A 57,671-nucleotide genomic window follows, 5' to 3' on the forward strand; every position below is an offset into this window, starting at 1 on the left:
CCGAAAAATTTGTTAGGCCGGATTTAAGCGGAACGGAGATACGGTGCTACGGCCTAGCTACGCCGAAATGCATAGGTTCCGCAAGTCACTCATTAATAGACAATTGCAAAATAACGTCAATGGTAGCTTGTCGAAGGATCTTTGTTCAAATGCTTTAAAGACGTTTCGACAGGCTCAACGTGACAAATATGCTATAAAATATAGCGCTAATGTGGTCTTAGCGTCTCGCTAAGTCCAGCTGTCACCATCATTCGAAGATGTTCCTGTGCTACATCAGATAACTTTAATCATTTTTACCAGTTCCAATTTTTCACCATCCGGGAGCGGCTCTGTTATCTGGTCCATTTCCTTAAAACCCATCGCCTGATAAAGCGGTACTCCAGGCAGTGTGGCACCGAGGGCTAAGTTGGAAAATCCATTTTTCCTGGCTTCATCCTCGCAAAAATCCATGATTTTCCGGCCGATTCCTCTTCTGGCATAATTTGGGTGAACAAAAAAGGCCCTGATTCTTGCTGGTTCGGTTAACGGGTCTAATAGCGTATCCTGCAATTCTTTATGCTGATCACCGCCATATAAAGTTTTTCGCCTGCTCCATCCACCGCAGCCCGCAATGATACCATCTATTTCAAACACGTAATAAGTACCATCGCTGATCAATTGGGTATCGATTCCAAAAATATATTTTAACGCACTATCAATTTGATTAGTTGTATAATAATCTTTACTTAAACCCCGAACGGAATCATTTAAAAGTTTTTTCAATTCCGGAATATCCTGAAAGGTTGCTGGTCGTATCATCGTCTGTTCAAATCATTTTTAATTCATCATTTCGCTTTATTTACATGTTTTAGCTGGCAGATTTTTGATTCAAAATTTCCATGATGGAGTTCATATGCAACGCAAGTTGTTTAATCTCTGTAGCCGATAAATCTCTTAGCAATTCTTCAAGTTGCTTATCGGCCAATGTGTTTAAAGCATTTAACTCCAGCTTTCCTTTAGCAGTTAAACCGATCTGGCTTGTCCTGGCGTCTTTTCCCGATTTCGATTTAATGATCAGTTTATTTTTTTCAAACTTCTTTAATACCCGGCTTAAATAACTCTTATCAATGCGCATTGCCTCAATAATTTCTGAGGCATTCTTCTTCCCCAGTGATATTTCAAATAATATCCTCGCTTCGGTTAAGGTATACTGCGTTTCCAGGTAGTCCTTATCCAGCACTCCTATCAGATTGGTATAGTAACGGTTAAAGGCACGCATACTGCCTATGATTATTGATTTATCCACTCCTTAATATATGTTTTAAAAGATGAATGCTAAACTAATCATAATAGTTGACTTAGTCAACCATTATTAGGCGATAACACCGGTCACTGACAATATTTTAAATGTGCTGAAAAAGCATTGAGGGTTTAAACAGAATTTAAAAATACAATCTCATTTTTTGCTGAGCCAGCCAAGTTTAAGCAGTCCCCCCCGATCACTGGTGCTAACCATGTTTTTAAACGTAAACCATCATTCTTATTTAGTGAGGAAGTTTATCTCTGAAATGACCGTAAACCCAGGTGCCGGCAATCGCACTTAAAAGGGTAACGCCGATAACGGTTGCACCTGTTCCGATCTGTGCAAATAAGGGGCCCGGGCAGGCTCCTGTAATGGCCCAGCCGAAGCCAAAAATCAAACCTCCGTAAATTTGACCTTTGTTGAATGTTTTGGGCGCAATGGTAATGGGCTCGCCGGAAATGGTTCTGATATCGAACTTCTTAATCAGCCAGATGGAAACCATGCCCACAAAAATGGCACTACCAATTATTCCGTACATGTGAAACGACTGTAAACGAAACATTTCCTGTATGCGAAACCAACTGATGACTTCTGATTTGACAAATATGATACCGAAGAAAATGCCTATCACCAGGTATTTAATATTGTGATACCATTTAGATGGCAAACTATTCTGATTAACACACAATTCGTCTGACCCGGGAAGACCTAAATCCTTATCCGTATTGCTATGATTTTGCATTTTTTGAAGTTTTAGAGTGAAAGGATCAGGGGTAAAATAAAATTAGCCATCGCAAAACCGCCAACCATAAAGCAGATGGTAGCAATCAGTGATGGTAATTGCAGGTTTGATAAACCCATAATGGCGTGTCCGCTTGTACAGCCGCCCGCGTACCGTGTACCGAAACCAACAAAAAAACCACCAATGATCATTAATATAAATCCTTTGAGTGTAAGCAGCGATTCCCAGTTGAAAATTTGTTCGGGCACCATATTATTATAATCGGTAATGCCATAACCTGCAAGTTCGGCGGCTAATTTTGGATTTACCTCAACCGGATCGGGATTGCCCAGCAGGTTAACAGCTATTGCACCGCCCAGAAAAATACCGAAAACGAAAAATAAATTCCACATTTCTTTTTTCCAGTCGTATCTGAAAAATGGAATATTGGCCGGTATACACATCGCACAAATGTGCCGTAATGATGAACTGATGCCGAATGATTTATTTCCTACAATCAACAATGCAGGAACAGTCAGGCCAATTAAAGGGCCTGCTACATACCATGCCCAGGGGTGTTTTATAAATTCTATCATTTTTTAAATTATTAATTATTAACCTGAATTAGATAATTATCTGTTAAAAATAGTGCTTTAAAAGCAATTGATTTCAATGTATTCGCCATGCTGAATTTATCTCAACATCTTGTTGTCATAAAAGACGCTGAAATGCATTACATTCAGTGAGTTGGCTAAGGCCCGGTTCAGGGTGACGACGCTGAATTAAAGATATTTATAGCTGAATTATTAATCGAATTCAGAGGCAATTGTTTTACCTTCAGCAGCCAGCCATTCATGCATTCCGCCCGAAAAATTCTTTACGTTTTTGAAACCATTTTTTGCCAGTATAGCGTAAGCTATCGCCGAACGGTCGCCCGCCTGACAGTGAACAACGACCTGTTTATCCCTGCTGATTTTATCCAGATGATCGGGAAGGGTTCCTACAAAAACATGATTTGCCCCTTCAATATGTCCTGCCTCATATTCGGCAGCACCTCGTACATCTATAATCTGAACATCTTCATTGCTGATGTATGTTTTAAACTCATCAATTGAAATCAGGTCAACCTTTTGCAGTTCAATACCCAAATCATTCACATCAGTAATGTAACCGTAAACGTTATCCAGTCCGATACGCATTAATTTTCGGGTAAGGTCTTCTATTTGCCGATCATCACAAACCAATACAAACTGTTCCTGATAATTAAGCAGCCAACCCATCCATGTTGAGAAGGTATTATTGCCCTGAATGTTCAGGCTACCCGGAATAAAACCGTTGGCAAAATTTTTCTTATCTCTTGCATCTATCACTTTTAATCCGTTTCGATAAGCATTTAAAAACGCTGAACCGGATAATTTCTGATATTTGGGTACTTCTATCAATAACTTACGATCAACCTTATTCAAATGTTTCATCATGGCAAAATATTTAGGCGGCTCAGGCTGGTCGGTTAAAAGCAGATCTGTAAATTCTTGTTCATTATCATCATGTTGAAATGCCCAGTTGCGGATTTTCTCGTAGCCCACGGTTGAACTGTGTACTGCACCCAAAGCCTTTCCGCATGCCGAACCTGCTCCATGGGCCGACCAAACCTGCAGGTATTCGGGCAATGCAGCAAACTTTTTCAACGACTGGAACATTTGTTTAGCACCGGCTTCCTTTGTCCCGATCAGCCCGGCGGCTTTTTCCAGCAAATCTGGGCGACCAACATCGCCCACAAAAACAAAATCGCCTGTAAATACCATCAACGGTTTATCGGTAGCTGGATGGTCAGTTAATAAAAAGCTGATGCTTTCTGGGGTATGGCCGGGTGTGTGCATAACCGCTAAGGTTAAATTTCCTACCCTTATGATATCCCCATCTTTCAACCCATGGTGTGGGAACTGATATTGCCAGTCTTCGCCCCCCTCATCCGAAAGATACATTGTTGCCCCGGTAACGGTACTCAATTCTCTTGAGCCGCAAAGAAAATCTGCGTGTATGTGGGTTTCGGCGATATGTGTAATACGCAGATTATTTTGCCTGGCAATTTCCAGGTACACATCTATATCTCTTTTAGCATCTATTACGATGGCTTCGCCGGTAGCCTGACAGCCTATTACATAACTGCCCTGCGCTAAACTTTTATCAAATAAGTGTTGAAAAAACATAATCTTTATTTTTAATAATTAACTATTTTGCTGCTTAATAAACTGATTGAATTTTATTGCGCTACCCATCATTTTAACAAGGTTTCTTTGATAATGATATAAATTCCCATTACGAGCACAAACCAACCGAAAGCGGGCCTGAGTTTTTTACCTTCAATTTTTGCAGACAGAAAACTGCCAATGAGAATACCGGCAATGGCCATAAAAGTTATGGTTAACAAAAAATGCCAATGAACAGCGGTATGGGCAAGTGAAAATACAAAACCTACTAAAGAATTTGTAGAAATGATCAGAAGTGACGTTCCAACAGCTGCTTTCATCGGGAGTTTAAGCAAATTAGACAGTACCGGAATAATTAAAAAGCCGCCGCCTGCACCAATAAAACCGGTAATTATGCCCACTAAAATTCCCGTTGAAAAAACTAAAGGATAATTAAATTGCTGTTTCTTTGGTTTATCACCACCTGCCTGTTCGTCTTTTTTAATCATGCTGTACGAAGCAAGAACCATCAGCACCGCAAAAATCAACATCAAAAAAATGTTTTTGGTGAGGATAAAACTTCCGGTACTAAAAATTTGGCCGGGAATAACAGGCATGATGTAAGCTCGGGTAAGAAAAACAGAAATGATGGATGGAATACCAAACACGGCTGCCATTTTTGTGTTAACCAATCGCTTTTTAAAATAGGAAAATGAACCCGTTACACTTGTTGCACCAACAATAAAAAGCGAGTAATTGGTTGCCAGTGCAGCATCAACACCGAACAGATAGACTAAAACGGGAACGGTAAGTATACTTCCGCCGCCACCGATTAAACCTAATGAGATACCGATAAAAATTGAAGCGATGTAACCAGCTACTTGCATTGTTTTGAAGATTGATACAGCAAAGTTGCAGCAACTCAAAAACAAATACAGCTACTTTAGTTACATAAGGGATATTTTATTCCTGCCCAACTGCACAATGCCATCTTCTTCCAGCTGTTTTAATAGTCTGGAAACCACTACACGGGCCGTACCAAGTTCATTGGCCAATTGTTCATGGGTGGTCTGGATGGTTTTAGATGATGCCAGCTCAGCTTTCTTTTTGATCAGATTTAATAAACGTTCGTCTACTTTTTTAAAAGAGATGGCATTTACAATTTCCAACAATTCTTCAAAACGTTTGTGATACAAGCGAAAAATATAATCCAGCCACTGCGGATATTCTTTGATGAAGAGCGAAACTTTTTCGACCGGCAAAAAAAGAATTTCCGCGTATTCCTCTACCTCTGCCTTTACTTTACTGGTTTCGTTGTGCAAACCACCCAAAAAGGACATAATGCAACTTTCGCCCGCCCTGATGTAATACAATAAAAGCTCCCGGCCATCTTCCTCTGTCCTGCTTACTTTCATTGTTCCTTTAATCACAATCGGAATAGAACGGATATGGGCGTTATCATTTACAATAATGCTGCCCGCCTGATAGCTTTTGAGTATGCTATGCTGATATAGTTTTTCAACCAGTTCGGGCGAAGACTTAAATTCTGTTATTTGTTGCAAACCATCCATATTGTAAAACTACGATTTTGGTTCGTAGCTAAATTGTCATATTCTAAATGGAAGATTGTTGCATCATCCCAATTTACACAGATCAGCTATCATCGTTTATGGTTATTGCAAGTTTCTCTTCAACATTTATAGCTAAATTATAAACATGTGTTACCTATCCTGTCGCTTCAGCTTTTTAAATTAGCTTAAGTGGTAAATACCACATAACCAAATATTTAAATACATCCATCACCATGAAAAAAAATCTATTCAAAGTAGCTATTGCAATGCTATTGCTGGCTGGCTGTGCTAAAAACCAGATTCAGCCTGATTTCAGTTCTGAAATGACTGCAGACAAACAAAAAAATGCCAACGCTGATGTTTTAGCAACAGCAACGATTGACGCGGGTACAATACAACAAACCATCAAGGGTTTTGGCGGAGCAAACATTGTGGCCTGGACCGGCGACCTGACGAGCGCGCAAAGAAATACCGCATTTTCGCCTATAAATGGCATCGGACTTAGCATAGTGCGGGTCAGGGTCCCTAATTCAAGTTCAGAATTTGCTGCTGAAAAAGCAACCATAGATGCCTGCAAATCGTTCGGTGGCTCGGCTATTGCCTCCGCCTGGTCGGCGCCTGCATCGATGAAAACCAATGGGAGTATTGTAGGTGGCAAGATCAAAACCACATCTTACGCAAATTATGCTGCACATTTAAGTGCATTTAATACGGCAGTAGGCGGGCTTGCTGCCATTAGCCCTACAAATGAACCAGATTACAAGGTTACTTATGAATCTATGGAACTCACTGCTTCGGAAGTAGCAGACTTTGTTGCTGACCAGGGAAGCAATTGTGGTGCCCCTATTATGGCGCCCGAACCTTTCCAGATGAACCAGAGCTACATCAACACTTACCTGAGCAATGCGACAGCAAAATCTAAAACAAGCTTCGTTTGCGGCCATATATATGGCAAAACCCCTTATAACCTGGGCAGCGTTGGCAAACCTGTATGGATGACCGAACACTATACCAACTCCAGTATCAGTGGAGATGACTGGGCAAATGCCATGACGGCTGCCAAAGAAATACACGACTGTATGAATGCCGGCTGGAGTGCCTATGTATGGTGGTACATCAGACGAAGTTACGGCCCCATCAGCGAAAGTGGGAATATTCAAAAAGTTGGTTATGTGATGGCCCAGTACGCCAGGTATGTACGCCCGGGTTTTAATAAAATAGCCTGTTCAGAAAATCCATCAACAGGTGTGTATGTTACGGCCTATAAAAGCGGCACAAAATTAGTTGTTGTAATCATCAACCAAAATGCAGCAACCACCTATCAAAGCTTTAATTTAAGTGGCATCACCGTCTCTGGTTTCAACCGGTATTTTACAACCAGTTCGGCCAACCTTAGTACAAACAGTTTCGCTGTAACGGGTAGAAACTTTGGAATTAACCTCGCTCCTTCCAGCGTAACTACTTTAGTTTCGTACTAACACGCAAATCAAAGAAAGCCTCTCTCAAAATAAACAGATTGAGTAAGAGCAGGGGAATGAATCTGGCGGTGTAATCATATTCAACTTAACGGGGCGTCTTAATGCTTTGGATAGACTTATTTAGTTGCCATTCTATCGCATTAAGACCGCCATTTTTCAAGGGAATGCCTTTCACATATTATGCTGCCAACAACCCGTAAACTCATGTCTGAAATGCGCTTGTGCTGTGTTGCAGATCTTTTTGAATACAGCTAACTAAGGTCCGTTTCGTCACAAGGATTTGTTTTAAGTTATCACTTACGGAAATGTAATTTAAGCTGCCACCTTTTTTATTTGTCTGGCTTACTAGCTCGGTGCTGAGGCTTTGCCTGGATTCGGCCACCGTAGCGGGCCTTACCACCGCTGGCACCGTTTACCCCTATCGGGCCACATGTTTCCGATCCTAATTTAATGGTGCTTGCTGTGGATTCAGGGAGCCTGTTTTGTTCTCATGTTAACGACTCCTCTTTTTGATTGTTTAGAGCGTATTTAGGATTATCGATTAAACAAACATTTTTATCATGGTCGCTGATGGAAACGCTGGTTTCAGTTATTGGGATATTGATATTGGATCAGGTGAAGTGAAAATCGTGAGATTACAATTAATTTTCAGAGTTTAAAGGCTAACATTGAGGTGGACTTTGGACATAATCCCCAAAAGTGGCACTTTGATTTTTTTCCCACGTTATTTTACCACTTTTAATTTTAGGTAAAGCAGCAATGCTTTACCTAGAAAGTATAATAAATCTAAGAAGAAATAATCTATGGGAATATCCAGTCGAAATCAATTAAATGTGCTAGATTATCTGTTAGCCGACTATCTGGATTAGATCTCAGATATTTTCCGTTAGCACCGATAACAACTGTAACTGTTTCGCCAATACTCCAAGAAGCACTTGAATAATTCCATACCCAGGTTACAGCCATATTCCCAGGGCGCTCAAGGAGTGAAATAGCATCTGCTTAGATTTTTTGACAGCTCGTGAAGTTGAATTTTCTCCTACAGTATGAAAAGCGTAGTGAGTAATTACATTATTGGCATTTTTCCAAACGCCTGTGATTCTATATTTTGCCATTAAATTTTTAGTTGAAATTAAAAGTTTCTAAAATCTCTTTTTCATGAGTGGCATAAGACTCAATTCCTAACCTGTACATTGTATTAAGCTTCTTAATTTTACTCTCCAACATATTTGTTCCATACTGAGGTTCATTGAAAGTATCATTGACTCTAGTAATTGAAAGCTCTGGAAATAGTAATTTTGTAACAACCTCTGTTGTATTGGAACTAGCAACCAAAATTCGGCTGGCAATTTGCCCCATTTCAAACCAGCTAATTACTTTGTGTAGGCGATGGAGTGGCTTTTCAATATAGTTCCCCACTCCAATACTTAATACTTTAACATCGCCATTTTCCAAATTCAATGCTTTCTTCGCATCGATCAATGCGAATAAGGTAGGGTTGTTTGCAATAAAACCGCCATCAATCGCTACTAATTCTTCCTTATTTTCAGTCTTAAGAGTCTTCTTAGAAAAAACTGGACAAGCAGCACAAGATGCTTCTACAGCATCTAAAATAGTTACACCAAATCCTGGAATAAATGAACTTTTAGTTCCATGTGCTCTTGCCACATCGTTTTTAAATATTAGGGGCTTTTGAGTGTTATAATTCGTTGCAATTATCCCAATACCTGTTTTAAATTCGTTGAACTTCTGTTCGCCAAAAATATCAAGACCCAATTTTCTTAATTTTTTTGATTTTCTCCCTGAACCATAGCATTTCATTATTGGCGGTATAAGTTCTAAATACTTCTGCTTTATTTGGTCAACATCATATCCTAATGCTAACATCGAAGCGATGATTGATCCTGTACTAGTACCATAAATGAGCTGAAATACTTCACATAACGGCTTTCCTGCAGCTGTCTCTAATTCCTTAAGCACACCTAGAGTGTAAATTCCTTTAGAACCCCCGCCATCAAGGCATAATATATTTGTTTTCATAATTTTTAATATTCGCCTACTGATTGAAATCAGTAAGCGTGAATTTAAGATGCACTTCTAAAAAGTTTCTCAAAATTATTTTTATCTACAAAAAGCATTTGCTTGTATGATTCAGCAACTGCAAGATTAATTTCTTTCATAACCATATAAAGCTTTAAAACTTCTTTTCGGTCGAGATAGTCCGCCCCAAATAGTTTCCTAGTACCATTTGGTACCATTGCATTCTCCATTTGTGAATCATCATTCAATAATCTAAATAGAAAGGATTCGCATGAGGCTGATAGTGCTACTGGATTAAAATCACAAGCAATTAGTTCAAAGTTACCTTGAAGATAAATTAGCCCAGCAGCATCATAACTTGATATTTGTATTTCCTCTGTATCTTTAATTATATTCTTTATGTAGCGAACCAACATTTTGTATTTACCGCCAACAGTTCTATCCTTTCCCTCGCATTTAGCAATATGTAAAAACGGAAAATTTTGAATGTATTTATTTGCTTTCTTGTCGTATAGCCTGATTCCTCTAGAAGTTAAATCAGTTTTAGCGTATGAATCCGTATTATGTACCCAAGAAACAGGTACTAGGTCGATTTTTCTGTTCAGAGAACCTCCATCGATTGCAATAGCTTTTCCTCCATCGTCATCTATATTAACTGCAGGAAATTGCGTTTCAATAGTCTTAACGATACCCTCTCGGAGTTGCACCATGTCATTTTTAGCATCTCCAGTATATGGGCTTAAGACTGGAAGCGGAGGTATCACAACATGGTATCGACCTGTGGCTACAAGTAAATCAATATCACTGTGTTGCTTAATGTGTACATTAAGAGGTACAGAGCCTTGGTATTCAAATTGTAGCCCATTATGTTTCATGGATATGTTATTTTTGAGTTGTTCTATTACTCTGTCACATTGTTTAAATGTATTTTCGGTATAAGATTTAGAAACAGGCTCCATTGCTTCAGATACATATAATATACTATCAGAAGTTTTTCCTGAAAAATTTTCAAATAAATCACCCTTAACCAAATCATCGCCAAATTTTCTGCGTTGCATCGCGCTCAAGCTCTTCGTAAAATCAAATGCCATCGCTCTTCTCCTTTCTAACTCCCTTAAACGGGGTACCATCTTGTTTAACATCCATAAACTTTCCTGTTTCAGTATCTCTTTTTACCCATTGTTCCGTTATGGGGTTAAATGTTTGAGAGCGGTCTTTTACTGCTCCATGTCGGCGATTATCACCAGGCTTTCCATTTGTTGCCATCGTATTTATATTTATTAAATTTTAGTGCTTAACGCACAGTACAACATATAGGCTTGCTAGAGCAAACACAGTACGTACCGGCGTAATTTGTAAATTCTATATAAAACGTGTTTTTTCGTACAGGACAAGAGGTACGCATAAACCTCTAGGTACATCGGAAAGAAAGGATATTACGGTTTTCCGTAAGTTTTTTTTGTTATTGCGAAACAAAAAGCTTTATTTCGCGTTAAAATTGTGAATATATCGTTTCTACTTTCCGAGTACGAGCGAATTAAATTTCAAGGAGTTAAGTGGTGGTACACTTAACTCTTTACTTTTTATATCGATTTCCTTTTAATCTTTAGCTTGTATTTTTCATACTAATTATATTATCAAATTTACTATTTATTTTAGTTTAAAAACTAGTGATTTATCAACAAATTGATCATTTCCCTAGCTCCTTAAAAAAAGCAATGAGCTGATGCACTGATGTGTATGGTTGTGCATTTAATATAGGTACACCAGCATTCTTTTTCTCCAATCGCTCTGCACGTTCAATAGCCAAGGATAATTGATCTCCAAGTTCAATAAAGTGGTTAATCTTGGTTTTATGGTAACTTGGCCAATGCTGTTTCAAATATTTTAAACATTCTTTTCCACTATTAAAGGCCTTACCGCAATCCTCAAAATGCAAAATAAACCAATATTCGAGACTGATGGCAGTAAAGGCAAGTTTAAAGCCTTGCCTTACTGCATCCTCTATTACAAGTTGTAAGTGAGGAGAGTTGTCGTGATCAAAAAACAACCAAATATCACTATAAGGTGCCTTTTCTTTCTTAGCTTGCTTTTTTCTTTCTTTAGCTTCTTTTAATAAACTTGTTGGGTCGTTCTTTTTATAAAGTACTACATCCACAGTAACTGTTCTCTGCAAATTGCGTGGCAAAAATGCTGTACGCAAAGCTTTAGAATATACCTCTTCGGTAACACCCTCGCATAGAATTAATACCCTTGTATGTGATGCAACCCTTCTTTTCACCTAATCCTCCTGCATTTCTACTAAAAAGTTCTCATCCTGAATTACGGGGGTAGCACCTAATCTACCTGTAATATACCATTTATCTAAAGGCGTATCGGCACGCACACCTTCTATATCAGAGCAACGGAACATGCTTGATGCTCCAAACTCGTCTTTCTCTACAAACCAAACCTGATCTCTTCTGAAGGTATCATGAGATAACTGCGTAATATCATGTGTTGCAAAAATCAATTGTGCATTATTGCGATTTATATCGGGTCTATGAAATAAACGAATCAAAAAAGTAGTAATATCTGGATGAAGATTTTTCTCCAATTCATCCACGATCAATACATGCCCTTGTTCTAAAGCTTCAATAATGACACCGCCCAATGCAAATAGGTTTTTAGTTCCGGAAGATTCTTCATTTACATCAAAAGCCTTTTGCCCTACATGTTTACCACCTTTATAAACTTTATGATATGTCTTAATATCATATTTATATTGATCAAGAAAACTCGCCTTAACCTCTTCAGGTATGTTCGCTGGAAAGCGAAACATTTCCTCATTTGCTTCCTCTGCCGAAACCTGAGCTATGCCCGTATCTAATGCACAAATCAGTGCATTGAATTTTCGCGAAAAACTGGAGTTTGCGTCTTCAGCTAAGCGCTTAGCATATAGGCGTTTTAAATCCTCCTCTGCGAAACCTTCTAAAATTGGGTATACCTTTAACTTGTTATCGAAAAAACGATAAGCATCTAATAAGACTTCCACATTGTTTTCTACCGCCTTAGATAAAAACAGTTGGTTAGGCAAAGTCATGCGCTCGATGGTTTTTTTCCCTCCCCTATAGCTATCGCCAAATTTAATATCCTTTCCTTTTTCTCGGCTAAAAAGTAATGCCTTATAGTTGCCGTTATGCACATTCAGCTCTTCCGTTTCAATTTCTTTGCGACTGTATGAAAGAAAATATGAATAACGGGTATTATTTGAAATATATTCGATTTCAAAACTAACAGGATTATTTAGATTATCTTCGTCTAATAAAAATGGCTCATAAGGAGCAATTACTTTATCTAATTTGAAATCTGCTGAATTTAGGACTAAATATTCTAAGGCTTGGAAAGCCCTTAAAAAACCACTCTTACCTGAAGCGTTGGCTCCATAAATAATCGTAGTAGCCAAGAACCTACTGTCTTGGTGTTCGAAATAATTTCCACTATGCCCCTTCAATGTTGACTTAGATATATCGAGTTCGATACGATCCCTTAAAGACCTGAAGTTTTCAACTATAAACTTTACTAACATAATTCCATCATTATTCTTATGCAAATATATCTAAATATAGATATAAATCAAATTTTTACGTATAAAATGTTTTTTTTAGTTTAAAACCTATCGATAAACTTTTATTAATTAAAGAAAATTTGGTACAGAAGAAACCGTACAGCTTATTTTCCAACAAATACATCAATTAGATTGAGTGTCTGTTTACAGATTCATAAGTAATTTTCAGCTATGAAGTTCATATAATGTATTAGATTATACATTCCCTTGCGAAGTATACAAAAAGACTCTGGAGGTTACCCTAATCTGGCATCAGCAATGAGATGTATTATCCGGTGCTGTATGCATTGACAAACTGCATGCGCCTTATATGCCCCCAATCACTATATGAGCCTTCCAGAACCAAACAAACATATGCAATACACTAATATCCTGAACGATGAAATTGTAATTTTTCAATCACCACCTTTCACCCGCTCCCTAATCAGCCACGTAGCTTCGAACAGTTTCACCAATTGCTCGTAAACGGTAATGACTTCAAATTTAGACAGTCTTTCTTCCATAAAAGAGGTATTCAATGCATCGTGAAGCCAGGTATGCAGGATTTTTTTGTAGCCATCCAGTTGATAGATCCTGAACATTATCTTGAGTACAGATGAAGGCTTTACGATCTCCCGAATGCTCAGGTTTTTAGGATAGTTTCGTAGCTTCTTCTTTTCCGCTTTGATGTAGCATTTTATGAATTCACTTTCCTGTTTGTTATCGAAGTCAAGCCTGCCAGGCTTACGGCCTTTTAACAGCCAGGCGGCTTCGATCAGCTTTATGGTCAGTTCGTAATGATACACCAGGAAGGCGGGGCTACATTTTTTGGGTTCTTCAGATTCAAACGCAACATCGTTTCGCCAGCGTTTCAGCATCTTTAAATGATAGGGCAACCAGGCGTGGCTGAAAAACTCGTGTAGCACCTTTATCGGATCTGTTATTTCATCATGGTTAAGATAAATGATCTTGTTATCGGATGTGTTTTTTTGCTGCTTTTTCATCACCTTAAATGTTGATCTGTAATATTTTTTCGGTCTGTACCTGATCGGTGTTTTTTAAAGCTGCAAAATCTGCTGCCGATTTGGCAAGCAGTGCTATTTTCTCCTTGCACATCTCCTTAGCCAACAAAACAAAAAAAGCGACCCGTTGATAAAGAAACTCCGCATCTTGCCGGGAAACCTTAAAATCATCTTTATAACGTGAACCAGAATAACTTTTTGCCATGATATCAAACAGTCTTTCATCTTCGGGAGTAGACAGGAAAAGTTGAAAAGGCTTTTCAGAAAAGCAGGTACACAAACGCAACAGGCGGTAAAGGTTATGGAACTCCGAACGGTAAGCAATATGAACCCTCAACAGGCAGATGCAAGTTTGTTCTACGGCCTGATGGAGCATAAAGGTGCATATTCCAAATTGCTTCTTCTCCAAACATTCGGATGCGCACATCAAAAAACCATCAGCCAGCGGTATACGATATTCATAATGCCTTATTGCCTTAATTGCGCCCTTTGTGGGGATAAATGCAGGTATTGGATCATGGTCTAACAGTCCATTCTTACTATAAAGCAGTTTTCCACAGCTCAGCACGCTGATAAAAAAGCGGCTATTTTGCTGTACTGCCTCGATAACCGATTGCCTGCCGTGGCCGATAATCGTAATCGTTCCTTGCTGATAATCGGCATTGGCAAAATCCTGCATTTCATAATCTATTCGGGTTGCCGTTTCAGTAATTGCCAATAAGCAATAGTCATATTTAAAATGGCATTGATTGTCATTAAAACAGCCTTGAGAAGTATGACTGTAGCTGTGCTGCGAAAAGCTAAAGATCTGGAGCGGTTCGAACTTCTGGACGAGCCGCTGAATAAACGCCCTGAAATGGACAGCGTGTTCGGCTTCTGATGATAATTTTGGTTCCATATTGATCTCATTTTAATTTCTTTCAAATGAGTCTTGGAAGTGGAAAGCACAAAATAAGGCGTGAAACCCACTTACCGTAACTGAGGTCGTAGGAGACCAGAACACGAATAAGCAGGCCCACGCCTTTGACGTGAGCACTTTATCACCTATTCCTCGTGTTCTTTTGAAATTTCCTACGTTTCAGTTACGAGACTCTAAGTGCGAAATGCTTCAATATTTTGAAAAAGAAGTTATCGCAAAGTTAGCTTTTTATAGCATTAAAATTCATTAATCAAATATAAAAACAACTAGTGGTATATCCAAATATACCATAACTATTTTTTATAAAACTGATATTCAAAGATGGAATCAGCTAATTTAGACGACTTGAAAACTAAACTCGGTGATCGTATAAGATCATTAAGAGAAGAAAAAGGTGTAAGTATTAGGAAGTTTGCTTTGCTGGCTGGTATTGAACATCCTCAACTGATTAATATTGAAAAAGGTAGAATAGACTTAAAACTAAGTACACTACACAAGATTAGCAAAGCTCTAGATATTGAATTATCAAAACTATTTTGAATTTTCTTTAAATTAAATTCCGTAAATATCCTTAACTAGGTAGTCGTATCTAGATATAAATGTTTATTTATATAACGAAAAAGTTATCATCTTCGCATCTAATCGACTTCTTATTTTCATTAAGTTGCTTTTTCAAAATTTTTAATTCTAAGATTTGTAATCTGGCTTAAACTGTTTGTTTCCATCGCAAAAAAACTACTTAGGCAAAATTTACTCCTCCACCTAATTATTTGGAATCTTAACAGTAAACACATTGGTAGGTATAATCTATCCACTATTAATCTATTTCTTTTAGTTTCATAATAGTTTTCTTCAAATACTCCTGCTTCTCGTTCTTTAGTGAAAATAAACACAACATCCATCTATATCCCTCTAAAATTTTAACCTTATTAAAAATATATTTACTGCCAACAATTTCAATTAAAATAAATAAAACATAAATTACCGCGACCACTATTTGAACTGAATTAAATTCTATCAACCAATTCTTCATGTTTTTATTAAATGCGAATAAAAAGCCTAATGCAACTAGAATTATATTGAGTAAAACGACTATTCCGAAATAGCGTAAAGAATCCCAACCTTTATTTTTGTATTCTCTCCATTCAACAAAAGCTTCTTGTCTATATCTTTTTTCATTTTCTTTCGCAATTTTTATTTTCTTTTGTTCTTCTTCCTTGCGCTCATACTCCGCCAATTTTGCTCCAAGCTCATCTAATTTTGTATTTTTTCTTTCATTCTCTCTTTTTATATTTTCAATAAAGTTGTCATCGTTTAAAAAATCAAGTGTTTCATCAATGTTATTTTCGCTCACATATTCTGGTACATTGTTTTTTTCTTTCAGCTCAATATTAAGTCTAACAACATCTTCTTCAGTCAAGTTCCCTTCTTTGAATTGCTTGTTTATTTTATAATATTCTCTTGCGACAGTATTATTTGTATAAGAGCTGATAATGATTTTAGCTTTATTTATTAAATCAAATGATTTTGGCAAATGGTTGCTTGTATTAAAGCCTTTTTTTAGCTTAAACCAAAATCTGGCAATAGCAAAATCAATATCTTTTGCAAAAGCAGTATCATCTTTCTGAAACTTCACAGCATTATTATGTGCTAAATATTTTGAAACTGCATTTTCAGTGATATAAATATCACTTATTTTTTCAAAGGGAAATGAGTTTTTACCTAACCTCTTTAAGTTGATCTTACTAAAAAGAACTAATTGATTATGACAAAATTCTTCATCAAAAGGTCTCTTATTCTTTTTAGCTTCCAATTCAATTTCTTTGATAACATTTTGGTCAACGACATTGTATCTTGCATGCTTTACTGCATCAAATTCAATATCATGTTCTTGAATGCCCATCATTTTTAGTTGATTATAAAAATTGACTTGTTTTGTTTTAATATCGCTTATGGTATTAGCATTTTTAACAAGCGCCTCCATAGCATTCTTAGATGGGTCGATGGTTTTTTTTCCGCTTATAATCTTTTCACCGATGAAGAAAAAGCCGTCAATTTCAGCTTTTGTCTCAGGCAAATAGAATAGCCTAATCTTTTTTTCCCTGTTTTTAGCGGTAGGTCTATTAGCCTTATTTATATCATTTATTAAATTATAGAGATCATCAAAAATTTCCTTAAATAATACTCCATTATATCCCAATGCATTAAATAAATGTTCTGGAGCCAAAAAAATATCCAAATCTGTATCCCATTTACCTAGTTCATTGAGATCTGCGGTATACGATAATCCTTGATACAATATGATTCCTTCTCGAATTGAATTCAAATTATTGGTGAAATCAGTATTGTTCTGATTGCTGACCACAAATGCTCCAATTAATTCAGAATACTGATCAGAATAGCCATTATCCATAGTGAAATGCGTGAAATTTTCGAAAATTTTAGCTTCCTCTTCCTTGGATATGTCCTTTTTTAGCTTGTCAGAAATATAGAGATATAAATTCCTTATTAAGCTTTCATTTTGACTCTTTACAGTATCTAGCTCCTGTTCTATCTTTTCGAAGTTATCCTTTACAGTAGATTGAAAGGTATAGCTATTACTTATTTTTGTAAGTTTTCCATCGAATCTATTTCTTAATGTAGTTTTGATAACAGATTCAGGAATTTCAAAACCATACACTTTTTTTAGAAGCCCCTTAATTTCTTCAGATGTATAAGTTAACTTATTCTCATAAATAACAGCGCCTCTAATAAATTCAGCAAGTATATCATAAATATTATTGTAATCTTCTTTGTCATATAATTTTCGGAACAATGCAACTGAAGCCAATAAATTGTTTTTTCTCATTGATGTTAAGCGTTTTTAGTAAATTATAATAATAGACAATCCTATTTTAAAAATGAAATTATTTAGATTTTTAACGGATTTTTTATAATCCCTGTTATTTATAAACCCCTCTCTCCTTAGAGTTAAGCATAGCGTCTCTACGGATATTAGAATAAAATTGAACTTATAAACATAAATAAAAGTGCGTTACAGACTCTTTTCTATTTACTAATCCGTAGCGCCCTGCATAACTATATTGGCGGTCATGTCTGTATTAGACCCAGTGTACTTGGTGTAACTGTTTCTTTGTGTAACATCTGAGTTTTTCTTTGCTCAACTGAAAATATTTGCAAACGGCCTCCATGGTCATATTAGAAAGATAGGTGATGTCTTCTTTGAGGGCTCGGATTACGTTTTCTCTACCATAAAACTTGACCATCTCTTCCCAATCCCTTGTATCGCCTTTATCAAGCACACGTTCGATAACGGTTTTGTAACTCCTGTTCCAGTCCAGTTTATCAATGGTTTTGCCTATTTTTTCTTTTTTAAGTTTATCGGACATTTATCGGACATTTCGGGCATTTATCGGACATTTACCGATAATGGTATTTTGTCGATTTTTTATCTCCTTGTCTAATCAAAATTCCTTTCTCTACCAATTCTATTAAATCCCTTCTAGCAGTTCTTTCATTGATGGTATATTTTTTTGCATAGTCCGATGTTACTATTTCTCGTTTGGATCTGAAGTAAATAAGCGCATCTAGCTGTCGCTCATTCAATTTCAAGTTGTCCAAATATTCGGCATGATAGATGTCTTTTCTAAATTCAATGGTGATTTCGCTGGAATTATAGTTAAAAATTGGTTCGGGAATTTTTGCCTCCTTACACTCGTTTATAATTTTAATTGTTCCACGACCCCAAGCTTCTATATAGCCACTCCGAAACAATGCATTTGCAATGTCTGGATTAAAAGGCCTTGAAGCATGTTTTTCCATAAGATTTTTTATAGTCCAATTTTCTGGTAATTGTCCTTCGTTCCAAAAAATAATCTTGTCCGTGTAAACGCTTATCTGGATTGGAACCCCACCAGAATAGTCTTTATGTGCAATGGCATTTAGCAGTGCCTCACGAACGGCATCTTTTGGATATTCATACTTTTCAATCCTATGGATGCCTTCATAGCTAATTGAAGATTTAATGTATTTGGTAAAAAGCCTATGCAGATAGGCATGACAGGTTTTGAACCCCGGCGACAAAACAAAAAACCTTCAAGCTTTAGTCCTGAAGGTTTTTGTGAACCCGCTGATGGGAATACCGAACAGCTTTATTGAGGATTGTAAGAAAATAATAGCTTTAAGAGCAATCCTTATTATGGGTTTATTGTTTACTTTTTCCGCTTATAATGGAGTTGTGTTAATCCCGTTTCAAATGTTTTAACTTTGATAAATTCGAGTATTTGTGCGGGTCTTCCGTCTTTAAAAAGTCTTGTTCCGCTGCCTAATAAAACTGGTATAATAGAAATAATCAAATTGTCTATTAAGTCGTGTTTCAATAGTTCATTTATTATCTCTGCTCCACCATCACAATAAATGTTTTTTCCTTTATCAGATTTTAGTCGTTTTACCAATTCGGTTATATCGCCTGTATAGAAAATCGTTCTACCAACCTGCGGTCTTTCGGTGCTTGTGATCACGTAAACATCTCGTTGTCCGTTGTCGTAATGAGACGGGCCAATTTCCTTCAGTACATAATCATAGGTTCTTCTACCAATCATCACCGTATCAACTGTGTTTGTAAATGCTGCGTAACCGTAGTCTTCGCCTTGCTTTTCAACGAGTTTCAGGAAACTAAGATCGTCATTAGGTTTTGCAATATAGCCGTCTAAACTTGTTGCAATGAAAAGTGATATTTTTCGCATCTGTTTCAGATTTTAATGTTTAGACAAAATTACTTTTCGATAACCTATTCCCCTTTGTAAAAATGCGACAAATTAAAGTAGCGATGGCGAAAGCCCTGTGTTTCGCTTGATTTCATTAGTAAGATGGGAATGGTCGTAATAGCCACATTCAAAAGCAATATCTGACAAACTTCGATTTTTATCCGAATTTTTGATAAGATTTAAGGCATTTTGAAAGCGAATGATATTTGAATACTCTTTAGGAGATAAGCCAACGTATTTTTTAAAATTTCGCTCCAGTTGTCTCACTGTCATGAAATTTTGTTTTGATAGTTCGTAAATACTGACTTTTCCATTTCTGGCGTGTATATCGTTGATCACTGATTGAAGCGGGTTATATTTGCTTTTCATTCGCTCAGAGAAGAAATGGTTGAAATAATTGAATAGATTGTCAAATGTTTGATCAACACTAAATGCATTGGCTTTTTCAAATTCAACGGTGTCGTTAGCCAACTCGTGTTGCGAACCATAGCCATAGAAATTCGCGAAAGTTCCAGGTTTTAGGCACACACCCACCAAATTGGTATTGGCATCAATAAAACTATCTTTAAATGAGGTCATTGCGCCAACTACGTAAGTTTTTCCAAACTCCATCGAAACTGAGCCGTTGTCAGTTATACAACTATCTCCCAAATTCATTATGATACCCGCACAGCCGTCCGGAAAAACCCGTTCCCATTGTCTTTCCAGTTCGTTCCCTTTTAGTTGCCAGTAAAAGTGAATTAAGTGTTCTAATTTTGTACAAGGTTTTATTTTACTGTATTTCATCGGTTTTCGTGGTGCTGTTATTTACCATTATTGCTCATAAATTCCAAAGTTGAAGCGTTTTCGCAACCTTGGAATAAACAACCTATTTTCGCTAAATCCCTAGTAGACATTTGAGAACGACAATACGCGGCCTGTAGTACTGGATATTCCAACATTGCCCTGCAGTTGTGCCTTCACTGCTCTACAGGCTTTAATGCTTTTAAATAGTTGGCCAATATCTTTTTTTCTTTTATAATGTCACCTGAACAAATCAGGGAAGCCACATTGAAGATTTTCAGTGAATCATGATCCAAGTATATAACATCATTTTGATAGTCCTGATTGATGGGTATAGGAATTGGTTTCTCAAATCCAACAACGGATAGATTATATAATAACTTTTGCACCTTTTTTATCCTCTTTCGGCAGTGATGTTTTATTATTTGTACAGCAAAACCAGGTGGCACGAAACACCACATGATTACTGTTAATTTTCGCAAAATCAGTTCTACTCTGGAAGATAACTTAATGTATTCATGACAATTTATAGAAAACGATTCTTATCTAAAATAATTCTCCATCATCAGAACAAATAAAATAATGAGAATAGTGCCCAGGCCAAGTATCAGCATAATAACCTGCCAAGGCTGCATCATATTAATCAAACTGTATTTTATTGCCACTCCTTTTTTCACAAATACACCAAAGTTTGGAATGATGTTAGGGTTTAAGGCATTTTTCAGCACCTTCTTATTAAAATTCTGATCTATATAGGGTTTTATATCATTTACAAAGGCATCAAGAATTTCGATATCCTTATTGGTTGAAAATGGCGCAAACCCCGAATTCCCAACCCTTATTTTTACAAGGTGATTTATGGTTTTGATGGTTAGATAACGGATTCCCGCATTTCCCATGTTTTTAATCATTTCAACATCTTTCAGGTTGAAATTATAGACATCTTTTCGGTAAGAAATTGTTATGTTTCCCTGGGCTTTAATGTTGATTTTCCATTCCTTGTTCTCATTTTTTATTCTATTGATCATCCACTTTAAAAACGCGCCGGCACCAGCTACACTAATTAGCGAAGCGAAGAGAAGTGGACCAAGAAAAAATGGCTTGGAAAAAAACAGGTGAAACAGATATAATGTTCCCAGCATCATCATGATTACCGGAATAATCAACAGTAGTGCAAATCTCAACTCTGTTTTTGCATCAAGCCCCTGAAATGTAAACTCTTTATCTATCATATTGCACATAAAAAAGCAGAGGCAATGATTTAATCACTCATTTCCCTGCGGCATCTTTAATGTTTCAATAAGCATTAAGGCTTATCGAAATTTCAAATCATATCCACTATTATCCAAAAAAACCAGTGGGTTATCGGCCTCAATCATCTCTTTGATGGCCATCGTTTTATCTTCAGCCTTCTTGTAAAAAGATTCCGCAATTTTATATCCAATCCTATAGCCCAGATCGCCAGGCCTGTTTTTGCTGCTTGCCGCATTGAATAACCAATTCTGAAGATTATTGATACACAGTTCGCCTTTCATTTCCTGCCATAGTTCCTTCTCGTGTCCACTTGCATACACCGAAGCCCGGCTACCTGTTTCCTGATTTCTCTTCATGATCAACACTTCAGAAATAAAACTGGCCACCCCCTCTTTGATCACATTCTCAAGCAAAACACATTGGCACGCTAAAGGGTTCATTTTTCGCTGTTGCGTATGGATATACTCGTGGGCCACCGTTTCCCTCACAAAGTTTAAAACATCTGCCTGGCCCGAACGTGCAAGTATGTCGGCCTTTAAATTTTCATTGGTGATTTCAGAAACATCACATTGCTTATCGCCTGCAATCATTTCCAGGCCTATTAAAACGTAATTGTTAGCAATGGTACCGCCGGTAGACATTGGGCCGATCGTGATCGATATCTTGGCGGCTTTGCCATTGGGATATAATAAGCGTGTTTGCCTGATGATATCTGAAAGGCTTTCAGAATCGGAAAACAACAGGGTGTTTTCACGCACGCTTTCATAGAACTTTTTATATTTTTTAATCCTGTCAGTATAAAATTCAGGAGAAAAATACCTGACGTTCATGAACTCCTTTAAACCATTTGTAGCCCGATCAAGGTATTTGGTTTGAATAATGTTCACGCTGTCATTATAGGTTTTAGCAGATGGTAAGGCGTCAAATGCTTCCCAGAAGTGCTTGATGTCAATGGTCGAAACATCCCTGGCATTTTCTGGTTCAAGGGTCTTTGCAATATTTCTTCGGCGCGCTAACACAGATTTACTCAAAGGGGCAATATTTATACTAATCATGCCATCCGGCATTGGCTTAGGAGATACCGATTTGATGTTGACTTTATAAATACCACTGATCGTAGGCCCGTATTCCAGTTTGTCAGTACCTTTATTACCATCAGCCAGATCTGTTGATGAGATTTTTTGACCTGACTGATTATAGAGATTAATTTCGATATCAATATTCTCCTGATAAACTTTAAGCAGGTACACTTCACCCTTTTTAAAATGCACCTGATAATTCAGTTCCTCAGTGCCGGTGAATGGCAATTTTTTATCATTTTGCTTAAAATCATATTTTTGCGCATAGGCGGTATACTGCAATGAAATCAGTAGAAGGGTAATTAATCTTATCATATGTTTTTTTTTAAAAAAAGACACATTATAGCACGGATCGTTGCAATATCATAAAATTTTTGTTAGAATTTACTTCTGGCCATGCGCTTCTTATCTCAATTTTGAAAGCTTACTGTGTTAAAATATTCTTCTCAACAGACTTCTATTACTATAGTGCTATTGAGTATCTATATCGTAATGATGTACCGTATTAATGTGAGAAAATCCAGGATATTGACTTTCAATTTAAATCATGATCATATCGTCATTCTGGAAAACGGGAAAGTAACACAAGAGCTTAACTCAATACACAGCTATTATTATAAAAATATAATCCCAAGAAAAATTGGTTCTTTACTACAGTTAAAAGCGGTTAAAGACAGTTTTATTTATTATATTGTTTCAAAGGATTTGGCTGTTTATAAAAAATCTGATTCTGATAATGTGGATAATTTCTGTGATTGTTTGGATACTGTGTTTAAAGGGAAGGAAAAAAGAAATGTCATTATAAATCTCATTTCCTATTTTCCTTTGTTGATACTGTTGGCTTCACTAACAATTGTAATGATAACATTTTTGTTTGTTATTGCTGTGTGATTGTAAAAAACTAAAAGTTTTAATAAAGTAAAATACGACAGGTCCATAATTCCACAAAATAAAGTTTTACTGTGACAGATCCAGGTTTATATCCCTTGATCAAATTAAAGCTCATAATTCAATAGCTAACCCGTATTCAGTAAACGCATCTATCATCCCCAGCCATAATTAATCATCAGACTTGTTGATCATGCGCTTATAATGCTTGATACAAAAACAGGATTAATTATACAGTTCAGTAAATTCATTACCTATCTGCTCCATAGCCAAGTAATCTTGCCAGTGAACTGCATCATAATGATAATATTGCTGTTCTTTGAGGCGATTGCCATCCAAACCAAGAATTTTAATTAAAGCACCACTTTCAAAACTCCAACAACCAGATGTATATTGAATTTGCTTAAGTGAGTTTTAGTTTTGATATCCCTAAACCAATCTTTTTATAAATAATTCTGCAATTTATCTAGTTCTCATCTACATTTTGATTTGCATGGAAAGTAACCTGGTTTACATTATTATCATTAAGCTTGGTGTTGATATTTAGTGAAATTATAGTGGCCTGCCGAATTTTTTCGCGTTTCTTCTCTTGCGTGTATGACACCCAAAACAAAATAACTCCTAAGAAGATCATGATAAAAGATATTATCCTTCCTACCAATTCCAAAAGCCGGATAAAGACTGATGTTTCATAGCTTGAAAATGTTTCAATTCCGGCAACATTTCGGCGGGTAAATTGTCTTTTCCGGATGTATAAGTGTAATAGCAATCCGAGGATGAATATGATAATTGCAAAAACTTGTGTTTCCATCATAAGCGTTCCAGCAGGTTAAATTTACCAATTGTTTCTATCAATATCTTTAATCTTATAGTGTTAAGAGTGAAACCTTATTTTCAAAATAGTATTCTAAAAAGAACCTTACTTGTTTATTTTAGATATTTTGCTTTTAATTGAGGAAGCTCCTCTTTGTATTTATTGATATCAAAATCAATATTGAAAGAAGATTTCATATAATACTTTAATGACTCCAGTCCAACCATGGCGCGTCGTTGGTCTATCGAGTCAACGTCCGCAATCGGAAAAAGGATATATTTTTTGCTCGTTTTATCTATCAAAGTTTGCGATCCATATCTCTGCAATTTTCCTTCTCTCATATTTATACGGTCTTCGATAAGAGCGAGGTCTTTAGGAAGTACTTTCCCTGCTTCATAACTTTTTTTAAAAAGAGGTAAATATTTCTTCTGTGAAGGAAGGTCAGCATGTTGTAGAATCAAAAAAAGGTATTGGTTATTTTTGTAGCCCACCTCTTTTGGCCCAAGCCATCCATGTTGTTTAATAATTTCTTCAAATGCAGCGAAATTAGTCGAATCGCTTTTTCGCATAACAGCAATAAGATCTTTTTCAGATTTCGAGTTTAGTCCGTCAGCCTTTCTTACAGAATCGAGTTTTGATCTTATGGCCTGATCTGAAGTTCCAAGTTTTTTTATCCCATCTGCAAGCTCCCGCTTTATCCCTTTTAAAAAGATATTTTTATTTCGCTCTGCCTCCTTAATTATCGTTGTCCACCTGGCATCGCTTTTTATATTATCAAAGTCAGAATCTTTAATCAACATGCCGTAAAATTCCACAGGGTCATCCCAACCACGAATCATTCTTTCATCAATAATTTTTTGAAGATAATTAAAGGCTTTATTCTTGTTTCCTGCCAAACTCCAGGCGCAAGCTGCATTATAAAAATTGCTTTGTGTAGTTTTACCATTTAAATTTTTAAAGGCCTTATCAAAGGCTCTTCCTGCATCAACGTATTTCTTTTTATGATAATATGCCATGCCACTATCTAAATTTAAAAAATACTTTGATTCTTGTGCTATGGTAAATTGGGCAATAAAAAGCAGCAATAGGGCCGTGGTCAACTTTTTCATGTTTAGAATTTTAAAATAAAGCTACAAAATTTTGTCAGCTGTCAAATTAGAAGTCGAAGATTTATCTATTGGTGATCTTAGTACCCCGTAGCTTGAAAATTACTACGCTAATGCTTTCGTATTTACAGACTATGTAAAATAGTTCAACCTGTTGACGTAAGTAATTATTTTCACAAATACCAAAAGGTTCACCAATAACTCCAAATTAGCATTCTGAACTTTGCGATAACATTTTAATACCCATTGTTATGGTAAATATAGAATGTAGCATAATGCAAGGCTTGATAATTGGTGTCCAAATTTACCTATTACATTAGAGCACCAGATTGGGCACCAATTGTAGTAGATTAATATGGTTAGAAATGACCTATTATCTTTTGCGAATCGTTGTTTAAAAAGTCTTTTAAACAGAAAAGGATCAATTTCTTGCGCCTCTCGTGATCCCGCTGGGATTGGCTCAGTCGCTCCGGCCCCCAACGCATTGCCTGATCCTTCCAGAATGGAACCCGGCCTGCCCTTCTGTTCGAACCCCTGCGGGCATAAAACAAAAAATCCCCTAACTTGCGTTAGAGGATTTCTGTGATCCCGCTGGGATTCGAACCCAGGACCACTACATTAAAAGTGTAATGCTCTACCAGCTGAGCTACGGAATCATTTTCTCTCTTTCGAGGCTGCGAAGTTAGGAATTTAATTCAATCTTGCAAAAGGTAAATGCAAAATATTTAATGGAAAGTTAATGTTAACATCATAAAAAAAGGTTAAACATTTAGGAATCATCCAATTAAACGAGAATAAAAAAATCATTTTTACTAAGATATTTTATCAAGAATCAATAGGCTTTAAAAGAAATGTGTTTTTTAATCATAAAACCTAACATAAAAGTCTAATTATCTATAAAACAACTTAAATGCGGCACTTCTTTCCTACTTATTATCTTATATTTTTATAATTTTGTGCTAGTCGGCAAATAACATTCCTATTGCGTGTAAATAAATTATGGATATTTTTATTTTCATACTTATTTTCACCTTTTAATACTAACTCGCTTTTCACTAATGAACATTGAAAACATTTATGGCGAAGATAAATGGGCTAAACTTGGTGGTTTCTCGCCAATTATCTCAGTCTTTAGGTCTTTCCATGCACTTACTCCAGAAATGGAAGATATTATTAACCGTGACACATTTCCTGTGCATTTTGCCAAGAATAAACATATTGCCTCGCCACTAAAACGCAACCGTTACATTTTTATGATTTTGGAAGGGGCAGTGCACGGCTACCTGAAAATGGGAAATAAAAAAATCACCACCTGGATTGCTGCAGAAAACGAACTGGCAGGCACGATCAGGAATTTATGGGAGAATGAGGCCTCTGATGAATACATTGAAACGATAGATCCGGTGTTTGCAATTGCCATTCCGCATGAAATGTCGAAACTACTTTACGAAAATTTCCCAATAGCAAACTATGTAGGCAGAAAGATGACCGAAATTTATTTTCAGGGAGCATCTGAAAGGGCTTTTATCTGCAGGCTTCCTACTGCGATAAAACGCTATCAAAGGTTCCTGGTTTCCTATCCACACCTCGTTAACCGTGTACCATTAAAATATATCGCTTCGTTTGTAGGCATGAGGCTGGAAACATTGAGCAGAATCAGGAACAGGCCCTAATTGCAGGCTTATACCGCCTGGTTAATGGGGTAGATTTATCATAAATAAATTATAGTTTAAATTATTGCGATTTAATAACTGATTACCGTGGTTACAGATTTGGCAGGAATACGTACCTGTCTGGTATCCTGATACTGTTTATAGGGCGATAAATTGTATTGATCTGAAGTAACATATGTTTGTACGGTATTTTGCTTATTTCCCTTAACCTCAATATCCAGATCGAGATCGTTTTCTGTAGGGTTAACCACTACGGTTACCAGCTTTTTATCTTGCAGATAGGAGGACACATCAACCTGAGGCACATCTATACTTAGGGTTTTAACCTGAAGGCGCTTACTGCCGGCCGTAACAAAACGACTATAGTTACCTAAAGCCCACAACATTTTACTGTCATAAACCTGTCCATCTGTTTTGTTTTTATCGATGTAAACCAGGCCATCTTTATAATCGCTGGCCGACACTGCCAGCCACCATTGCCATGAAGTGGCATTTGATAAAACCAGATCATGGTGAATTAACCTTGCGATAAAAAGCGCTGTAACCATCCCCAGGTCGCGCTTTTCCCCTTTAAGCACTTCATCACCCAGCACACAATATTCAGACATCCAATACCTTAAACCTTTTATTTGCGCTACTGCTTCGGCCATTTTTTTACGGACAGCAATAAATTTTTCCTCCGGGCTGGTGGTAAAATAACTATGAGCCGAAACAGATTGATCGATATTGGACAGGTTACCTACATAATTGGGCGAGGCAGGATTAAAAAACTGATCTACCTGGTTTCCCTTTGTACTGTTCCCGTTATTGTATAAATAATCGAGCTGTCCCGCTTCTCCTATCTGTATTTTAGTTTTAACCCGGTTTTTAACTAGAGCATCATTAACACCCCTGTAAAGTTGGGCCAGTTCGGTATTGTTATACGGACAGCCTTCCTGGTCATGTCCATTCCATTTCCACTGTGGTTCGTTTGCAGGGCTAAGGTAATTCAATTCTACTCCGGCTGTTTTTTTTATTCCCTTAATGGTCTTAATTAGGTAGTCGGCAAATTGGGGCAGTTTATCAAAATTCAGATTACAATTGCCATCCGTAGAGTAGGCTTTTCCATTTTTGGTAAACAATACATGTGGACTATTCACAAACCCGATGAACTGTTTTACTCCGCGTTTTTTTGCTGCTTGTAAAAACCAAATTTGCCCTGGCATCATGCTCCAGTTATAACTACCATCTGGCTGTAAAAAAGCATATTGACGACGCCATTCGTCGCCAATATCGCTTGCATTACCCTGGGCGGCGCTACCGCCACCAATACTAAAACGCCACATGTTAAGCCCAATACCAAGCGGTTGCCCTGCTTTTGTAGATTGGGTACTAAAAAGCCAATCGGCCATTTTATTCTTTTTTTCTGCCGGCCATAAGCCTGCAAACTGACAGCTCCATGCATCAGAAGCGCCAAAACCTTCTATGGTCTGAAAGGTGACGGCAGGATCTATTTCTATTTTTAGAAGCTTCTCTTGTGCAAGAGTTGTTCTGCCATAAAAAAATAAAGCCAGACAGATCAAAAAACGGTTAAGATGCGGGGATAACTTTGACATAAAAAATTTAATTTCAATGGATTAAAATAATCAGGGGTTTTCTGCGATTTACATATCGCATAATAAAACGAAATGCTTCCATGAATTTCATCATTAGAAAGGCGAATCGATAGGATAGCTAAAAAAGAGTTGCCACCAGGCGCTCCCTGCACCGGATCCTCCTTGCAATCGTCATCCTGAACTTCCGCCAGGCCAGTCGGACGCGTGTTTCAGAATCTATCTGGTTCGTATTTTTACCAGCGAAACACAGATCTATAGAAAATTTTATTCGACTTTGATTCAGGTTTTCCTCTTTACTAAAAATCAGAATAGTCTGTCGGGTAAACAAATCTGGTATCGTTTTTAGAAACATTGTGCTGATACTCTGGCATAGCCGATAGTTTTTTCCAATAATCATCAGCTGAAAAAGCCTTCCAATGAGCATCTCTGTCGGTTTTATTTTCAAATGTGGTTAAATACATGAGGTTAGGCATACGGCTTCCGGCAATTACTTCTCCATAAAATACGGCATTAAAATTTAATCTTTTAAATAAACCAATTTCGTCGCCTTTATTAAACATTTTCACTTTGTTCTGAAAGTATTTCTCCGTTGGTGCTTCGTAGCTTCTTAATTCATACACGCGTTCCCTCATCGGTGATTTTAGATTAGGCAATATCAAGTGGGGCGCATGTTCAAAAGCTTTCAATACAATAGATTCCAGCCGCTCAAAAGGGGCATCTGAGTAAACGGCATCCAGGTAGGTTTTGCCATCAATAGCATATTGTTGATCTTTTGCCAGCTTTTTATCGAGTTCCAGAATTCCGTTAAGGGATTTTAAAGGAATAAATACATAGATCAGTTTTTCTTCAACTCCGGTCTGATTACTCACAATGGGTTTAAACACACCAACTTTAGCTATTCCGCTACGGTGTAATGCAGGCAGATATGCTTTTTGCAAATAATCATCCACCGTTTTTTCCTGCGCATCAGTTTTTAAATGGTAAATTTTGATCTGATAGAAATCTATTGAAGCATGGGCGGTAAACGCACAACATAGCAATAAAAGTAAAAGGAGATGAGGTATTTTGATTCTTGGCAGCATGCTAAATTGATTTGATGAAATGGAAAATTAATAAAGTTTTCTGGTAAAACTGAAAATATCTTTTTTAATTAACCATTTTTATCTATTTCTTCCAATACCACATCTGTTTGCAGTTGACAGTTTACAATTGACAGTTTTCAATTTGCAGTTGCTATGGAACTAATGACCAACTGGCGAACGACAAATAAACCGATGACCAATGAACCAATGACTAATGAACCATTGACAAATGACAAAATGAACCAAACCTACTTTGAAATATTCGGATTTGGAGCTTCAGCGTTCAGTAAATGTTTCACAAAAAAATCACGCTTACGCCTACGTCCATAAACTCCCCCATCACTGTGTCCCATGCCCGGAATGCTTAAAATATCGAAATTTTTATTCGCTTTGATCAAGGCATCAGCCAATCTGTAGGTTGATTCTGGTGGTACGTTTTCATCTGCTTCACCAACAATTAAAAATAGATCGCCCTGTAATTTGCCCGCATTGGTAATGTTAGATTGTTCGGCATAATGCGGACCTACCGGGTAGCCCATCCATTGCTCATTCCACCATTGTTTATCAATGCGGTTATCATGACAGCCACAGGCAGAAACTGCTGCTTTATAAAACTCAGGATGAGATAACAGTGCTCCTGTTGAGCTTTGTCCACCAGCCGAAGTGCCATAAATCCCCACCTTAGAAATATCTGCATTGGGGTACTTAAGTGCCATGGCCTTCATCCATAATATGCGATCTGGAAATCCGGAATCGGCTATATTTTTCCAACATACATCGTGAAAAGCTTTGGAGCGGTTGGCCGTGCCCATACCATCAATCTGTACCACTATGAAACCCAGTTCGGCAATGCTCTGCATTTCACTGGCCGGCAGGAAACTTTTAGGCACAAAACTATCATGAGGACCCGCATAAATATTTTCGATCACCGGATACGTTTTCTTCGGATCCATTTTTGAAGGAAAACAAACAATACCCCAAATATCGGTTTTACCGTCCCTTCCTTTGGCTACAAACACTTCGGGCAGTTTAACCCCTGTAGCCAGATAAGCATCTGTTTTACCATGTTCTATTTCGCTTACTTTTTTTGTACTTTCAGTAAGCCTTAACTCACTTATTGGCGGTATATTTACCTGGGAGTAGGTATCGATATAATATTTGCGGTCGGGAGAAAAGCTGAGGTTATGGTTACCTTTTTCGGGCGTCAGGTTTACCAGACCTTTTCCATCAAAGCCAATCCGGTAATAATGGATAAAGTATGGATCTTCACCGGCATGCATGCCATTTGCCCTGAACCATACCTGGCGTTTTACAATATCCACACTATCGATATCCCTAACAACGTAATCTCCTTTGGTAATTAACTGTTGCTTTCCTGTCAAGGCATTTACCAGATAAAGATGTTGCCAGCCATCCTGCTCGCTCGTCCATAATATTTCATTTGTTTTAGGTAAATATCTGGTATAAATGCGGTTTTCATAAATGAAGGTTTTGGTTTTTTCATCGATAATGTTTTTGGTTTTTCCGGTTAAAACATCCACTTCGATTACCCTGAAACGCTGGTGACCGCGGTCTACTTTCTCATAAGTATAATACCTGCTGTTATTGCCGCGCCAATGCAATTCTGGTGCACCAAAGAAATCAACCGGATCTGCATCTACTTTAATGGCCGTTTTCTTTGCTACATTAAAAACATAAGGCTGATAAGCCGTAAAGTCATCACCAGGCTGCGCATATTCCCTCGTTTTTAATTCGCCACGTGTAGTTCCGGGAACAGAACTTAATACATAATATACATTTTTAATCTCTTTTGGATCAATTTTATAGGCCACTATATTTTTGCTATCGGGCGACCATGTAAATTCACCATAAGGTTTATCGGCACTGCCATCAGTACTCAACTGGGTTTCTGCTTTAGTGTCCAGGTTAATTACAAAGAGGTTACCACCACGGATCAGGATTTCGCTTTTGCCATCAGGTGATTTTTTAACATCGCGGTTTCCCTGCCACCGTGACCTGCGTTGTTGTAAAGGGCGCCTGGCATTGTAGCGGTAAATATTGCTATCGGTTGTATTGGTTAAACTGTAATCGTTCAAATTTAACTGATACCATTTGTCGGCTATTTTTAATTTCGCAGTATGGTCTTTATCGGCAAAATACAACTCTGCCAGCTGAATCTTTTGCGGATTCTGTTTTTTGCCAGTAAGCTTTTCTATATTTTGCGCAAGTTTATCATGATCAAATGCGGTTTGCCGTTTACCTGTTGCGGCATCTACATAATAATACTCCCATGTTTTGTTAGGGAGATTTTTTTTATACCAGAATGCGGTACCGTCTTTTTTCCAGAAAGGCGTGATCTCATTATTGGTTGGAATGTTACGTAAAGTAGTATCCATCTGCAACGATAATTGGTAAGAAGCGGCCACTTCGCTGGCGTTCGGCTGATAGGGCTGCAGTTTTGCTTGCTGTGCCAGCAATTGAATGGAAATAAAACTTAATAAAATAAAGGCTACTGGTTTTTTTGCGTTTGCGTAAATGCTCATTACTGATTTTTTGTGGTAAATATAAAACTGTTGCTTTGCAGGTATCTTTTAGATTTTAATAAATAACATCAACATTTTAACTCTTTACGTCAACCGGATCTTTTTTTTCAAGCTCCTGACTGGCTACACCGACTTTAATCAGGAAATAAACCGGGATCCCTGTTAAAGTGATAATTAAGCCAGGCCATGTAAACCTTGGTTTAAAAATGATCAGCAGTATGCAAAAAGCAAGGCCCATAATAATATAGATGATGGGTAGTACCGGGTAACCAAAGGCTTTGTAAGGTCTGTTGGCATGGGGACGTTTCTTACGGAGAATAAAAATCCCAAAAATGGTAAGCATGTAAAACATTACCACTACAAAAGAGATCATATCCAGCAGGTCGCCATATTTTCCGCTAATGCACCACAAACAAGCAAAAACACACTGTATCCACAATCCAAATCCCGGAACAGCATTTTTATTCAGTGTACCCACTTTTTTAAAGAAAAGGCCATCTTTGGCCATCGAGTAATACACCCTGGCACCTGCCATAATTAAACCGTTGTTACAACCGAAGGTTGAAACCATAATCATTAAGGCAATAATGAAAGTACCGGCAGTACCAAAAATATAATTGGCAGCAGAAACGGCCACCCGGTCTTTATCTGCATGGGCGATTTCATTTAATGAAAGTACGCCGGTATACATCACATTGGTGAGAAGGTAAAGTACCGTAACGATAATGGTTCCCAGTGCAAGACTTAAACCAATATTGCGTGCAGGGTTTTTAATTTCGCCCGCGATAAACGTTACGTTATGCCAGGAATCGCTGCTAAATATCGAACCGACCATCGCGGCAGCAATGGCGCCAAAGGCAGCAAAAGTAGTATAAGAACCAATACTTCCATCGGCAGAAAGTGGTCCTAAAACCCACATATTCTCCCAATTGGTTTTCCAGATTCCCTTGTTTAGAAAGAACAGTCCAAAAGCAATCAGACCAAACAGACTTAACAGTTTGGCCACGGTAAACGTAGTTTGAATGACTTTACCGCCATTTACGCCCCTATTATTGATGTAGGTAAGTAAAACAATTACACCAATAGCCAATAGCTGTGCTGGTGAGATGGTAAAAAAGCCTAAATCAATGGCAACCAGATCTTCACTAAAGGCAGGCAGGAGGTAAGCCGTAAATTTGGCAAATGCCACACCTACCGCGGCAATGGTTGCCGTTTGGATTACGGTAAAAAAACTCCAGCCGTATAAGAAACTGATCAGCGGGTTGTATGCCTCCTTCAGATAAATATACTGTCCACCTGCTTTCGGGAACATGGCGCTCAATTCGCCATAACTTAGTGCGGCAGTGAGCGTCATAAAGCCAGTAATCAGCCAAACCACCAATAGCCAGCCCGCGCTGCCTACGTTTCGGGTAATATCTGCACTTACAATAAAAATACCCGAACCGATCATACTTCCGGCTACAAGCATCGTTGCATCCATCAGTTTAAGCGAGGGTTTAAATTGTGTGGTTTCTTTTTCAGTCATGTTAAGTTTGTTTGGTGTTTCGGGGGTTGGTTGTTGGGTTTATTTACCTAAGCATATCGTAAAAATGCCATGAGGTTTTGAAATCGCGGGTTAGGGGCTGGTTGGTTAAGGTAGCCCTGATCATCTCCACGGGAATAAGGTTTTGTTTGATGATGGCATCATGAAAATCCTTAAAACTCATTTTGCCACTATCTACCAGTTCTTTTTTAAGTGCAAAGAGCTGAAGGCCGCCGGTAAGGTAAGCCACCTGATACAATGGACTATAATCGCCTTTAAAAGATCGGCGTACTTCTCCTTCTGCATTGGCCCGTTCATGCCCTACACGGTCGACCAAGAAGTCAACACACTGCTGAGGGGTCCATTTTCCCAGGTGGAAGTTTAGCGAAAATAGAATCCTGGCACAACGGTGCATCCGCCAGAAGAGCATGCCCATTTTTTCCTCTGGTGTTTTGGCAAAGCCTTTATCGTAGAGCAGAAGTTCCCAATACAGAGGCCAGCCTTCTATGCTAAAAGGGGTTTGAAAAGGATCACGGTAGCTTCTGTAACGGCTATTCATAAAATACTGATAATGGTGACCGGGTAAGAGTTCATGTTGTACCGTTCCTCTTGAAAAATAGGGATTGTTACCCCGCATACTCATCAGCTTATCATCTTCCTCCATCGTATTGGTTGGATAGGAAATGCTGATTTCACGTCCACCGGTAAAAAACGGATTTACCAATTGCCTTTCGGCCGACATCATCACCATTCCCCAGGTTTCTTCGGCAAGCGCCGGAATATTGATCAGATCGTTAGCTTTAATAAAATTCAAAGCATCATCTTGTAATTTTACAATCAATTCTGGCTGTTTACCCAAAGGCACGTAGCTATTTTTGATTTTTTCCTGTGCTTTTTTCCAGTCATTGCCGTAACCCATAGCCGCTGATGCTTTTAAAAGCTCTTCATCGCAAAACTTAAATTCTTTTTCGGCAATTTTGATCAATTCTTCTGGCGTATAGGGAATCAGCTCAGCATTTAATTGCCTGATGAGTTCTTCCCTGCCAATGGGGTTTCCTTTGATTTCTGATTTATTTGATTTTACTGTAAGAACAGCATTCCCATCGTCGGTAAAAAGTTTAGCATAACTGGTTAAGGCCAGGTCTAACTTCTCATAAGGTTTAGGTACCCACCAGGTAAAACCCGGCTCGTAATCCATATAAAACTGGTAGAAGCCTTTTAAACGGTGTTTCAAACTCTGGGAAATGGCCGCTGCCATTTTAAGCTGATCTGGTTTTAGTATACCTTTTTTGAAATTTACACTTAGGGAATCAACTTGTTTTGCAATTTTTTCTATCCCTGCTGCCAACAAAGCACCATCTTTATAAGTACCTCTTCTTCTAAGGTTTTCGAGCGCATAAATCGCATCGGCAAAAGTAAAATACTTTGATAAGGCATTATAATCTGCTTCTTCTTTATTTAAAAGCCATACTGACGATTCGATCTCTTTTTTAAGGAGAATATAATCTACCTTGCCATAAATGCTAAAGTTGTCAAACGGGGCAGTTTTTAACTGGCTTAAGTAATTGTTATTGAGATCCTGCAGACGTTTTCTTTGCACCGGACTTTTAAAAGTCGCCATCGGATAGGAATAGGTACCTCCGGTGGAATAAGGATAGTAAAAATCGTTAATGGCATCAACATCCCTTTCATAACCTACAATCAGCGTACCCACTTCGCTGGTTTGTTCGTACAGACTTTCATTTGAATTTTGGGCAGATACACGATGACCAGATAACAGGCCCGCCAATAACAAAAAGGCAAAAAAGTTTAATTTGTTTTGCATGTGGTTCGGTTAAAAACAGGCAATAGCATTTGCCTCCATTTGAAAAAATGGTTAACTTTTTATAAAAATAACTGCTGCTTAAGCGCCGATGTAATTCACGCGGCTCACACTATTATAGGTATCGATATACGCCCTTGGTGATTGGCCGATAATGCTTTTAAACACCCGGTTAAAATTGGTAATGCTGTTAAAACCAGCTTTATAGGCTACGCCTGAAATACAATCTGCTTTTTCTCCTGATATCAGACTTTTGCAGGCATCATTGATTCTTACTTCATTTAAAAAGGAAACGAAAGTATGGCCGGTATGTTTTTTGAAATACCGGCAAAAAGCCTGAGGTGTCATAAACGCAGCATTGGCTACATCTTCTAATGAAATCTGACTATTATAGTTTTCGGTGATGAAGTTGATGATTTTACTTAAACGCATCCCTTCATTTTCCGTTACGTTAGAGGAGTACATATCGGAACATAACGGTTCCACATTTTCATTTAAATCCTGAAGACTGTTAACCAGTTTTAGAAAGTTAAACAATACATCAACCCCCGCTGCCTGGTGCACATTAAGCATTTTGCTTACTATATTTTTAGCAAATGCCGACGGAACTTTGAAACCATGCTTATTTTTAGCTAAAAACGCACTGGCCAGCTTCATTTCAGGAAGATTAAATAAAGCAGCTAAAATACCATTCGGATTAAAGTAAATAGAACAAGCTTTAATGGTTTTACTGCTATCCATTGAGAAATACTCGGGATTGCTTTTAAATAGATGGGGAAGTTTGGCTCCAATTAAAAAAACATCTCCTGGCCGGAAGGCATGCATATCATTTCCCGCAATTAACGTCCCCTCTCCTTTTTCTACATACGTAATCTGCCATTCATCGTGGCGGTGCAGGTATTGATAAAAATAAGGCGATTCAATTTGTTCCGATATCACACTTTTATCATCGGGAACAAGCATGGTAAATGGTAATACTTTCATAATCCAGTTAGTTAAGTTTGGTTGGTGATTATGAATTGAATATATGAATATTAACTCAAATAAACCAATATATTCCTTATAAGGTTAAAATAGTGCTATAATCTGATAAAATATGACGGATTTTAAGAATAATATGCCTGTCTAATAACCACTATTATTCTAGTTATTAAGATTATAAGGCCATATTTTACAGGAAAAGCTGGAGTAGAAAAGGAGTTCTTAAAGATGTGTAGACTGGATGAATTTAAGACGGGATCAAAAAAGCCGGATTATCAAAAATCGCCCAGGGGATCTGATGGTCCGGATTACGAATCCGGACCAGCTTTAGGATTTATTAATTGAATTATCGAACCAATGCGTATGGCTGCATATTGATATCAGTTGCTATGCCAGAAACAATCTGGCTGACCAACAAACCTGTTGCAGGTCCTAAACTTAACCCCATCATGCCGTGGCCGGTTGCAATGATCAGGTTTTCTCTTTTTTTGCATCTGCCAATATATGGCAAACCATCAGGGGATGAAGGACGGAAACCATACCAGATATCTTTTTCTGTAGGGACTGCCGGTTTTAAATCAGGGAAATATGCCGGAACCGATTCTACTATCCCTTTAACCCTTTTCATATTGATACGGGTATTAATCTTATCTAACTCCATTGTTCCGCCGTACCTCAGCTGTCCATTCATTGGTGTGATGGCCACCCTGGCTTCGCATAGTAATGCCGGAATGGTTAAGCGCTGTTGAGGTTCAGGTTCCATAAAAGAGTAGCCTTTACCGGGCATTAAAGATATTTTAGCATCAGCCATTTTGGCTATTGCCGGCGACCAGGAACCAGCCGCTAAAATATACTCATCTGCCTCCCAAGCGGTGTTGCCGGTAAAAACCTTTGTAATGCGGTTACCTGAGGTTTCAATTTTATCCACTTCTTTGTTACGTACAATATTAACACCATTGTTTACAAGATACGTCAGTAAAGCATTCATCAGTTTTGTCGGATACAGGTGCGCATCGCAACGATAATGTACCGCTCCCAAAACATCTAATTTCAAATCTGGCTGTAAAGCACGGCATTCATCGGCGGTTAGTACAGCCATGTCCAGGCCAAGTTCTATTGCCTTTGCAGCTAAATGCGCCTCTTCTTCCGCTGCTTTTTCGGTTTTATAAAATGCCAGAATGCCGTTTTTGGTTAATTCAAAATCGAAATCAGGCTCTTTGGCCAGGCCTTCATATAGTTTTTTGCTCAGTAAAGATAAATCACGTAACGGCACCGCCGCCTGGTTTACATGTTTTGCAGTGGCATATTTCATAAATTTTAAGCCCCAACTAATGAGGTTTGCATTTAGAGAAGGGCGAACATAAAAAGGGCTTTTGCTATCGAACATCCAACGGATACCCTGCTGTATCATCCCCGGTGCTGCCAAAGGAACAAAATGGCTCGGCACAATCATCCCTGCATTACCAAATGAACAGTTATCGGTAATATCTCCCTTATCCAAAATTGTTACTTCGTAGCCCCTTTTTTGCAAATAGTATGCTGACGTTAGCCCCACTATTCCACCACCTATAATTAATACTTTCGACATGCTTTTTATTTATACTACTGATATTCTTTTTTTTTTACAAAACCTCTTAAATCACCTGAAACCCATATGCATACGGATCATCTTCAGGATCAATTTTAATGGTATTATAGCCATAAACTTTTGCCCATCCTTCAACACTAGGTATAATGGCCTGGATTCCGTTCAGGTCTACCACTTCTTCTACTTTTCCGATAAACTTGCTGCCAATAAAACTTTCATGGATAAAATCCTCTCCCTGTTTTAGTTTTCCTTTGGCAAACCATTGTGCCAAACGGGCTGAGGTACCTGTTCCGCATGGCGAACGATCAATCGCTTTGTCACCATAAAAAACCGCATTCCTGGCCGTTGATGTAGGATCAAGGGTTTTCCCCGTCCACAAGATGTGGCTACATCCGTTTATCGTTGGGTTTTGTGGATGAACAAAGCTGTAAAGTTCGTTAATCCGTTTTCTGATGATCTGGCTCCAGTTAATCAGTTGCGAAGCTGTATAGTTTTCCAAACCCGGAAAATTTTCCTGCGGATCTACGATGGCGTAGAAATTGCCACCATAAGCTACATCAAAAGTAAGCGTACCCAAATCAGGGCATTCAACCTGAAGATTTTCAGCAGCCAGATAAGATGCCACATTTTTCAGCTTAACAGACTTTACCTTTTTTCCTTCCTGCTTGTACTCAATTAGTACCAGTCCTGCTGGCGCTTCCATTCTGATCTGCCCTGGTATTTTCGGTTGGATGAGTCCTTCTTCGATAGCAATGGTGATGGTACCGATGGTGCCGTGACCACACATTGGGAGACAGCCACTGGTCTCGATAAAAAGCACCGCTACGTCATTGGCGGGATCGTGAGGTGGATATAAAATACTACCCGACATCATATCATGTCCCCGTGGTTCGAACATCAAACCTTTCCTGATCCAATCAAACTCTTTCAGAAAATGCTGGCGTTTTTCGCTCATGTTCGAGCCAATAAGCTGAGGCCCTCCACCAGCCACTAACCTTACCGGATTTCCGCAGGTATGTGCATCTACACAAAAAAAAGTTTTACTCATGGGAATTCGTTAATTTTTGATTGACCATTCTGAAAATACCCAGTGGATTGCCATCTTTCAATTCATCAGGCAATAATTCCTGTTCCCAATCCTGATAAGCCAAAGGCCTGACAAAACGGTTAATGGCTGTTGAGCCAACAGAAGTAAAACGGCTATCGTTGGTTGCCGGAAATGGCCCGCCATGTTGCATGGCTGCACAAACTTCTACACCGGTAGGCACACCATTCAATATAATTCTTCCGGTTTTATCGGTTAATTTGCTTACCAAAGCCTGGTAGTGCTTAAGCTCTTGCTTTTCGGCCATTAAGGTAACGGTAAGTTGACCTTCCAGCACTTCAATGGCTTGCTCCAGTTCAGCATAATCGCGGGCAACAACCAATAACGAGTATGGGCCAAAAATTTCTTCACGAAGTTTTGGATTTTTAATAAAATCGCTGGCACTTACCTGAGCTATTTTTGCCTCTGATTGATTTTGAAGTTCTGTATTTTTCACCGTTGATGCCGATAAAAGTACAACACCGTCTTCGTTTACCACTTCAGCAGAAAGTTTACCATAATTATTGGCAATACCTTCGGTAAGCATGGTTGCAGATGGAACAGTTGAAATGGCCTCTTTTAACGCGGCTTTAAAATTTTCGAGTGCCGGCGATTGTACGGCCAATAATAAGCCTGGGTTGGTACAAAACTGCCCCGCCCCCAAGGTTATAGATGCAGCATATTTTTTGGCCAGCTCTTCTGCCTGGTTTTCTATGGCCAACGGAAGAAAAATTACCGGATTGATACTGCCCATTTCGGCAAAAACCGGGATAGGCTGTTCGCGCTGTTGAGCCAGATTAATTAACGACATGCCGCCCTTAAAAGAACCTGTAAAAGTTACCGCTTTGGTTAAAGGGTGTTGAACAAGGCCGGCGCCAATGCTATAACCATCGTCATACAGCAAAGAGAAAACACCTTTAGGCATTCCCGTTTTTTCTGCAGCCTTAACAATGGCACCTCCTACCAAAGCACTGGTTCCATAATGTGCAGGATGGGCTTTAACTACCACCGGACAACCAGAAGCTAGTGCTGATGCGGTATCGCCGCCTGCAACAGAAAATGCAAGCGGAAAATTACTTGCCCCGAAAACCACTACTGGTCCGATGGGGATCAGCATTCTCCTGATATCTGGTCTGGGCAACGGTTGTCTATCAGGCAATGCCGTATCAATAATGGCATCAACCCACGAGCCTTCAGCTACTAAGTTGGCAAACAACCTTAACTGTCCGGTTGTTCTGCCCAACTCGCCTTGTAAACGGGCTAAAGGTAAGCCACTTTCTGCAGAAGCCCTGTTGACCAACTCCTCGCCAAGATTAGCAATTTCATCGGCAACGGCATTTAAAAAAGTGGCTTTAATATCTTTGTTTAGGTTTCTATAGCTTTGGAAAGCCGATGTTGCTGCTGTTAAGGCATCATCAACCAGTTTTTCGTTAGCTTTAAAAAATTCACCGTCAAGCGTTAATCCCGTTGCGGGATTAACAGCTTTAAGGCTTCCTTCATTAACTTCAATATAAGTACTGGCTACAATATTTTTTCCGTTCATATTTGGTTTTTAAACTATTTGCCCCAGCTACCTGCAGGTAATTCCGGGCGAACAGCTAGTGCATCATTAATAATTTTCAACACTTTTTCTCTTTCGGCACCGCTTAATGGCAAACGTGGTGCACGAACAGCTTCGGTTCCTAATCCGGTTGCAACCTCTGCCAGTTTAATATATTGTACCAATTTTGCGTGAATGTCCAATTCAAGCACTGGTAAAAACCAACGGTAAATTTTTAACGCTTCCGCAATGCGGTTTTCTTTAACCAGTCTGAAAATAGCAACAGTTTCTCTTGGGAAAGCATCCACTAAACCTGCAACCCAACCGTGTGCCCCCATCACAATGCTTTCCATCGCTAATGGATCTACTCCGGTAAAGATTTTGAAACGGTCACCAAAACGGTTGATTAATCTCGTTACATTTGATACATCTCTTGTTGATTCTTTAATCGCCTGAATGTTATCGTATTTGGTTAAAACCTCGAACATATCCAGGGTTACTTCAATTTTATAATCAACAGGATTGTTATAAATCATGATCGGCAAGCTTGTGCTTTCTGCAATAGCTCCAAAAAAGGCTAAAGTTTCATCCGGAGCTGCATTATAGCGCATTGGCGGTAACAACATTAATCCCTGCGCACCAAGCGATTCAGCTTTTTTAGCCACTTCAATTGCTTTTTTTGTAGTCGATTCTGCAATGTTCAATAAAACCGGTACCCGGCCATTTACCACGGTTAAGGTGTGTGATAACAAACCAAATTTTTCTTCATCAGTTAGTACACTGGCTTCGCCAAGCGATCCACCTAATATAATTCCTTCAGCACCTGCTTCTAGTTGTGCTTCGATATTTAAATCGAAAGCCGGAAAATCTAACTCATCGTTTGCTGTAAATTTAGTGGTTACAGCCGGGAAAACCCCAGTCCATTTGATACTCATTGTAATGTTATGTTTATAAATATTTTTAAAAATTTGTCCGGCCATTTTCCCATAAGCTGAGATCCACTGGCAGACATCATCTATTCAGTTACCGGTAATAAATGCCTATAAAAGATATTCAAAGTTAGGTAATCACTAAGCAGCAATATTGTTGGATTTTAACCGATATTGGTCGTAAATACGCCAATCGAACCGACAAATCTGACCTGAAAAAGCAAAATCCATGTGTTAAAAGTGAACCATACATCAGTAAAAAAGATGCTATCGCCAACAAGAACACCTCTGAATCAGTCAGATAGAAAAAGCTACTATCGATCCAATTTTACAATAATTTATCTGATGTTTTTCACCTGGAGGTAATACATAAATTCAATATCCTCCTTTGTAAAAAGTGTATCCTGCCCTTTGGCCAAAGTAACCTGCTGCCAGTTTTGTGAAGGCACAATTTTAAGTATTTTAACACCTTCTTTTTTCAGCGTTAAAGGCAAATTGAACCCATTGACACAGTTGCTATACCGGTAAAAAGCTTTACCATTTTTAAGATAATATTCAAAAACGGGAATTTGCACCGTACGTAGATATTGATCAAAAACCTTTGAAAAATTAAAACCCGCTTTTTTGGAAATATAATTTTCAATCTGTGCAGTTGTTACCGTTTGATGATAGAAGGTTTGGTTCAGGCCGCGTAATATAGACCTAAAAAGCTGGTCGTTATTTAAACTATGCCGGATGGAATGCAGCATGTTACCCCCTTTCGGATACATATCGCCACTGCCTTGCGCATTTACACCATAAGGTGGAATAATAGGAACATCATTTCTGATACCTTTTCTAATGCCGAAATTGTATTCATTTCCAGCTTTGGTGCCAAAAGTATAATCTACAAAAAGTGTTTCGCTGTAGTTCGTAAATCCTTCGTGCACCCACATATCGGCCAGATCGTTACTGGTAATGTTGTTGCCAAACCATTCGTGTCCGCTTTCATGAATGATGATAAAATCCCATTTCAGCCCCCAACCGTTGCCCGACATATCTCTACCTCTGTAACCAAACTTATATCCATTGCCATAAGAAACTGCCGATTGATGTTCCATACCAGAATGCGAAGCATCGATCAACTGATAACCGTCTTCATAAAAAGGATAAGCTCCAAACCAGTACTCCATACTTTTCATCATTTTATGAACCTGATCGGGCATATAGGTTTTCGCCTTGGCGTAATTGTAATCAAGCACCCAATAATTTACATCAAGTGCACCCTTCTCTCCTGCGTATTTTTCCTTGAAATTTACGTATTTGCCAATATAAGGGATAATACAATAATTACTGATCGGGTTTTTTACATTGTATTGATAGGTTGTGGTGCCATCCTGGTTATCTTTTTTAAAAACCAGGCGGCCATTACCCACGGCCACCAGGGTATCCGGAACAGTCATAGTTAAAGAAGCACCTAGATTTGGTTCATCGCTTTGATGATCTTTATTAGGATACCAAATAGAAGCCCCCAGGCCCTGACAGGCTACGGTCATCCATGGACGGGAAAGCGAGTCGGTAGTAAAAATGAAACCACCATCCCAGGGTGCCTTTTTGGCCTGATGCACTTTTCCATGGTAAAAAATATGCACATTGTTTAATGCCGACAGTTTCTGTGCCGGTACATGTAAATACCATACACTGCCAACATGCTCAAATTTTAACTTTGAACCGTCATTATATACAACACTATCAATAATTAAGGGTTCCTGCAAATCGATCTGCATGCGGGTATTACCATTATTGTGCTGCACTACTTTATAAACGATTTTATTAGAGCCGCTTATGCTTTTATCATTATAATCAGGCTTAACAGCGAGTTCGTAACGCTGTACATCCCACCAGTTCCGTTCGGCATTTAGGCTTCCCCTTAAAGTATCGGCGAAAGTATAAACTTTTGTTGGTGACTGCGCAAATAGCAGTATGCTAAATGTTGAGAAAAGTAGGGTTAAGGAGGTTATTTTTTTCATATTTTTTGCTAGTTATTATGTTGCAATAGCGTATGCTTAATTTGAAAAGCACTTTCAGCTTTTCATCGGTTACGGCAGCCCTGCTATCCTTCCTGCTCCGATGAAGAATCGGGAGCATCCGTTCTATCACCTGTCCGTTGCAGGCGGGGGTTTAGTTAACCTGGGTTTATACTAAACAGCCCGTTTCTATCACGTGCATCAGCCTGCGTTTTTAGCCCTGACAGGAGCCGGCATTCCGATCCTTTACCGATAAATCGGCACTGAAATTAGCATCGGAATAAAGCGGATGGCAGGAACCTCCTTTTAAAAAAAGTGAAAGCCCCTGCGCTCCAAAACAAAATATTGGTTAATAAGATAAAAAATAATCCCGATAGCACAAACTCGATTAATAACATACATTTCAAAGATCTTCAGTAGTTATTTCAAACTCGCTGTCGTCACCCCTGACCTGTAGTGCAGCGGAAAGCTACACAGTAAACCGAGCCTCAAACGAGCTCACCGAAGGTAATTTATATCAAGGTCTATCTAGTGAGATGGATGCTGAAACACCCGTCCGAACGGCCGGGCGGAAGTTCAGCATGACGATCACATCAGCAGATAAACTCAGAAGATCACGACAACTAAATTTTATTACTAATAAGCTTCACTTCTAATGGATTCTATTTCTTCCGTAGTAATGGCCAAATGTTTTCCCAACATTCTGCTTCCGTTTTCGGTTATCAGGAAATCATCTTCAACCCTGATGCCGCTAAAGTTTCTAAACTGCTCCAGTTTATCATAGTTAATAAATTCGGCAAACTGGTTGGCGGCTTTCCAGCGATCTATCAGTTCCGGAATGATATAAACACCTGGTTCTACCGTTAATACATAACCGGTTTCCAGCGCTTTGCCCAATCTTAGAGATTTTAGCCCAAACTGAGTGGTATTTTTAGTCAGCTCATCCGTATAGCCTACGTATTGCTCACCTAGATCTTCCATATCGTGTACATCCAGGCCCATCATATGTCCGGTTCCGCATTGAAAGAACATGGCATGCGCACCCGCCTGTACGGCATCATCTATATTACCTTTCATCAAACCAATATCCTTTAAGCCCTGTGCCAGCATTTTACAAGAGACCAGATGCACATCTAAATACCTTACACCCGGCGCCAACAGATCTTTGCCATGTGTATAAGCATTCAATACAATATCATAAACGTCTTTTTGCTCTGCAGTAAATTTCTTACCTACCGGAAAAGTACGTGTAAGATCGCCCGCATAACCCAAAGCAGTTTCTACACCAGAATCGTTTAAAACCAGTTGCCCTTCCCGGAGTTGATTGCCATGATAATGATTATGCAAAATTTCTCCGCGAACCGTTAAAATAACCGGATAGGCCAGATTACCACCGGAAGCCAATGCAGCACCTTGAATTTTAGCGGCAAGTTCGCGCTCATACATCCCGGGTTTTGCCTGTTGCATCACCATTAAATGAATATCAGCAGATATTGCTGCTGCACGATCCAATTCGTCAATTTCTTCAATAGATTTAACGGACCGTTGTGATATTACCGCCTTAATAAAACTTAAGGATGCTTTTTCCTTAAGTTGATCAATGGACAGGTTAAGCCAGTTAGCCAATTTAATTTTATTCTCAGAACGGTAAGGCGGTAAGAAATGAACCTCACGATTTTTGCCTAAGTATTGTTTAACATAAGTGTTTAGTTTTGCATAGGGCAGAACTTTGGTTAGGCCAGCATCCAAACTCTTTTCTTCAAGTGTTTTCTGCCGGCCCATCCATACAATGTCATCAATTCCCATTTCGTCACCGAACAGTATGATCTCGTCTTCGTCCAAATCAATAATGGCACCTAAAGATGGTTCACTGATACCAAAATAATATAAAAAGGTACTATCCTGCCTGAAATGGTAGGTGTTATCTTTATAATTCATCGGGCTTTCTTCATTACCCAAAAAGAGTAATATTCCCGAATTTACCTTTGATTTTAACGTTGCTCTTCTCTGGAGGTAAACTTTCTTTTCAAACATATTTTTAATCGTTAAGCAAATATCCCAAAAGCTAATTTTATTCAATAATAATTAAATACAATAGCTAAAATACGGGAGGTATCTGCAAATTATAAGCTATTAATGTGGCATAAAAGTCACAATAAATTTCATTTTAACGAAAAAGAATATCAAATCTGTTTACCACGCTTGGTTTATTAATAGTTCAAAGATAAAATCTATAAATTATTATATATAAATCTTTTATTTAAACAATTATAAAATTTATTTAGATTATTTATAAAGATAAGAAACAAACTATTAAACACTTTTTTATCAATAAAAAATACCAATATATAATTAATAAACTGATTTACAACAGTATAAATAATACTTATAAATAAATTTGAGATGTAATACTTATAATACATTGTTAATCAAAATATAATGAATTTAAATAAGTTTTTCTTATTAAATAAATTAGCAGTATTTTGACTGGTGATTTAGTCTTACTCTATCTTTTATGTTGAGTGCAGCGGCACTACGGATTACAAAATCCTATTGATTTTTAAGACTGAATAATGAGCGGCAGACGCTGCCCGTATTTTAAAAATCCGTAGAGCCTTCCGGAACTCTACGGATAGATTGGAGTAGATTGAAGACAGATCAATATTACTTTTGAAGAACAATTTCAGTAGTATGAGCTTTTGAAAGCTGGAATTCGTACCCTCCCCTCTTCTCCATTGCTTTGCTTTTTACTGAATAAACAGCAGCTCCATTAACTTTTGCAGGTTGCGACAACCTCAGCAAGGCGTTTGGCGTATATTCATTTGCTTTCGCGAGTTTTAAGTGAATTTCGCCGTTTACTGTGTTATAAGCCACTTCATCAATGGCTCCGGCGTCCAAATTGATCCAAAGCCCTGCAGGGGCGACGTAAACGGATGATTTTGCTGCGGTAGTCAATTTAACATTAATTACCTGGCCAGTTTGGTTCAGATTACCTCCGAAAGCTAACCAGCCAAACTCAGGATGCTTAACAATGTAGGTAGCAGTATTAACCGCATAGCCAAAAAAGCCAGATCCGTAATCGCCGGTGATACCGTCATTTTTCAAGGTTGAAGGGTAAGCATGAAATGCTGCCGGAGCAAAACCTTCCTGAGTGATGTTAGAAATCCCACCTAATAAGCCACCGTAGCCGGCACGCAGAAGGTAAAAATCGCCAGGATTTTTACGATAATCCATCAATACCGGAATGGCGTTAAGTGCCGAGCCGTAGTGGTGGATCATACGTTCGATGCGGGAAAGTTTACCTCCATAAAGAAAATCCCAGTATCTACGGGCGTTCCCATTGTAGGCCCAATGGGGCAGTACAGGCATATAGGCCAGGATAGCATCAAGGGTTACGTTGGCTTTATCCTGGTAGCCAAAATAACTCGACCATACATAAACTTCTTCTTGACCTGTAGAATCCCAAGGCATCTCACTACCAAATGGATATTGTAATGAACGCCAATGGTTGGCCCGCTTTTTCATTTCATTTTCTAAGCGGGTAGCTTCTTCGGTTAAGCCTTCGTTTTTAAGATCGTTTAAGATAAGATAGAATACAGTACCCTCCATTTGGCCGAACTCAGCATAATAAGGTGCAATATTAACCATCGCCATGCCTGTTTCGGCTGCATCAATAAGATGCTGTTTCCATTGTTGTTCTTCTACAAGGCCCTTGTAATTACGTGCCAACCGGTACATTACCCAATGGGCTGCCGCAACATGCGGGTAATTATAAGACCGGCCCAGGTTATCTGCTTCTTTTTTTGGCCATGCAGACCAGACTTTAAAGTTGATGTTAGCCTCATAAGTACCTTTAGGAAGAGAGTCTGGCGCATAATAAAACAAACTCTTTTTTACGCCATATTTCTGAGGGCCACTTTTGAGTTGTATTCGTCCAAACATTACGCTATCTACAAATTGTTTCAGCTTATCAACCTCCTCTTTTTTGGGTTGCACCAGTTGCTTCATCATGGCACCTAACCACGAACCTGCACCACCTTCATCGCTCAAACCCGAAATCCAGGCACGATTATCCTGGATGACCTGCTGTTGTTTTTCATTATCATAAGTAATCACCGCTGGACTTCTTTTAAAAACAGGATCAGGCTGGTTAAACCATTGCCTGGTGGTTAAAAAATTTCCGTAACTCGCAATCACATTACGCTCCGCTTCGATTACTTTATAATTGACAGTTTGCTCCAAACCGTCTTCATAAGTAATGGATAATCTTGCCCTTCCCCAGGTATTGCCCTTTATCAGATAACTTTTCCAACCGTTTTTGGTTAAATCTGCCGCAACTATTTTCAAAGCATTTTCAGGCTGAACCTGAATGGTTTTAATCTTTTTGGGATAATTGATAAATAGTTTTCCTTCTACATCTTTAGGCAGTACATAACCTGGAACCGATATGGCTACTGGTCTCTTGTTTTCTATCAGCTTGTTTTCAATATCTTTGGCTGTACCCGATAGGATAAACTGAAGGGCATAACTACGACTTTCGCCTGGTTTTAATACCGTTGAAGTCGGCGTATTCCATTGCTCGGCATGCTTCCATTCGTTTTCAGCATAAGCTTTGCTATACACCATCCATTCATAAAAGCCTTCAAAAGCAATTCCTCGTGGCGTCCGATCATCGTTCAGCGGGTTGTAAGCTTCAAATGGTGTATTTCCAAGTGGTGCAACCAATAAAGAAGGCGCATGTCCGCTTAAGCGGGTAACCTGCAGATATCCAGCATCTTTACCGATATAAGGATCATAAAATACATTTTTGGCATGCGTTTGCTCCAATGTACGGCCCTCTAAAATGTTGTCAAAAATCATCGGAATTCCCAATGCGCCGATTTCTATATTTTTATTGGTTTTGTTTTTCAGTTCAAAGCGCAGTACAAGCTTTCCGTTCACCATTTCCCATATCCTTTTAACCTGTAGCGGAATATCGGATGGAAGTGTTGCTGCGAGATCAGCAGCAGCGAGTATCTTTTTGCCCATTAGGATATTTTTTACCGGACTTCGTTGTGCCGCGGTGCTGTAACTTTTCCAGCTTTCTTCTCCGATATAGCGTAATCTTAAATTGATATCACCTAAATGGTACAGGCCATCTGAACTACGCACCTTTAAACTATCACTGGGTACAAAATCAAAATCTTTAACCATTTTAGGCTGGAGCCCTGCCACGGTTTGCGAAGATTTAACAAGCTTAAGATTAAAGGCACCGGCATTGTAGGTTGAAAAACCATTTTCTAGACCCAAAGTTGACGGCCTTTTACCTAAGGCAAGCCACGGTGATTGTGCATAAATCACCTGAACACTTACTAAACTTAAAATACAGCAAAATATTGCTTTAAAAGTTATTGCGCATAAAGCAATCTTCTTTTTTGATTTGATGATCATCGCGACAAAAGGATTTATATACCTAGTTGAATCAAAAATAAAATTTAAAAGACAAAGCGGGCATTGAAGCTAACAATTGCGCAAAATCGGTAAAGAATTGGTGTATTTACAAGAAGTTTGGCGTGAAGCGGTAGGCGGATGGAGGAATTAGATAGATGAAGCGTGACTGGTCACAGATGTAATCATTTAAGCTTATATTATCCAACGGTTGTCTGCAAGCTCCCACTGACAGGATCTAATAGTGATGAAAGCAATCTGATCCCGGACATTTGAGAACCACAAGGGCTCAGCGATGCTAACTTTAACGCGCTTGTATCTAGATCACCAATCAAGTTGGGAATGACGATTCCGTGAGGAATATTGCCAGATCAAATTGATATGTCGCCTGAATTGATTTTATGCAATAAATTATCCTTCATATGACAACTAAAACATTATGTACAACCTGATTTTAAGCCCCGCAGATTATGCGAAATACGCTGATTAATTAACACGTAAAGAAAACAGGCTCAAAACTGTAAATTATCACAAAAACGGGTCTTCATTATGAGAAACGGAGCAATCTTAATGAAATAGGAATAGCCTTGCCGTAAAGATTGCTTCCCACTAAAATAAGAGTGGCTGCCAGCTGAAAAGGGATACTCGCATAGGGTGATCATTATTTTAGGAGATTTATTGAACGCGCTACCTTAAAAAAGCAAATTTATTCAGCCAAATTTTAAATAGGCTGGCATTTACCTTGCAACCATTTGGCTTCCTCGTCGAACAACATGGGTTGCAACTGCTCGAACACCATTTGGTTGTATTGATTTAGCCATTCGATCTGGTCTGATGCCAAAAGCGTTTTGTTGATGATAGCCGTATCGATAAAACATAATGTCAGGGTTTCGAAAGTGAGAAATTCACCAAATTCACTACTGCCTGCAGGCACGCATAAAACCAGGTTTTCAATACGCACACCATGTTTCGCGGGGCGATAAATTCCGGGTTCTATGGAGGTTACCATGCCTGATTTAATAGTTACATCTATATTAGCCGGACTAATACTCTGAGGCCCTTCATGTACGTTCAGAAAAAAGCCAATTCCATGCCCGGTTCCATGACCAAAATTGATAGCGTGTTCCCATAGCGGTTTTCTGCAAACCGAATCGATCTGATAACCTTTGGTTCCTTGTGGAAAAATCAGTTTGGATCCTTCTATCAACCCTTTCAGCACCAAAGTATAATCATCAGCCTGGGTGGAAGAACAATTGCCGATTGGCATAACCCTGGTAATATCGGTTGTACCGTATAAATACTGACCTCCTGAATCGACAAGAAACAAACCATCTCCTAAAATTTCCTGATCGCTTTCAGCTGTTACGCTATAATGTGGTAATGCACCATTGGCATTGTAACCCGCAATGGTATTGAAGCTCAAACCCACAAAAGATATTTGTTCTGCTCTAAATGAAGCCAACTTTTCTGCCGCAGACCATTCAGTAATCTGCTCTTTGCCTAAACGCTCTTCCATCCATTTGAAGAACCTGGTCAAAGCTACGCCGTCATGTAACATGGCTTTACGGATATGGCTGATTTCGGTATCGTTCTTTATACTTTTTAAATGTGTGCTCGGATTAATACCTGAGATTATTTTAGCACCTTTCGGCAGGCATTCAAACAAGCCGAAACAGGTCCGTTTCGGATCGATAAAAATCTGTATATCTTCTGGTAGTTCTTTTAATGCTGCATTTACTTCAGTATAGGAATGCAGCGCTACCCCCTGCTGATTTAATGTTTGGACAGCTGTTTGCGACAGCTTTTGTTTATCTATAAATAGTTTTACCTCTTCGGGTGTTATCAAAGCAAAACTTAAAGTTACCGGGTTATAATCTACGTCTTGTCCACGTAAATTAAACAACCAGGCAATGTCGTCGAGCGATGAAATAAAGTGATAACCAGCGCTATTGTTTTTTAATATTGCCCTTACCTGATTAATTTTTGCCGAAATGCTAAGTCCAGCAGCTTCTTCGTCGATTAAAAAAGCATTTTCTACAGGTAGCCCCGCCCGATCCTGCCAGATGCTGCCAATAAAATCAACATTGATGATTTCTATTTCATGCTGGGATAAATTATGCTGCAGGTCGTGAGCCAATGCCACAGTAACGAATTCGTAGTTAAAACCCACCTTTGCACCTTTTGGCAGCTTTTCAGCTAACCAACCGATATATTCCGGAGTGTGTGGCACTTTTAGCCTCACCAACTCGTAGCCGGTGCCCGCCAATTGTGCTTCGGCCTGTGTAAAATATCTCGAATCAGTCCATAAGCCTGCAAAATCCTGAGTAATAACCAACGTACCGGCTGAGCCCGTAAATCCACAAGCGAACAAAATAGCCTTATAATGTGCAGGTAAGTATTCACTGATGTGTGGATCTGAAGCAGTAATAATATAAGCATCTACTTGTTGAGCGAACATTAATTGTCGCAGGGCCCGTAATTTTTCGGAAAAGGTCATCTGAGATTTGTTTTATTGGGTCAAATTTAAATATTACAATGACATCTTAAAACAAGAACTCATACACCTTTACCGTGATTTTATTTTCTGTAAGCAAATGCTTATGCCTAACGTTAAGCATCGTCTCCTTCAAAAACCATAAATAATTGAATGTTAGGCGTACCGATCAATTGCGGGCGCCTTGATTACCACGTAGGAATCTGATTTCTGAAAGCAGCGCACGTTGAAAACAAGAGCCGATTCGCGCTCGGCCAATGCGTGTATACCCAAGGTAAAACGTTGTTTAAACCGCTGGTTACAAGCCTCTTTATGGCAAATTATTTCGTAACGCTGCAAATTTTCAACGATTACATCAAGCACATAATTTGGCCATTGCTTTTTAATCAGATCCGGCAACCAGCTAAACTGCTGCGTATCTATTAAACTACCGATTTTGTCAATAGCCAGTAAAGGGATATCTTCACCCACAATCTGGGTCCAGTTCCCCTCAACCTTATCAATAATTCCCAGCACTTTACAGCCAGATAATACCAGCCAGGGATCCTTCATGCCTGCACGCATCAGCTGGTAGGGAATATCTTCTAAAAACTCCTGTTCAAAAAGGTAAGTAAGTTGGATCATAACGGTCTCAATTGTTTATCGGCAAATTATTAAGCCGCAGCAGTTTGTCAATTGTACCGGTAAAACGCTTCATCGAGATCGGTTTGCCGAGATAACATTCAAAGTTGGAATCAATTCTTCTCACTTCATTTTCAAGGTGCGAGGAGGCATAGATCACAAACCTAGCCTTGGAGCGAAGATGCTGAGACAGTTCAGTACCTTTCATCCCCTGCATATCAATATCTAAGAAAAGAAAGTCGATTTGATCGCCTGCACTGATTGTGTTTAGTGCATCAACAGGGTTATCGAAGGTGTTAGACAGCTTTAAAAAACGGGTGTCTTCAATATAATCATGAAGTACATCAATGGCATGCTGTTCGTCGTCAACAATTGCACAACTGTAATACATAAGCGGATATAGATAGGTTACATCAAACTTAATATAATCTTAATTTGAATCTATACAAAAAGACATAAAAAGGTAAAATTACGGTAACATTCAACTTACTAATCAGACAGCAACACTCACTTATGTATTTTTTAATAAGGTTCAAACCCTCCACACCTGTGGAAAGCAACGCCCTGATTTCTTCACAGTTTTAGTTAAATCTATTTTGCTGGTTCAGGAACTTATTTGCGGATTACTCGTATGCATTATCCTGCCTGATGATTGACATTTATAGATTCATATAGCTTTCCGTAAAAAATCCATCACGGTGTTCAGAATGGCATGCGCAGCTGCCACTTAAGTAACACATAACCCAATCTAATTGAGTGTTTATTATCCTTCACTTAAATAAAAACTATAACCTCATTATGATACCATATAAAAAAATATAGCGGCGTCATGGCATGTGCTGACACCGCTATACAGGTATATTTGCTTTATTTATTGGGCCTTTAACAAGTGATAGGCTTTAATGATTTTATGAAATATTTGATTATTAGGATAAGTGCCACTGAAATTTTGGGAACCCGGGCCATAGGCAAAAACAGGAACCATAATCCCCGTATGATCGTTAGTGCTAAATTCGCCCCTTACCATTCCTTTTTCGGCAGCCCCGTCTAAAAGCGTCAATCCGCCTGTTTCATGATCGGCAGTTACGACAACCAAAGTTTCTCCATCCTGATCAGCAAAGCGAAGTGCCTCGGCAACGGTACGATCGAAATCGAGCAATTCGGTAACCAGATAAGGCAGATCGTTCGTGTGACCACCATAGTCAATCTGTGCACCTTCGGCCATGATAAAGAAACCAGCTTTGTTTTTTGATAAAACCTGCAGGGTATGGGATAATGATTTTTTAAGCATATCTCCCCTGCCTTTTATCACCGGTCTGGTTGCCGAATCATCCAATAAAACCAATTGTTTTCCATCCTGCAGCTTTTCAAAATCGGTTAAATTATGGGTTATCTGAAAACCTTTATCCTTTAGATCTGCCAAAAGCCTGCTATTTTTATTCTGTTCGAAAGCTTTGCGGTTGGAACCCACTAAAACTTCGGCCTTGCTACGTAACAAATCATTGGCGATTGCGCCATTATAAGAACGATCAAGCTGATGAGCGTAAAAAACGGCTGGTGTTGCATCGGTCAGATCGCCAGCCGTAATGATGCCACTTTTGATACCGAAGGTGGATAAAGTATCAACCAAATTGATTTTATACTGATCATCTGGACCAATTCCGATATAACGGTTATTGGTTTTATAACCAATGGCCATCGCGCTACCACCCGCAGCCGAATCGGTATTTCCTGCATCTGCAGCAGCGGTTTCAGAAAAGCCTATGTAATGGAACTTTGCCATGTTCAGATCGCCATGATTGGCAATCAAACCCGCGTGGATGGCAGCCAGTCCCATCCCATCGCCAATTAACAAAATGACTTTTTTTGGTACCTTGTTTTGTCCGTCGGTTTTGTAAGTTGGGGTATAAGGGATATAGGGTTTTGGATTGGTGTAAATCAGTTTATCCTGATGTAGATAAAAATTTCTCAATTTGGCGGGCTGATCGGTATTAATCCAGTCTGCGCCGAGCCTTTCGAGTACAACCCAGGTGTTCGGACTATCCTGCGAAGCCCAAAAGCGAAAAGGTTTGCCTTTTTGATGTGCCTGTGTGATGGCAGCTCTCATCTTCGCTTCATCTGTTTTGGTCGGGTTGCCTTTGCCATTCCATACGGTATGATTTTTTAAATCATCGCTGATCATCGCTACCCTTTCCAATTGGGCATCCGTATAAACCGTTGCAGGCCTGCCATCAAAAGATAATTTCTCATCATAATCTTTAAAATCGGCAGGAGCAGGCATATCGCCACTAATGACTACTTTAATCGCATTGGCATTCTTTTTTGCGTCAAATACTTCGGGATAACCTTCAAGTTCTTTTAACAATATGGGGAGCACATGCTGGTAATCTTCCTTTACATCAACCACCAACTGCAGTTTTAGGGCTGCATTGGTGTAAGGATGATTCCCTTTTGCTTTAAAAAACCGGGCTAGCGGATCGAGGTATACCTTTTTAAGTGTAAAATCCGGTTTAATTTCTGAAGCCTCGTGGGCTACATACAATTCGCCATCCTTTAAAAACACATCTGCCTCAATTGACCCCATTTCGGCATAATATGCGGTAAGAAGCGGAATTTCCTGCTTATAATCGTTATGGCTATGGCCATGATTTGCATTTAGCTTTACCTGGGCAGATGTGCTTTGCAGCCCCAGCACAAAGGCCAGCGCTGCAAAGTTGATCCCTATTTTTTTTACCATCCCGGATTTTGTTTAATTACACCTGCACTGTTATCAATTTCTCTCTGTGGCACGGCCCAAACATCATGTACCTGAGGATTGAAAGTTCTTGCGGGCCAAATTACAGTTCCATCATAATCGTGCAACGGTTTGGCATATGTGGCTTGTGCATCGCCCCATCTCACTAAATCGCGGTGACGATCTGCCCATTCTCCGGCAAGCTCATTCCGGCGTTCGCGTTTAAGGTCATCTATAGTCATTCCCGTTTTAGCACCTAAACCGGCTCTTCGCCTGATTTTGTTCAGTTCGGTATCGCCCGCGCCTGCACCACTCAGGTTAATGGCCGCTTCTGCTTTGATCAGTAATACTTCGGCATAACGCATTAATGGCACATTTAAATCAGTCGTCCCATTATCCCCGTTTGGATTAACGTGTGTGGGAATCGGGTTAGCGTAAGAAAACGGCTCCATGTATTTTTTAAACTGGTAATTTGAAGTTGCGCCTCCATCTTTGGTAAAGCTGCGCTCGGCTCCAAAAAACATAAATTTATCGCCAGGTTTCAAAATGGTAGCTTCCCTGCGTTGATCGCCAGCTTCATATGAATCGTAAAGTTCTTTGGTTGGCAGGTAATAACCCCATCCATTATAAATACCCCATGCTTTATTGGTTAACATTACACCAGGCAACTTGCTTCCCCATCCTGTTCCGCCACCGCTAGGTGTACAAACAACCGACCAGATATATTCTTTAGACCAATTGTTTGAAGCCTTAAAAACATCGGCAAATCCTGTACTGATCAGATCATGCTGCCCTGAATTAATAACCATATCGGCATACTTAGCGGCATTGGCATAATCCTTTTTAAATAGGTAAACCTTAGATAAATAAGCCCATGCAGCTGTTTTGTGTGCTTTACCATAATCAGCAGCTTTCATTGCCGAAAAAAACGGAAGGTTATCTGCAGCTTTTAACAGAAGCGAAATAATATAATCGTAGTTTTCATTTACATTGTTAGCACGGGGAATGGGCTGTGATGCATCGGTTTCGGGCTTAACAATTGGCACACCCGCTTTATCATTTCCGTAATTGGCTGCCAGCTGGAAATATACCAAACCCGCATTAAAATAAGCATCGCCTATAATCTGTTTCTTTAAACTTTCGTCCATATTGATGTTGGGCACATTGGTGATGATATCGTTTGCACGTTTGATAATGGCATAACGCATACTCCACTGCGATTCGGTATAACCTCCACCTACATAAGTACGGTTAAAATTTTTAATATTATCAGCCTCCGGTTTGTTCCGGCCGGTAACCATATCGTCGCTGGCATTGATGAACCAGAACATTCCACGTCCGTAAAAATCTTCGGCATTATAGAGTTCGTACATTCCGCCCTCGGCTTTTAAGGCATCTTCTTTGGTTTTCCAGAAATTCTGTGCCGATGGAGAGCCTTCCGGTATAATATCAAGCTGTTTTGTGCAGGAAGAGAAAACAGCAAGGGCGGCAAATGCCATATATTTTAAATTCTTTTTCATTGTTTTTGTGATTATAAATTTACGCTTAAACCAAGGATAAAGCTTCTGGCCTGAGGATAACGACCAACATCCACTCCGTTGTTGTCCATTCCTATTTCGGGATCAAAACCGGAATATTTGGTAATGGTAAAAAGATTGTTTGCCGTAGCATAAATCCTTACAGCGCCTGTTTTTAATTTATTAGCGATCGATTTCGGCAAACTGTAACCGAAGGTTACGTTACGGATACGCAGGTAAGAACCATCTTCTATATAAAAATCAGAAGCTGCAAAGTTTCCATTGGCATCGCTGGTTGAAATAACCGGCACTTTGCCCCCTGGATTTTCCGGCGACCATGCATCCAGAATGCCAGCCAGTTTGTTGTAAGAAGGTCCGGAAGCGCTGTAAGTAGTACGTTTTACAGCATTAAACAACTTGTTACCCTGCACACCTTGCGCAAAAATATTGAAATCGAAATTTTTATAGCTTGCATTGAAACTTAATCCATAAGAGAAATCAGGATAGGCACTGCCCGCAAAATAACGGTCTTTGCTGTCAATTGATCCATCGCCGTTAATATCTACAAATTTAAAATCGCCTGCTTTTGCATTTGGCTGTATCTTTTGTCCCTTTGCATTTTTATAGTTATCAGCTTCTGTCTGGCTCTGGAAAATACCATCCGTTTTTAACACAAAATAACTATACAACGGCTGTCCTACCCTATTGGTTAAAGGAGCAAGTTCATTTCTGAAATTAGTAGATACCGTTTGGTTTTCTATACCAGGGATAAGCTCCTGTATCTTATTGTTAACCTTTGTTAAGGTAGCATTTACAGAATAAGTAAAAGCTGCTTTTTTATCACTGTTATAAGTTAAACCCAACTCAATACCTTTATCTTTTACTATACCGGCATTAATGGTTTGGATGTTTAAACCAGCTGTTCCCGGCAGCGTTCTGTTCAGGATCATTTTATCGGTTTCCTTAATAAAATAATCAGCCACTAAACTCAATCGGTTTAAAACCGTTAAGTCAA

The 57,671-nt window shown here is 38.8% G+C and carries 47 protein-coding genes, 1 tRNA gene and 1 pseudogene (1 of these 49 running past the window's edge); 5 read left to right on the top strand and 44 right to left on the bottom strand.

Annotation, left to right across the window (positions count from 1 at the left end; genetic code table 11):
* Positions 1–273: 273 nt before the first annotated feature.
* From QZ738_RS00025 to QZ738_RS00055, 7 genes are all read right to left on the bottom strand, one after another.
* Positions 274–798 (bottom strand): GNAT family N-acetyltransferase, encoded by a 525-nt coding sequence (locus QZ738_RS00025; protein ID WP_293782656.1) that lies wholly within the window; start codon positions 796–798, stop codon positions 274–276.
* 49 nt (positions 799–847) lie between these two features.
* Positions 848–1,285, bottom strand: coding sequence for a MarR family winged helix-turn-helix transcriptional regulator (locus QZ738_RS00030; RefSeq protein WP_293782659.1), 438 nt, complete (start codon positions 1,283–1,285; stop codon positions 848–850).
* A gap of 238 nt (positions 1,286–1,523) precedes the next feature.
* Entirely contained in the window at positions 1,524–2,024 is a 501-nt protein-coding gene (locus tag QZ738_RS00035) for a DUF6691 family protein (protein WP_293782662.1), read from the bottom strand.
* Between the two features lie 11 nt (positions 2,025–2,035).
* Positions 2,036–2,599 carry a YeeE/YedE thiosulfate transporter family protein gene (locus QZ738_RS00040; RefSeq protein WP_293782665.1) on the bottom strand — a complete coding sequence of 188 codons (564 nt, stop codon included), beginning with the start codon at positions 2,597–2,599 and terminating at the stop codon, positions 2,036–2,038.
* Positions 2,600–2,809: 210 nt separating this feature from the next.
* Positions 2,810–4,213 (bottom strand): rhodanese-like domain-containing protein, encoded by a 1,404-nt coding sequence (locus QZ738_RS00045; protein WP_293782668.1) that lies wholly within the window; start codon positions 4,211–4,213, stop codon positions 2,810–2,812.
* A gap of 68 nt (positions 4,214–4,281) precedes the next feature.
* The gene (locus QZ738_RS00050) at positions 4,282–5,079 is read right to left on the bottom strand and encodes a sulfite exporter TauE/SafE family protein (RefSeq protein WP_293782671.1); all 798 of its coding nucleotides are present in this window, start codon (positions 5,077–5,079) and stop codon (positions 4,282–4,284) included.
* Between the two features lie 60 nt (positions 5,080–5,139).
* Positions 5,140–5,763, bottom strand: coding sequence for a Crp/Fnr family transcriptional regulator (locus QZ738_RS00055; RefSeq protein ID WP_293782674.1), 624 nt, complete (start codon positions 5,761–5,763; stop codon positions 5,140–5,142).
* A gap of 233 nt (positions 5,764–5,996) precedes the next feature.
* Between QZ738_RS00055 and QZ738_RS00060 the strand changes: the two genes are divergently transcribed.
* The 3 genes and pseudogenes from QZ738_RS00060 (at position 5,997) to QZ738_RS21260 (ending at position 7,865) form a co-directional block, all read left to right on the top strand.
* Positions 5,997–7,241 (top strand): hypothetical protein, encoded by a 1,245-nt coding sequence (locus QZ738_RS00060; protein WP_293782677.1) that lies wholly within the window; start codon positions 5,997–5,999, stop codon positions 7,239–7,241.
* 353 nt (positions 7,242–7,594) lie between these two features.
* The gene (locus QZ738_RS21255) at positions 7,595–7,687 is read left to right on the top strand and encodes a hypothetical protein (protein WP_367268548.1); all 93 of its coding nucleotides are present in this window, start codon (positions 7,595–7,597) and stop codon (positions 7,685–7,687) included.
* 4 nt (positions 7,688–7,691) lie between these two features.
* Positions 7,692–7,865, top strand: a pseudogene (locus QZ738_RS21260) (hypothetical protein).
* 177 nt (positions 7,866–8,042) lie between these two features.
* On the opposite strand, the gene QZ738_RS21265 reads toward QZ738_RS21260, so the two are convergent.
* From QZ738_RS21265 to QZ738_RS00095, 8 genes are all read right to left on the bottom strand, one after another.
* Positions 8,043–8,207 (bottom strand): DUF3892 domain-containing protein, encoded by a 165-nt coding sequence (locus QZ738_RS21265; RefSeq protein WP_367268549.1) that lies wholly within the window; start codon positions 8,205–8,207, stop codon positions 8,043–8,045.
* A gap of 156 nt (positions 8,208–8,363) precedes the next feature.
* Positions 8,364–9,281 (bottom strand): patatin-like phospholipase family protein, encoded by a 918-nt coding sequence (locus QZ738_RS00065; RefSeq protein ID WP_293782680.1) that lies wholly within the window; start codon positions 9,279–9,281, stop codon positions 8,364–8,366.
* Positions 9,282–9,325: 44 nt separating this feature from the next.
* Entirely contained in the window at positions 9,326–10,372 is a 1,047-nt protein-coding gene (locus tag QZ738_RS00070) for a hypothetical protein (protein WP_293782683.1), read from the bottom strand.
* Positions 10,362–10,547, bottom strand: a complete 186-nt coding sequence (locus QZ738_RS00075; RefSeq protein ID WP_293782686.1) for a hypothetical protein — start codon at positions 10,545–10,547, stop codon at positions 10,362–10,364. Before QZ738_RS00075 ends, QZ738_RS00070 begins: the two co-directional genes overlap by 11 nt.
* Before the next feature lie 424 nt (positions 10,548–10,971).
* A complete protein-coding gene (locus tag QZ738_RS00080) occupies positions 10,972–11,562 on the bottom strand; it encodes an RloB family protein (RefSeq protein ID WP_293782689.1) in 591 nt (196 codons plus the stop codon).
* The gene (locus tag QZ738_RS00085) at positions 11,563–12,873 is read right to left on the bottom strand and encodes an ATP/GTP-binding protein (RefSeq protein WP_293782692.1); all 1,311 of its coding nucleotides are present in this window, start codon (positions 12,871–12,873) and stop codon (positions 11,563–11,565) included.
* Between the two features lie 410 nt (positions 12,874–13,283).
* A complete protein-coding gene (locus tag QZ738_RS00090; protein WP_293782695.1) occupies positions 13,284–13,871 on the bottom strand; it encodes a hypothetical protein in 588 nt (195 codons plus the stop codon).
* A 4-nt stretch (positions 13,872–13,875) separates the two neighbouring features.
* Positions 13,876–14,787 (bottom strand): HEPN domain-containing protein, encoded by a 912-nt coding sequence (locus QZ738_RS00095; protein WP_293782698.1) that lies wholly within the window; start codon positions 14,785–14,787, stop codon positions 13,876–13,878.
* 342 nt (positions 14,788–15,129) lie between these two features.
* On the opposite strand from QZ738_RS00095, the gene QZ738_RS00100 reads away from it, so the two are divergent.
* Positions 15,130–15,348 carry a helix-turn-helix transcriptional regulator gene (locus QZ738_RS00100; protein WP_293782701.1) on the top strand — a complete coding sequence of 73 codons (219 nt, stop codon included), beginning with the start codon at positions 15,130–15,132 and terminating at the stop codon, positions 15,346–15,348.
* 277 nt (positions 15,349–15,625) lie between these two features.
* On the opposite strand, the gene QZ738_RS00105 is transcribed toward QZ738_RS00100, so the two are convergent.
* From QZ738_RS00105 to QZ738_RS00145, 10 genes are all read right to left on the bottom strand, one after another.
* The gene (locus QZ738_RS00105) at positions 15,626–17,656 is read right to left on the bottom strand and encodes a hypothetical protein (protein WP_293782704.1); all 2,031 of its coding nucleotides are present in this window, start codon (positions 17,654–17,656) and stop codon (positions 15,626–15,628) included.
* A 253-nt stretch (positions 17,657–17,909) separates the two neighbouring features.
* Positions 17,910–18,197 (bottom strand): hypothetical protein, encoded by a 288-nt coding sequence (locus QZ738_RS00110; protein WP_293782707.1) that lies wholly within the window; start codon positions 18,195–18,197, stop codon positions 17,910–17,912.
* A gap of 31 nt (positions 18,198–18,228) precedes the next feature.
* The gene (locus QZ738_RS00115; RefSeq protein WP_293782710.1) at positions 18,229–18,891 is read right to left on the bottom strand and encodes an ATP-binding protein; all 663 of its coding nucleotides are present in this window, start codon (positions 18,889–18,891) and stop codon (positions 18,229–18,231) included.
* Positions 18,892–19,019: 128 nt separating this feature from the next.
* Positions 19,020–19,553 carry a dihydrofolate reductase family protein gene (locus QZ738_RS00120; protein WP_293782713.1) on the bottom strand — a complete coding sequence of 178 codons (534 nt, stop codon included), beginning with the start codon at positions 19,551–19,553 and terminating at the stop codon, positions 19,020–19,022.
* Positions 19,554–19,625: 72 nt separating this feature from the next.
* Positions 19,626–20,360 carry a helix-turn-helix transcriptional regulator gene (locus tag QZ738_RS00125; RefSeq protein ID WP_293782716.1) on the bottom strand — a complete coding sequence of 245 codons (735 nt, stop codon included), beginning with the start codon at positions 20,358–20,360 and terminating at the stop codon, positions 19,626–19,628.
* A 539-nt stretch (positions 20,361–20,899) separates the two neighbouring features.
* Entirely contained in the window at positions 20,900–21,589 is a 690-nt protein-coding gene (locus QZ738_RS00130) for a hypothetical protein (RefSeq protein ID WP_293782719.1), read from the bottom strand.
* A gap of 81 nt (positions 21,590–21,670) precedes the next feature.
* A complete protein-coding gene (locus QZ738_RS00135) occupies positions 21,671–23,005 on the bottom strand; it encodes a DUF2268 domain-containing putative Zn-dependent protease (RefSeq protein WP_293782722.1) in 1,335 nt (444 codons plus the stop codon).
* 798 nt (positions 23,006–23,803) lie between these two features.
* Positions 23,804–23,977, bottom strand: coding sequence for a PoNe immunity protein domain-containing protein (locus QZ738_RS21270; RefSeq protein WP_367268550.1), 174 nt, complete (start codon positions 23,975–23,977; stop codon positions 23,804–23,806).
* A 528-nt stretch (positions 23,978–24,505) separates the two neighbouring features.
* Positions 24,506–25,501, bottom strand: coding sequence for a DUF6624 domain-containing protein (locus QZ738_RS00140; RefSeq protein WP_293782725.1), 996 nt, complete (start codon positions 25,499–25,501; stop codon positions 24,506–24,508).
* Positions 25,502–26,081: 580 nt separating this feature from the next.
* A tRNA-Lys gene (locus QZ738_RS00145) sits at positions 26,082–26,154 on the bottom strand.
* A gap of 402 nt (positions 26,155–26,556) precedes the next feature.
* Here QZ738_RS00145 and QZ738_RS00150 point away from each other — a divergent pair.
* The gene (locus tag QZ738_RS00150; RefSeq protein WP_293782728.1) at positions 26,557–27,171 is read left to right on the top strand and encodes a Crp/Fnr family transcriptional regulator; all 615 of its coding nucleotides are present in this window, start codon (positions 26,557–26,559) and stop codon (positions 27,169–27,171) included.
* 71 nt (positions 27,172–27,242) lie between these two features.
* Here the strand turns inward: QZ738_RS00150 and QZ738_RS00155 are convergent, their stop codons facing one another.
* From QZ738_RS00155 to QZ738_RS00245, 19 genes are all read right to left on the bottom strand, one after another.
* Positions 27,243–28,766: a glycoside hydrolase gene (locus QZ738_RS00155; protein ID WP_293782731.1), complete on the bottom strand. Its 1,524-nt coding sequence runs from the start codon at positions 28,764–28,766 to the stop codon at positions 27,243–27,245.
* Between the two features lie 296 nt (positions 28,767–29,062).
* Positions 29,063–29,848, bottom strand: a complete 786-nt coding sequence (locus QZ738_RS00160) for an NIPSNAP family protein (protein WP_293782733.1) — start codon at positions 29,846–29,848, stop codon at positions 29,063–29,065.
* Positions 29,849–30,096: 248 nt separating this feature from the next.
* Positions 30,097–32,391 (bottom strand): S9 family peptidase, encoded by a 2,295-nt coding sequence (locus QZ738_RS00165; RefSeq protein WP_293782735.1) that lies wholly within the window; start codon positions 32,389–32,391, stop codon positions 30,097–30,099.
* A 76-nt stretch (positions 32,392–32,467) separates the two neighbouring features.
* Positions 32,468–33,916 carry an APC family permease gene (locus QZ738_RS00170; protein ID WP_293782737.1) on the bottom strand — a complete coding sequence of 483 codons (1,449 nt, stop codon included), beginning with the start codon at positions 33,914–33,916 and terminating at the stop codon, positions 32,468–32,470.
* A gap of 43 nt (positions 33,917–33,959) precedes the next feature.
* Positions 33,960–35,738, bottom strand: coding sequence for a DUF885 family protein (locus QZ738_RS00175; RefSeq protein WP_293782740.1), 1,779 nt, complete (start codon positions 35,736–35,738; stop codon positions 33,960–33,962).
* A gap of 78 nt (positions 35,739–35,816) precedes the next feature.
* Entirely contained in the window at positions 35,817–36,719 is a 903-nt protein-coding gene (locus tag QZ738_RS00180; protein WP_293782742.1) for an AraC family transcriptional regulator, read from the bottom strand.
* Between the two features lie 343 nt (positions 36,720–37,062).
* Complete coding sequence (locus QZ738_RS00185) at positions 37,063–38,304, bottom strand: FAD-binding oxidoreductase (protein ID WP_293782745.1); 1,242 nt, start codon at positions 38,302–38,304, stop codon at positions 37,063–37,065.
* Positions 38,305–38,350: 46 nt separating this feature from the next.
* Positions 38,351–39,352: a 4-hydroxyproline epimerase gene (locus QZ738_RS00190; protein WP_293782748.1), complete on the bottom strand. Its 1,002-nt coding sequence runs from the start codon at positions 39,350–39,352 to the stop codon at positions 38,351–38,353.
* Positions 39,345–40,931: an aldehyde dehydrogenase (NADP(+)) gene (locus QZ738_RS00195; protein ID WP_293782751.1), complete on the bottom strand. Its 1,587-nt coding sequence runs from the start codon at positions 40,929–40,931 to the stop codon at positions 39,345–39,347. Before QZ738_RS00195 ends, QZ738_RS00190 begins: the two co-directional genes overlap by 8 nt.
* Positions 40,932–40,945: 14 nt before the next feature.
* Positions 40,946–41,863 (bottom strand): dihydrodipicolinate synthase family protein, encoded by a 918-nt coding sequence (locus tag QZ738_RS00200; RefSeq protein ID WP_293782754.1) that lies wholly within the window; start codon positions 41,861–41,863, stop codon positions 40,946–40,948.
* Positions 41,864–42,195: 332 nt separating this feature from the next.
* Positions 42,196–43,866: a M1 family metallopeptidase gene (locus QZ738_RS00205; RefSeq protein ID WP_293782756.1), complete on the bottom strand. Its 1,671-nt coding sequence runs from the start codon at positions 43,864–43,866 to the stop codon at positions 42,196–42,198.
* Positions 43,867–44,499: 633 nt separating this feature from the next.
* Positions 44,500–45,897, bottom strand: a complete 1,398-nt coding sequence (locus QZ738_RS00210) for an aminopeptidase P family protein (RefSeq protein WP_293782758.1) — start codon at positions 45,895–45,897, stop codon at positions 44,500–44,502.
* A gap of 630 nt (positions 45,898–46,527) precedes the next feature.
* On the bottom strand, positions 46,528–49,293 hold the full coding sequence (locus QZ738_RS00215; protein ID WP_293782759.1) for a DUF5695 domain-containing protein: 2,766 nt from the start codon (positions 49,291–49,293) through the stop codon (positions 46,528–46,530).
* Between the two features lie 718 nt (positions 49,294–50,011).
* On the bottom strand, positions 50,012–51,787 hold the full coding sequence (locus tag QZ738_RS00220) for an aminopeptidase P family protein (protein WP_293782760.1): 1,776 nt from the start codon (positions 51,785–51,787) through the stop codon (positions 50,012–50,014).
* Between the two features lie 153 nt (positions 51,788–51,940).
* Positions 51,941–52,408: a hypothetical protein gene (locus QZ738_RS00225; RefSeq protein ID WP_293782761.1), complete on the bottom strand. Its 468-nt coding sequence runs from the start codon at positions 52,406–52,408 to the stop codon at positions 51,941–51,943.
* A 7-nt stretch (positions 52,409–52,415) separates the two neighbouring features.
* Complete coding sequence (locus QZ738_RS00230) at positions 52,416–52,796, bottom strand: response regulator (protein ID WP_293782762.1); 381 nt, start codon at positions 52,794–52,796, stop codon at positions 52,416–52,418.
* 480 nt (positions 52,797–53,276) lie between these two features.
* Complete coding sequence (locus tag QZ738_RS00235; protein WP_293782764.1) at positions 53,277–55,142, bottom strand: alkaline phosphatase; 1,866 nt, start codon at positions 55,140–55,142, stop codon at positions 53,277–53,279.
* On the bottom strand, positions 55,136–56,659 hold the full coding sequence (locus QZ738_RS00240) for a RagB/SusD family nutrient uptake outer membrane protein (protein WP_293782766.1): 1,524 nt from the start codon (positions 56,657–56,659) through the stop codon (positions 55,136–55,138). The genes QZ738_RS00235 and QZ738_RS00240 overlap by 7 nt, the downstream gene beginning before the upstream one ends.
* Positions 56,660–56,670: 11 nt before the next feature.
* Positions 56,671–57,671: the 3' portion of a TonB-dependent receptor gene (locus tag QZ738_RS00245; protein WP_293782768.1), read on the bottom strand. The gene runs 2,344 nt beyond the window's last position; 1,001 of the gene's 3,345 nt are visible here — the last part of the coding sequence; its start codon lies beyond the right edge, outside the window; its stop codon occupies positions 56,671–56,673.

The sequence above is a fragment of the uncultured Pedobacter sp. genome (assembly GCF_913776295.1).
Taxonomy (GTDB): domain Bacteria; phylum Bacteroidota; class Bacteroidia; order Sphingobacteriales; family Sphingobacteriaceae; genus Pedobacter.

Excerpts from the sequence above, each read along its gene's own strand:
- QZ738_RS00025 (WP_293782656.1), bottom strand. The coding sequence starts at position 798 with ATGATACGACCAGCAACCTTTCAGGATATTCCGGAATTGAAAAAACTT.
- QZ738_RS00035 (WP_293782662.1), bottom strand. The coding sequence starts at position 2,024 with ATGCAAAATCATAGCAATACGGATAAGGATTTAGGTCTTCCCGGGTCA.
- QZ738_RS00040 (WP_293782665.1), bottom strand. The coding sequence starts at position 2,599 with ATGATAGAATTTATAAAACACCCCTGGGCATGGTATGTAGCAGGCCCT.
- QZ738_RS00045 (WP_293782668.1), bottom strand. The coding sequence starts at position 4,213 with ATGTTTTTTCAACACTTATTTGATAAAAGTTTAGCGCAGGGCAGTTAT.
- QZ738_RS00050 (WP_293782671.1), bottom strand. The coding sequence starts at position 5,079 with ATGCAAGTAGCTGGTTACATCGCTTCAATTTTTATCGGTATCTCATTA.
- QZ738_RS00055 (WP_293782674.1), bottom strand. The coding sequence starts at position 5,763 with ATGGATGGTTTGCAACAAATAACAGAATTTAAGTCTTCGCCCGAACTG.
- QZ738_RS00060 (WP_293782677.1), top strand. The coding sequence starts at position 5,997 with ATGAAAAAAAATCTATTCAAAGTAGCTATTGCAATGCTATTGCTGGCT.
- QZ738_RS21265 (WP_367268549.1), bottom strand. The coding sequence starts at position 8,207 with ATGGCTGTAACCTGGGTATGGAATTATTCAAGTGCTTCTTGGAGTATT.
- QZ738_RS00065 (WP_293782680.1), bottom strand. The coding sequence starts at position 9,281 with ATGAAAACAAATATATTATGCCTTGATGGCGGGGGTTCTAAAGGAATT.
- QZ738_RS00070 (WP_293782683.1), bottom strand. The coding sequence starts at position 10,372 with ATGGCATTTGATTTTACGAAGAGCTTGAGCGCGATGCAACGCAGAAAA.
- QZ738_RS00075 (WP_293782686.1), bottom strand. The coding sequence starts at position 10,547 with ATGGCAACAAATGGAAAGCCTGGTGATAATCGCCGACATGGAGCAGTA.
- QZ738_RS00090 (WP_293782695.1), bottom strand. The coding sequence starts at position 13,871 with ATGAAAAAGCAGCAAAAAAACACATCCGATAACAAGATCATTTATCTT.
- QZ738_RS00095 (WP_293782698.1), bottom strand. The coding sequence starts at position 14,787 with ATGGAACCAAAATTATCATCAGAAGCCGAACACGCTGTCCATTTCAGG.
- QZ738_RS00100 (WP_293782701.1), top strand. The coding sequence starts at position 15,130 with ATGGAATCAGCTAATTTAGACGACTTGAAAACTAAACTCGGTGATCGT.
- QZ738_RS00105 (WP_293782704.1), bottom strand. The coding sequence starts at position 17,656 with ATGAGAAAAAACAATTTATTGGCTTCAGTTGCATTGTTCCGAAAATTA.
- QZ738_RS00110 (WP_293782707.1), bottom strand. The coding sequence starts at position 18,197 with ATGTCCGATAAACTTAAAAAAGAAAAAATAGGCAAAACCATTGATAAA.
- QZ738_RS00120 (WP_293782713.1), bottom strand. The coding sequence starts at position 19,553 with ATGCGAAAAATATCACTTTTCATTGCAACAAGTTTAGACGGCTATATT.
- QZ738_RS00125 (WP_293782716.1), bottom strand. The coding sequence starts at position 20,360 with ATGAAATACAGTAAAATAAAACCTTGTACAAAATTAGAACACTTAATT.
- QZ738_RS00130 (WP_293782719.1), bottom strand. The coding sequence starts at position 21,589 with ATGATAGATAAAGAGTTTACATTTCAGGGGCTTGATGCAAAAACAGAG.
- QZ738_RS00135 (WP_293782722.1), bottom strand. The coding sequence starts at position 23,005 with ATGATAAGATTAATTACCCTTCTACTGATTTCATTGCAGTATACCGCC.
- QZ738_RS00140 (WP_293782725.1), bottom strand. The coding sequence starts at position 25,501 with ATGAAAAAGTTGACCACGGCCCTATTGCTGCTTTTTATTGCCCAATTT.
- QZ738_RS00150 (WP_293782728.1), top strand. The coding sequence starts at position 26,557 with ATGAACATTGAAAACATTTATGGCGAAGATAAATGGGCTAAACTTGGT.
- QZ738_RS00155 (WP_293782731.1), bottom strand. The coding sequence starts at position 28,766 with ATGTCAAAGTTATCCCCGCATCTTAACCGTTTTTTGATCTGTCTGGCT.
- QZ738_RS00160 (WP_293782733.1), bottom strand. The coding sequence starts at position 29,848 with ATGCTGCCAAGAATCAAAATACCTCATCTCCTTTTACTTTTATTGCTA.
- QZ738_RS00165 (WP_293782735.1), bottom strand. The coding sequence starts at position 32,391 with ATGAGCATTTACGCAAACGCAAAAAAACCAGTAGCCTTTATTTTATTA.
- QZ738_RS00170 (WP_293782737.1), bottom strand. The coding sequence starts at position 33,916 with ATGACTGAAAAAGAAACCACACAATTTAAACCCTCGCTTAAACTGATG.
- QZ738_RS00175 (WP_293782740.1), bottom strand. The coding sequence starts at position 35,738 with ATGCAAAACAAATTAAACTTTTTTGCCTTTTTGTTATTGGCGGGCCTG.
- QZ738_RS00180 (WP_293782742.1), bottom strand. The coding sequence starts at position 36,719 with ATGAAAGTATTACCATTTACCATGCTTGTTCCCGATGATAAAAGTGTG.
- QZ738_RS00185 (WP_293782745.1), bottom strand. The coding sequence starts at position 38,304 with ATGTCGAAAGTATTAATTATAGGTGGTGGAATAGTGGGGCTAACGTCA.
- QZ738_RS00190 (WP_293782748.1), bottom strand. The coding sequence starts at position 39,352 with ATGAGTAAAACTTTTTTTTGTGTAGATGCACATACCTGCGGAAATCCG.
- QZ738_RS00195 (WP_293782751.1), bottom strand. The coding sequence starts at position 40,931 with ATGAACGGAAAAAATATTGTAGCCAGTACTTATATTGAAGTTAATGAA.
- QZ738_RS00200 (WP_293782754.1), bottom strand. The coding sequence starts at position 41,863 with ATGAGTATCAAATGGACTGGGGTTTTCCCGGCTGTAACCACTAAATTT.
- QZ738_RS00205 (WP_293782756.1), bottom strand. The coding sequence starts at position 43,866 with ATGAAAAAAATAACCTCCTTAACCCTACTTTTCTCAACATTTAGCATA.
- QZ738_RS00210 (WP_293782758.1), bottom strand. The coding sequence starts at position 45,897 with ATGTTTGAAAAGAAAGTTTACCTCCAGAGAAGAGCAACGTTAAAATCA.
- QZ738_RS00215 (WP_293782759.1), bottom strand. The coding sequence starts at position 49,293 with ATGATCATCAAATCAAAAAAGAAGATTGCTTTATGCGCAATAACTTTT.
- QZ738_RS00220 (WP_293782760.1), bottom strand. The coding sequence starts at position 51,787 with ATGACCTTTTCCGAAAAATTACGGGCCCTGCGACAATTAATGTTCGCT.
- QZ738_RS00225 (WP_293782761.1), bottom strand. The coding sequence starts at position 52,408 with ATGATCCAACTTACTTACCTTTTTGAACAGGAGTTTTTAGAAGATATT.
- QZ738_RS00230 (WP_293782762.1), bottom strand. The coding sequence starts at position 52,796 with ATGTATTACAGTTGTGCAATTGTTGACGACGAACAGCATGCCATTGAT.
- QZ738_RS00235 (WP_293782764.1), bottom strand. The coding sequence starts at position 55,142 with ATGGTAAAAAAAATAGGGATCAACTTTGCAGCGCTGGCCTTTGTGCTG.
- QZ738_RS00240 (WP_293782766.1), bottom strand. The coding sequence starts at position 56,659 with ATGAAAAAGAATTTAAAATATATGGCATTTGCCGCCCTTGCTGTTTTC.